Here is a 55727-nt window from a genome sequence, read left to right as displayed (position 1 = left end):
TCCGACGCACAACAGCAGTTTCTGACCTTCCAGCGCGCGGACCGGCGCGGGGGAAACATTGGGGGAGTCAGCCACCTGGAATTCCTGTGCAAACGAGGGCGCTAGCTTACCCGATGGTCGGTAATGTCCCGATGCAGGACGCACATAGCGGGCGGCTATCAGCAGATGGAATCCGCCTACGTTGATCCGGGAGTCACCCGGCATCGGTTTCGGACGTTTCCTATACCGTTGTGGCCTCTCGATTTTGCAGAATCAGGCGTTGGCCGCTGCATGCAGCGGTTCGTTCGATCTGCAAGGAGCCGCGTGCACCCACGCATCATCATCGCCGACGACCATCCCGTGGTCCTGCACGGTGTCCGCATCGTGCTGCAGACCCACCTGATGGACATCGTCGGCTGCGCCAGTGACGGCGCCGGGCTGCTGCAACTGGTGGACCGCCATGGCTGCGATGCGGTGCTGACCGATCTGTCGATGCCGGGCGCAGGCCCGGACGGCCTGGAGCTGATCGATGCGCTGCACACCCGCCACCCGGGCCTGCCGGTGGTGGTGCTGACCGGCGCGCGCCATCCCGGGCTGCTGGACGGGCTGCTGCGCGAGGGCATCCGTGGCCTGGTGGACAAATGCGCCGACTTCACCGAGCTGCCGCAGGCAGTGAACGCCGCACTGGCCGGGCAGGTGTTCGTCTCCCAGCAGCTGCGCCACCACCTGCAGGCCCGCGACCTGCTGTACCCGCGGGAACCGGCGCCGTTGTCTGCACGCGAACAGGAAGTGCTGGACCTGCTGGCAGCCGGTCTCAACGTGAACGCCATTGCCGAGCGTTGCGGGCGTAGCCCGAAGACCATCAGCCGGCAGAAAGCCGAAGCCAAGCGCAAGCTGGGCCTGCAGAACAACCAGGAACTGTTCGACTACCTGCAGACCCGGCGCGACTGAGGCATTGGCCGACCCGGGCCCGCGGCTTGCCCCGATGGGAACCACCGCAAGGTCTGGCGATGATGGGGCCATGCCCATCCATGACTGGCCCGAACAGGAACGCCCCCGCGAGAAGCTGATCGCGCGCGGGCCTGACGCACTTTCCGATGCTGAACTGCTGGCGTTGTTTCTCGGCTCCGGGTTCGGTGGCCGCGATGCCGTGCAGACCGCGCGCGACCTGCTGCAGTCGCACGGCCCGTTGCGGGTGCTGCTCGATCGCCCCGCCGCCGAACTGGCCCGCCTGCCCGGGCTCGGCCCTGCACGCAGCTGCACGCTGGCCGCCGGGCTGGAGCTGGCCCACCGCTACCTGACGGCCGAGCTGGAACACGGCGAGGCGGTGGGCAACAACCCGGCGGCGGTCGGCCGCTACCTGCAGCACCGCCTGCGTGGCCAGGCCCGCGAAGTCTTCATGGCCCTGTTCCTGGACAACCGCCACCGCCTGATCGCCTGCGAAGAGCTGTTCCACGGCACCATCAATGCCGCCCCGGTCTACCCCCGCGAGGTGGTGCGGCGCGCGCTGCTGCACAACGCGGCGGCGGTGATCCTCAGCCACAACCATCCGTCCGGCGACCCGGAACCCTCCAGCGCCGACACCCGCATCACCGATGAACTGCAGCAGGCACTGGCGATGGTGGACGTGCGCCTGCTGGACCACTTCGTGGTCGGCGAGGGCCGTCCCGTTTCGTTTGCTGAACGGGGCCTGCTGGCCCAGGCCCGGCCGCGCCTGTTCGGCTGAGCGCGGCCCGCCAGAGGCCATCGGCCGCCCCCACGGGCATCTTCCGGTCAGCGTGGCTGCGGGTATCTGCGCTAAAATGGGCGATTCCGCCGCTCATTCTCACAGCAGGCCTCGTGAAAAATCTCCTCCGCGCCCTGATCAGCCAAGGCATCGAAGCCTTGCGCGCCAATGGCACCCTGCCCGCCGACTCCCTGCCGCCGGACTTCGTGGTCGAGCGCCCGAAGACCCGCGACCACGGCGACTTCGCCACCAACGCCGCGATGCTGCTGGCCAAGGCCGCGCGCAGCAATCCGCGCGCACTGGCACAGGCGCTGGTCGAGGCGCTGCCGCGCAGCGAGGACGTCAGCAAGGTCGAGATCGCCGGCCCCGGCTTCATCAACTTCCACCTGGCTCCGGCCGCGTACCAGCGCGAAACCGCTTCGGTCATCAAGGAAGCCCACGACTACGGCCGCAACCTGTCCGGCAATGGCCGCACCGTGGGCGTGGAGTACGTGTCGGCCAACCCGACCGGCCCGCTGCATGTCGGCCACGGCCGCGCGGCGGCAATCGGCGACTGCGTGGCGCGCGTGCTTGATGCCAACGGCTGGAACGCCAAGCGGGAGTTCTACTACAACGACGCCGGCGTTCAGATCGAGAACCTGGCACTGTCCACCCAGGCACGGATCAAGGGGATCGCTCCGGACCAGGACGGCTGGCCGGAAGGCGGCTACCGCGGTGAATACATCGCCGACGTCGCCCGCGCCTACATGGCCGGCGCCAGCGTCGACCTGGAAGGCAGCACCGTGGTTGGGGCCAAGGACCCGGACGACATGCAGGCGATCCGTCGCTTCGCGGTGGCCTACCTGCGCAACGAGCAGAACCTGGATCTGGCCGCGTTCGGCGTCGACTTCGACATCTATTTCCTGGAAAGTTCGCTGTACGCCGACGGCAAGGTTGCTGAGGCGGTCGCCAAGCTGCAGGCCTCGGGCCACACCTACGAGGAAGGCGGCGCGCTGTGGCTGCGCAGCACCGACTTCGGTGACGACAAGGACCGCGTGATGCGCAAGTCCGACGGCACCTTCACCTACTTCGTGCCGGACGTGGCCTACCACCTGTCCAAGTGGCAGCGTGGCTACGAGCGCGCGATCACCGAGCTGGGCGCGGACCACCACGGCTCGCTGGCCCGCGTGCGCGCCGGCCTGCAGGCGATGGAAGTGGGCATCCCGCAGGGCTGGCCGGAATACGTGCTGCACCAGATGGTCACGGTCATGCGCGGCGGCGAGGAAGTGAAGCTGTCCAAGCGTGCCGGCAGCTACTTCACCCTGCGCGACCTGATCGAGGAAGCCGGCCGCGATGCCACCCGCTGGTTCCTGATCGCGCGCAAGCCCGATTCGCAGCTGACCTTCGACATCGACCTGGCCCGCCAGCAGAGCAACGACAACCCGGTGTTCTACGTGCAGTACGCGCATGCCCGCGTCTGCAGCCTGCTGCGCCAGGCGCAGGAGAAGGGCCTGGTGTACGAACAGGGCAACGGTCTGGCCAACCTCGGCCGCCTGGCCGACGATGCCTCGCTGGTGCTGATGAACGAGATCTCGCGGTATCCGGAAGTGGTGGAAGCGGCCGGCGTGGCGCTGGAACCGCACCTGGTGGCGCAGTACCTGCGTGAATTGGCGCACGCGTTCCACACGTGGTATCACGGGACGCCGGTGCTGGTGGAAGATGCCACTGACCGCAATGCCAAGCTGACCCTGGCCTGCGCCGCACGCCAGGTGCTGGCCAACGGCCTCGAACTCCTGGGCGTCAGCGCCCCGGAAAAAATGTAAGCATCAGGAGACGCAGTACACATGGCAGCACGACGCGGCAAAAGCCAGGCACGACGCAACGGCGGCAGCCAGGGCACACCCGGATGGGTGTGGCTGGTAGCGGGTGTAGCGATCGCGGCCGTGGTGTTCCTGGCGGCGCCGAACCTGTTCAAGGGCGAAGGCGATGGCTTCCTGCGCGCCGGTCCCCAGCCGAACCCGAACGCGCAGCCGGCCCCGGTCGCGGACGCCGACAGCGATGTCGGCGCCCAGCCGGCCGCGCAGCCGACCACGCCGAAGCCGGCCGAACCGGAAAAGCCGGCCACCACCCAGTACGACTTCTACACCCTGCTGCCGGGCAAGGAAGTTGAAATGTCCGACGCCGAGCTGGCGGCCAGCGCGCGTGCTGAAGAGCAGCGCCGGGCCAAGGCCGAAGCGTCGCGCGCGCAGGCTGCGCTGGAAGGCAAGCCGGTTCCGCCGGCGACGACCACCGCACCGGCACCGGCTGCCACCGCCAGCGTGTCCAGCACCGCGCAGGTGACCGCCACCAGCCGTCCGCTGCCGGCACCGCTGAGTGAACGCCCGGCGGCGGCAACGCCGTCGGCCGGCACCGCCCCGGCCTCGACCAGCACCGCCGCCGCCACGCCGGCAGCACGCGCGGAAACTGCACCGGCAACGGCGGGTGCCGCGGCGGCTGCAGCACCGGCGGCCGCCGACAACGCCCGCTACATCCTGCAGGCAGGCGCGTTCGGTGCCTCCGGCGATGCCGAAGCCACCAAGGCCAAGCTGGCGATGATGGGTCTTGCTGCACGCGTGGAGTCGGCGCAGATCAACGGCAAGACCGTGTACCGCGTGCGCATGGGGCCGTATGGCAGCGCCGGCGAACTGTCCGAAGCCAAGCAGAAGCTGGATGGCACCGGCCTGCAGGCGATGGCGATCAAGGCGCAGTGACCCATCGGATCTGAACGGAAAAAGCCGGGCAATGCCCGGCTTTTTTGTTTCTGTAGGGCCGAGCCATGCTCGGCTGAATCCAGACAAAGCCGAGCATGGGCTCGGCTCTACAGGACCCGCGACGCAGGTCAGCCTTCGCGGGCCACCTGGAAGCCCGCAAACGACTGGCTGACCGGCATCAGTTCCAGACGATTGATGTTCAGGTGCGGCGGCAGCGTGGCCACCCAGAAGATCTGCTCGGCGATGTCTTCGGCGGTCATCGGGTTGGCGCCGGTATAGAGCTTGTCCGACGCAGCCTGATCGCCATGGGTACGCACCACGGTGAACTCGGTTTCGGCCATGCCCGGCTCGATCGTGGTCACCCGCACGCCGGTGCCGTGCAGGTCCGAGCGCAGGCCCAGCGAGAACTGGCTGACGAAGGCCTTGGTGCCACCGTAGGCATTGCCGCCCGGATACGGGTAGACACCGGCCACCGACGAGATGTTGATGATCGCGCCCCTGCGCTCCACCAGCTGCGGCAGCAGGCGGTGGGTCAGGGTGACCAGCGCGGTGATGTTGGTGTCGATCATCGTGGTCCAGTCCGACAGCTTCGCGCTCTGCGCCGGCGCCGTCCCCTGCGCCAGGCCCGCATTGTTGACCAGCAGGTCGATCTCACCGAATGCCGGCGGCAGCGCCAGCAGCGCCGCTTCCATCGCCACCGCATCGCGGATGTCGAAGACGGCGGCGTGCACCACGTCCTTGCCGTACCGGTCGACCAGCGGCTGCAGGCGCTCGCCGCGGCGGCCGGTGGCGATCACCTTCCAGCCCGCCTGGGCGAAGCGATGGACGGCGGCGGCGCCAAAGCCGGACGTGGCGCCGGTAATCAGGACGGTGCGGGTCATCAGGCAACTCCATGGGAAACCAGACCCCCATTCTGGCATCGTCGGCCGGCCCCTGTGTTGCCGGATCGGCCAGATCCGGGGTCAGTTCCCCCTGCTCCGAAAAGGGATCTGACCCCAGCTGCAGGGTGACCGGTACAATTGGGCCATGATCAACAACGATGTCCTGCGCAGCGTGCGCTACTCCCTGGACCTGGGCGACCACCACGTGGTGACCCTGTGCCAGATGGCCGACCCGGCCTTCGCCGTGGATACCGAGCAGGTGAAGGCCTGGCTGCGCCGCGAGGACGAAGCCGGTTTCGAGGCGATGAGCGACAGCGCGCTGGCCCACTTCCTCGACGGACTGATCGTGCACCTGCGCGGTCGCGACGAGAGCCAGCCGCAGCGCGCGGTGGAAACCCGCATCGACAACAACCTGGTGCTGAAGAAGCTGCGCGTGGCCTTCCAGCTGCGCGACGTGGACCTGATGGAGATCTTCGCCAGCGCCGGTTTCAACGTGTCCAAGTCGGAAGTGGGCGCGCTGTTCCGCCAGCCCGGGCACACCAACTACCGGCGTTGCCTGGACCAGATGCTGCGCAATTTCCTCAAGGGCCTGAGCCTGCGCCTGCGCGGCTGAGCACGGCCTCGACGAACGCCCGCGCCGCCGGTGTCGGCAGCCGCTGCCAGACCAGATGCACGCGGCGGGTCGGGGTCGGCTGCAGCGGAATCCGCACCACGCCTTCAAAGCCTTCGGCGATCAACGCCGGCACGATGCCGACCGCCAGCCCATGGCGGACGAAGCGCTCGACCAGTTCCATCAGATTGACCTCGAAGCGCACCGTGTGCGGCAGGTCGGCGGCAGCGAACGCATCGTCGGTCTGCCGCCGCGCACCGGTGCCGCGCGGGAAATCGACCAGCGCCTCGTCCTGCAGTTCGGTCAATGGCAGCCGCCTGCGCCGGGCCAGACGGTGCGACGGCGCCAGCACCGCCACCAGGTCTTCTTCCTGCAGCATCTGGTGGCAGACCCCGTCAAGCGCCGCAGAAGGTGCCAGCCCCACCAGTGCCACATCCAGCACACGCGACTGCACCTGCGCGATCAGGTCCTCGCTCTTGTCCACCCGCAACTGGAATTCCACCTGCGGGTGCACCTGCTGGAAGGCGGCCAGCATCGCCACCACGTCGATGCCGGTCAGCGAGGAAATCTGCCCGATCGCCAGCAGCCCGCGCACTTCGCCACTCACCGCCGCCACGTCGGCACGCAGATGGCGCAGGCTGGCCAAGGCCTGCCGCGCATGCACCAGCATGGCCTCACCGGCGGCGGTGGCCCGCACCTGGCGCGGCAGGCGTTCAAACAGCGGCGTGCCCAGTTCCTGCTCCAGTGCGGCGATCTGGTGGCTGAGTGCGGACTGCACCACATGGCAGCGTTCGGCGGCGCGGGTGAAGTTGGCTTCCTCGGCCAGGGCAACGGCAAACTCGAGCTGCTTGAGGTTCACCCTGCTATCTCGTTTCCAGATGACAGGGATGATGATGATTCATTTCCATCATCGCTGCAGCAGGCGGACACTGTGCACCCCGCTTTTCTGGAAGACCGCGTGAGCCCCGCCCTCCCCCCACTGCACCGCTGGCAGGTGCTGCTGATGTCGGTTGCCACCGGTGTGGCCGTGGCCAGCAACTACTATGCACAGCCACTGCTGCACACCATCGCCGACGCCTTCGGCGTGCCGTTCAGCCAGGTCGGCATGGTGGTGACCGCCGCGCAGCTGAGCTATGCCGCCGGGCTGATCCTGCTGGTGCCGCTGGGTGACCTGTTCGAGCGGCGTCGCCTGATCGTGGTGATGAGCCTGCTGTCGGCCGGCGGGCTGGTGATCAGTGCCTGTGCGCCGTCGCTGGCCTGGCTGCTGGTGGGCACCGCGATCACCGGCCTGTTCTCGGTAGTGGCACAGGTGCTGGTGCCGTTCGCCGCTACGCTGGCCGCGCCGGAACATCGCGGTCGCGTGGTCGGCACGTTGATGAGCGGCCTGCTGCTGGGCATCCTGCTGGCGCGCACCGTGGCCGGCCTGTTGTCCAGCCTGGGCGACTGGCGCCTGGTGTACGCGATCGCCGCCGGCACTCTGGTGATGACTGCGCTGGCGCTGCAACGCGGCCTGCCGCGATTCCACCACAGCGCCGGCCTCGGCTATTTCGCACTGCTGCGCTCGATCGGCGTGCTGTTCGTGCAGGAACCGGTGCTGCGCCAACGCACATTGCTGGGGGCCTGCAGCTTCGCCATGTTCGCGATCTTCTGGACCCCGCTGGCGTTCCTGCTGGCGCAGCCGCCGTATGCCTACAGCGACGCCACCATCGGCCTGTTCGGCATGGTGGGTGCGGCCGGCACGCTGGCCGCCGGCCTGGCCGGGCGCATGTCCGACCGCGGCCAGACCGGTCGCGCCACTGCCATCGCATTGCTGCTGTTGCTGCTGTCGTGGCTGCCGCTGGGGCTGTCGGCGCATTCGCTGCTGGCGCTGCTGATCGGCGTGGTGGTGCTTGACCTGGCCGCGCAGCTGCTGCACGTCAGCAACCAGAACCTGATCTATGCCCTGCAACCAGCCGCACGCAACCGCCTCAATGCCGGCTACATGACCGGCTACTTCATCGGCGGTTCGCTGGGTTCGCTGTTGTCGGCGCAGGTCTACCAGCGCTTCGGCTGGACCGGCGTCTGCGTGGCCGGTGCCACGGTGGCCGTGCTGGCCCTGCTGCTGTGGCTGCCCGGCGCGCTGCGTGCGCGCCAAGCGGTGTCGTCGAACTAGAAGCTGCCCTGCAGCGCCAGTTCCCAGCGTCCCCCGGCGTTGCCCGGGAACAGGCGCTTGGCCGCGCTGTCAGTGTCATGCACAGTGGCACGCAGCTCCCACGCCGGGGCCAGCGTGGCAATGGCACTGATCTGGCCATGCAGGTAATCCGGCCCCTGCGCGGTGGCCAGCCAGTACTGGCCCACCGCCGCTTCCAGGCGGAAGCGTTCATGCAGCGGCACCCGTACGCCGAGCTGGGCATAGGTACCGCGATGGCCACCGGCCAGCGCATCGTTGGAATGCGCGACCTGCAGCCAGGCACGCTGCTTCCAGGTCAACGTGGTGCTGAGTTCGGTCCAGTCCAGCGCGCGGCCGGTGCCCGGGTACACGTAGCGCGTCAGGTTGGCGTCCAGCGTCCAGTCCGTGGCCAGCGCGCCCGACCAGCCAGCGACCAGGTCGAACTCGCTGCGCGCGCCGTTGTCCGGCTTGAACGAGACATTGGACCCCCACGCGCTGGCGTACCAGCCCGATGCCACGGCCACCTTCGCGCCCGCCTGCACCGCCGGGTCGCCATCGCTCTGCGAGCTGCCACGCCACACGTAGTCGCTGGTGAGTGCGGCGCTGCCGCTCAGCTGCACCTGTGCCTGCGCGCTGCCGATACCGAGCAGCCCCGCCAGCGCGGCCACCATCGCCGCCATCATCCCCTTGCTGTTCACTGCACTGATTTCCTCGTCGAAGGCGGTCGCGCCGCCGGGACGTCAGTGTCGAGCGCGTGCCCGTAACGGATCGAGGGTGCTGCGTGGCCTGCAGCGCAAATTCGGCGTAAATCCCGTGGAACGGGCTGCATGCCAGCGGCGCGGTATCATGGCGCTCTGTTTCCAGGAACCAACCGCGTGGACGCCATCCTGACCCCGGTATCGATCGGCGAGCTGATCGACAAGATCACCATTCTCGAGATCAAGGCCGAGCGCATCGACGATGCCGCCAAGCTGGCCAATGTACGCACCGAGCTGGACGGGCTGCTGCCGTTGCTGCAGCAGCAGCTGCAGGCACAGCCGGCGCTGGCCGCGTTGAAGCAGCAGTTGAAGGCGATCAACGAGCGCATGTGGGACATCCAGGACCAGCTGCGCGACAAGGAAGCGGCCCAGGTGTTCGACGATGCGTTCATCCAGCTGGCGCGCGGCGTGTACGGCACCAATGGCGAGCGCGTGCAGGTGAAGAACGAGATCAACCGCGTGGCCGGTTCGGCCCTGGTGGAAGAGAAGCAGTACCAGGGCGAGTAAGCCCGCTCATCCGCATTCGAGCAGGTGCCGGATGCGGAACAGTTCACCATCGCTCTGGATGCCCAGTTTTTCGTAGGCCGTGCGCTTCTGCGTGCTGACCGTACTGGCCGTGCGTCCGAAACGCCGCGCGACCTCGCCGGTGGTGCAGCCCTGCAGAACCAGCCGCAGTACCTCGCGTTCGCGCCGGCTCAAGGGCGTGAGCACGGGCGCGGGCGGGCGCCGAAGCCGCGACCGGCTCAACTGCGTGCCCAGTTCCGGTGGGACGAAGCGGCCACCGCGCGACAGCACATCGACCGCACGCAGCAGCATTTCCGGCGTAGTGCCCTTTGAAAGGAATCCGCGCGCGCCGGCCTGCATGGCCATGGTGACCGTGCTCGCGTTGCAGTGGGCAGACAGCACCAGCACCGGCAACAGCGGCCAGCGCTGGGACAACCGCCGCAGCAGGGCCAGGCCCTGCCCGGGGCCCCAGGGCGCCAGCACATCGATCAGCAGCAGGTCGATGCAGCCCGGCTGACGATCCAGCAACGCAAGCAGCTCGGCTTCGTCGGCGAAGCTTCCGCACACCTGCACGCCGCCATGCTGGCGCAGCACCACCTCCACCCCCAGGCGCAGCACGGGATGCGGCGCCAGCATGGCCAGGCGGCGGGGCTGATCAGGGGGCAGAGCGGGAACGGCAAGCGGCATCGTGCGGATCCGGCGGTACGAAGTACCCACCGTAGGCCGGCGCCGCGGACAGCGGAATCCAATTTATTGCAACGCAGCAACCCGGCACGACCACGCTCAGCTGCGGTTTCGGGTCGTCACAACGCAACAGGCCCGGCATGGGCCGGGCCTGTCGAGGCATCTTCAGCGCGCAGTCGCGCCGAGGAAGCAATTACCAGCTGAAGCGCGGGCCGACGGTGTATTCCTTGTCGCCGTCGCGGTTCATCTTCAGCTCGCCGTTCAGGCCCCAGTTCTGGTTCAGCTTGACCTGACCACCCAGGCGGCCGTACCACTGGCCATCCGGATTGATGCCGTGCTTCTTCGAGAAATCTTCGTAGCCGACCATGCCGTAGACTTCGGCGTGGGCACCGAAGGCGGTGCGGATACCGGCTTCAGCGCTGTAGCCATTGAAGTCCAGGCCGTGCTTCTGGTCGCGCTTCTGGTAGGCAACGCGGGCAACGAAGTCGGTGGTCGGGGCGATTTCAACGTTGTAGCCGGCACCGATCTTCCACTGGTCCAGCTTGATATTGGTGTGGTCGATTTCCTGGCGGCTGTACTCACCGAACGCGTGGAAGTTCGGCAGGAAACCGTACGAACCCTTCACGCCCCAGCCATCGGCCTTGAACGCGTCGATGTCGGTCTTGGCGTAGTCAGCTTCGGCGTAGTTGTACGACAGGTTCTCAGCAGCCGAGGCGGTGAACGGCAGGGCAGCGGCCAGGGCCAGAGCAATCAGCGAATTCTTCATGGGGGTACACCTTTACTTTCTTATGGTGTGCAGCAGCGCCAAGGCGCCATCGCATCGGGAATGTAAATTCTCCGTTATTCGCCACAACGCTCCCTGAAAACAGCGGTCTTCGCATTGCTGAATTTTTTGGCTTGATTCAGGCTGTCTCTGGCATACGCGCGCGGCGCGGGTGCGTCTGTGATCCTTCGTCGATTGCAACAGGAGGTTGCCTTGCTCGTTTCCGATCCGCCGCGGACGCGTCTCCTCGCCGCTGTCTTCGCCTGCATTGCCTTCTTCCCGACACACACTGCACACGCACTGCGGGCAGCTGACTACCAGCGCGCCGAACGCGTGCATGACAGTCATCTGCGCGGTGCGCTGCGCAACGCTTCGGTCCTGCCCCACTGGCTGGGCGATGGGCGCTTCTGGTATGAGCGCGAAGATGCGCAGGGCCGGCGCCAGGCGGTACTGGTCGATCCTGCAAAGGCCAGCCGTCAGGTCCTGTTCGAGCCGGCCGCACTGGACGCGGCGGTTGCGACCTTCGGTGCCAGCGGGCCACGCCTGCGCCTGGCTAACGTGCAGGTGGCGGACGATGGCCTGCGCCTGCAGTTCAGCGGAGAAGTGCCCGTCGATTGCCAATGGCCACGCTGGCAATGCGCGCGTTCGCCGGATGCACGGCCGCCGGCCGATGCGCTGCCTTCGCCCGTTGGCGATGCCTGGCTGCAGGTGCGCGACAACAACCTGTGGCTTCAGTCGCCTGGAACGGCAACGCGTGCGCTGACCACCGACGGTGAACCCGGCCATGGCTATGGCGTACTGCCCGACGTCACTCTGCGCGGTATTCCACGCCGCCAGGGCCGGTTGCCGGCGCGGCCGTTCGCGGTCGGCTGGTCACCGGATGGCCGCTACGTGGCCGGCATCCGCTACGACGAACGTGCGCTGCTGGACTATCCCTATCTTGAAAGCGCGCCGGCCAGCGGTGCGCGACCGCGCGTACATACCGTGAAGCTGGGCCTGCTGGGTGATGCGCAGCAGGTGCGCGACAGCCTGTATGTGATCGACACCGGCAGCGGGCAGCAGCATGACATCGCGCTGCCCAAGGGCTGGAACGTGCTGAGCGAGGCCGGCATCGTGGGCTGGGACGGAGGCCGGCTGTACGCCGTGATCGCACACTTCGGGGCGCCGCGGCGCCTGCGACTGGTGGAAATCGAAGCCGACAGCGGCACGGTGCGCACCGTGCTGGAGGAAGCCAGCGATACCCGCCTGCAACTCAACGTGTATTCGTACAGCCGGCCGGCGGTAGCGATCCTCCCTGGGCAGGACACCCTGGTGTGGTTCTCGCAGCGCGATGGTTGGGGCCACCTTTACAAGGTACGCCTGTCCGACGGCAGGGTGCAGCGCCAGCTGACCCGCGGCCGCTGGGTGGTCCGTGATCTGCTGGGCGTGGACGGAAACGGTGGCTGGGCGTACTTCAGTGCCGGTGGCGTCGACGCTGACGATCCTTATGTGCGCGGCCTGTATCGGGTATCGCTGCAGGGCGGGCCGATCCAGCGCCTGGCCGCCGATGGCAGCGACCACATGGCCGACGCGGGTACCGGTGCCCTGTTCGGCGGACGCGCACCGCAGGCACTGTCACCGCACGGTGGCTACCTGGTGGATACGGTCTCGCGCCTGGAACAGCCACCGCGCACGGTGCTGCGCGCCAGCGACGATGGTCGCGAGCTGCTGGTGCTGGAAGCGGCGGACAACCGCGCGGTGCTGGCCGCAGGGTGGCGCCCACCGCAGCGCGAACAGCTGCTGGCCGCCGACGGGCGCACGCCGATCTTCGCCACCGTCTACCTGCCCCGCGACTATCGCGATGACGGCAGCTTCCCGGTGATCGATGCGATCTACGGGGGCGCCTTCATCAGCAATGCGCCGGTGACGTACGCCGAGGCGGTGTCCGCATTGAATCCGGTGTCACGCGCCAGCCTGGCCGAGCTTGGCTTCGTGGTGGTCAGCATCGATGCGCGCGGTACCGGCGGCCGTGACAAGGCATTCCATGACAGCAGCTTCCTGCATGGCGCCGATCAGCAGCTGGAGGATCACGTGGCGGCATTGCAACAGCTGGGCGAACGCTACCGGGGCATCGACCTGCGGCGGGTCGGCATCTACGGGCACTCGTTCGGCGGCTACAGTGCAGCGCGTGCGTTGCTGCGCTACCCGGCGTTCTACAAGGTGGGCGTGGCCTCGGCCGGCAGCCACAATTTCCAGGGCATGTATGGAGGTGCCGTGCACGGCATGGACCGGCTGTTCGGTGGCGTGCTGCCGCACTCGGTCATGGCCGAGGACGTGCCGCCGCCGTTTGCCGGACTCGACAATGCAGCGCTGGCCGCCAACCTGCGCGGGCATCTGCTGCTGGTCTATGGCGAACTGGACGAAAACGCACCACCGGCGCTGACGCTGCAGCTGGCCGCCGCCCTGAACACGGCCCAGCGCGACTACGACCTGCTGTACCTGGCCCGCCAGGACCACGAACTGTTCCGCAATGACGCCACCTACACGCACCGCATGTGGGACTACTTCGTGCGCCACCTGGCCGGCCAGCAACCGCCGGATGCGGTACTGGCGCCGCTGCCCGGTGCTCCGGGCTGAACAGGCCCCGCCGGGGTGTCGATCCTCGGCGCCCTGGTTCGTCGGATAGCTGAAGGCCGTGCATGCGGCACGGTCCAACCGGAGGCAGGCAATGAGCTACATCGATGGTTTCGTCCTGGCGGTACCCACCGCCAACAAGGAGAAGTTTCTCGCCCACGCACGCACGGGTGATCCCGTTTTCATCGAATTCGGCGCGCTGCGCGTGGTCGAGTGCTGGGGCGATGACGTGCCGCACGGCAAGACCACCGACTTCTTCGGCGCGGTGAAAGCCACGCCGGACGAGACGGTCGTGTTTTCCTGGATCGAATGGCCGGACAAGCCAACCCGGGACGCCGGCATGGCAAAGATGATGGAAGACCCGCGGTTCGATCCAGCGAAGAATCCGATGCCGTTCGACGGTGCGCGGATGATCTACGGCGGCTTCGTGCCGATCTACGAGCTGACCCGCTGAATCCGGCGGACGCGCTCAGCGCGGATCCGTGTCGTCACTGGCAGAGGCATGGCCGGCGCCCAATGCGGCGCCGGCACCGAAACCCATGCCGCCCATGCCGGCGCCCATGCCGCCACCGCCTCCCCCTGCACGGCCCCCCTTGGCGTCGCCCTCGTTGCGGCCCTTGCCGCCCGCGCTGGCGCCGGGCCGGGTCGGGCCCTGCGGTGGAATCTGCAGATCGGCCGGGATCGGTGCCAGGTCGAGCGCCTCGCGCACGAAGTCGCGCAGCGAGACCACCAGGTCGTGGGTGTGCACCGGCCGCCCTTGTGCCAGCTCGCTGGCCGCCCGCGCCGCCAACCGCACCTGCTCGTCGGTGCCCAGCAGCAGGATGTCCGAGAGCGCGGCCTCGACCGCATCGCGGATGCGGCGCGTGCGATCCGAGCGCGGCTCGGCGATGCCTTCAGCCTCTTCGCGCTGGCGCAGGTCGCGGCGATGGCGGGGATCCACGCCCAGTTCGCCGGTGAACGAACCGCCCAGGGTCTTGTAGGCCGCCATCAGCGTGCGCAGCCGTTCGTTGATCTGCCGGTTCTCGCGCTCGCGGCGCTGCTGCAGGGTCTGCATCACCAGCAGGCGGATGCCCACGCCCAGCAGGGTAATCAGGACCAGGCCGGCCAACGTGGACAGCACGCCCTGCCACGAACTGAAGTCGATACCACGCATGCCCGGGGCTCCGGCGGGAAGAACCTGCATCCTGCCCCAGACCCTGTCCCAGAAACGCGAAAGGCCCCACCACCCGATGGGTGGCAGGGCCTTCGGTCACGGCGCGATTACTTGCGCTTGGCGACCTTGCGCACGGCCTTGGCCGGTGCCTTCTTGGCGGCAGCCTTCTTGGCCGGCGCCTTCTTTGCGGCGACCTTCTTCAGCGGTGCAGCCTTCTTGGCCACGGTCTTGCGGGTCGCGGCGGCCTTCTTGCCGACAACCTTCTTGGCAGCAGCGGTCTTCTTGGCAACGGCCTTCTTGGCGACGGCAGCCTTCTTGCCCACAACCTTCTTGGCAGCGGCGGTCTTCCTGGTGGCGACCTTCTTGGTGGCGGCAACCTTCTTGCCGACCACCTTCTTCGCAGCCACGGCCTTCTTGCCGGCAACCTTCTTGGCGGCAACGGTCTTCTTGGCCACAGCCTTCTTGGCGGTGGCGACCTTCTTGCCGACAACCTTCTTGGCGGCCGCGCTCTTCTTGGCAACGGTCTTCTTCGCGACGGCGGCCTTCTTGGTGGCGGCCTTCTTCACGGTGGCGACCTTCTTGCCGGCAGCCTTGGTGGTCTTCTTGGCAGCAGCAGCCTTCTTGGTCACGGCCTTGCCTGCAGCAGCCTTCTTCTTGGCCACTTCCTTCTTCAGGGCAGCAGCTTCGGCCTTGGCGTTCTTCTTGGCGGCTTCCAGCTTCTTCTTGGCGCTGGCAACGGTCTTGCCAACCGACTTGGCAGCCTTTTCGGCCTTCTTGGCAACGGTCTTCTCGACCTTGGCCACGGCCTTCTTGGCCTTGGCAACGCGGGTGCCGGCAGCCTTGGTGGCGCGCTTGACGGTCTTCTTGACCGACTTCACTGCGTCTTCGGCAGCGTGGGCGAGGGTCTCGCCGACGTTGGTGGCGGCTTCTTTGACGTTCTCGACGGCGTCGGTCACGACCGACACACCATTACCGTTGCTCATGTTGCCCTCCTGGGGGCCTTAAGTATCAAAACGGGGCGATGCTATACCGACATTGACGATCGTGGAACGGGGCGCGCGCGAGCAATCGCATCTGATGCGACGGCAATGGTGTAGCCGGGCGCCCTCGCGAGCACAGTGGGTTGACAGGAAACCCCTTTTTTTCAGTGGTGCGCCGCACGATCCGGGTAGCGGCAGGTGCTGCCTGCGTGCACCAGTCCGAATACAGCGAAAGGCGTGCGATATGGCGCATCGCGGCACCAGGATGCGCAGAACTGCGCAAGTATCGGCCTGTATCCACATGCGCTTCGGCAGACGTCGGCACGTTGAGAAGCACGCCCTATGCTGCCGGTACCGCCCCACAGATGGCGATGCCGACCCACGTTCCGGGCGCCGGTTTTCATGGCGCATTTATCCAGATCGCGACACACTCATTCAGCTTGTTTTACCGTAGGGCCGAACCGCCCCCACCCACGCCAGCGAACCGACTCCCATGCGACCGCTACCCACCCTGCTCACGCTCGCAATCGCCGCCGCCTTCGGTGGCTTCGTTGCCACCGGCATCAACGCCCACCTGGACAACCGTGCCGACGCCGCACCGCTGCCGGCGGTGGTGCCGACCATGGCGGCACTGCCGGCCGCTGTGGCCGGGCAGCAGGTGCCGTCACTGGCACCGATGCTGGAGAAGGCGATGCCGGCGGTGGTCAGCGTCAATACCAAGCAGGTGGTGCGCGTGCGCAACCCCTTCTTCAACGACCCGTTCTTCCGCCGCCTGTTCCCGGACATCCCGCAGGAACGCATCAACGAATCCCTGGGCTCGGGCGTGATCATCGATGCCAAGGAGGGCCTGGTGCTGACCAACCACCACGTCATCGACAACGCCGATGACGTGCAGGTGACATTGGCCGACGGGCGCACGGTCAAGGCCGAGTTCCTCGGTTCGGACCGCGACACCGACATCGCGCTGATCCGTATCCCGGCGCAGAACCTGACCGACATCAAGCTCGGCAACAGCGATCAACTGCGCGTGGGCGACTTCGTGGTGGCCATCGGCAACCCGTTTGGTTTCAGCCAGACGGTTACTTCGGGCATCGTCTCGGCGGTGGGTCGCAGCGGCATCCGCGGCTTGGGCTACCAGAACTTCATCCAGACCGATGCGTCGATCAACCCCGGCAATTCCGGTGGCGCGCTGGTCGATCTGCAGGGCCAGCTGGTCGGCATCAACACGGCCAGCTTCAACCCGCAGGGCAGCATGGCCGGCAACATCGGCCTGGGCCTGGCGATTCCGTCGAACCTGGCGCGCAGCGTGGTCGACCAGCTGGTCAAGCACGGTGTGGTGGTGCGCGGCACGCTGGGCGTAGAAAGCCAGAACCTGACCGCGCAGATCGCGCAGGGCCTCGGCCTGGGCGAAACCCGTGGCGCACTGATCACCCGCGTGCTGGCTGGTTCGGCCGCCGCCGCAGCCGGGCTGAAGCCCGGCGACGTGGTGGTGTCGGCCAACGGCCAGCGCGTGGACAGCGCCGAAGCCCTGCACAACGTGGAAGGCCTGGCGGCGGTCGGCAGCCCGCTGGCACTGGATGTGCGCCGCGAAGGCAAGCCGCTGCAGATCAAGGCGACGCTGAAGGAACAGGCGCGCGCAGTCACCGGCGACAGCCTGGACCCGCGCCTGGGCGGGGCCACCTTCGTCGACCTGCCCGAGTCGCTGCGCCAGTCTGGCGCCAACGGCGTGCTGGTCAGCGAGGTCAAGCGCGGCAGCCGCGCGGCCAGCAACGGCCTGCAGCAGGGCGACATCATCACCGATGCCACCGTAGGTGAGTTCACCGACCTGGCCAGCTGGCGTGCCAACTTCCAGCAGCGCCCACCGACGCTGGTGCTGCGCGTGCTGCGCAACAATGGCCAGCAGCAGGGGCAGCTCGTGATGCGCTGATCGCCCTGCCGTAACACCCCCTATACCCCGGCAATGCTATTGCTGTCCGTCCAGGTCGGCACCGCCGACACCCGTTCCCCCATCGCAACAGGAGTGATTCGATGAGCCCCACCAATACCGAGAACCTGAAGGACCACCTGGGTGAAGCCGGTTCCCACCTGAAGCAGGCCGCCAGCGCTGCCGGCGGTGCGATCAAGGGCGCAACCGGTGCAGCAACCGACGAACTTCGCATCGGCAAGGCCAACGTCAAGGCTGAACTGTCCGACAGCGCACTGTCCGGCCTGGCCGCCGCCGAGTTCGGTGGCGCCGCCGCCAAGGAACAGGTGGATGCACTGATGGACAAGGGCAAGGACCTGATCGACAGCGCTGCCGAGTTGATCCGTGAACGTCCGCTGGCCTCGTTCGGCGTCGCCTTCGCTGCCGGCTGGATCATCGCCAAGCTGGCCCGCGGCAGCAGCGACAAGTAAGCCGCGGCGTGAGCGAAGACAACGCGCAAGCGCCTGATCCAGCGGCCACCCCGCCGCTGGATGAGAGCATCCGCCAGGTCGGCGCGGCCGGTCGTGCCGCTGCCGATTCGGCCAAGCACACGCTGCGTTCGCTGCGCCGGTTGGCCTCGGCCGACTTCGCGCTGGCACGCAGTGCGTTCGGTCGGGCGCTGGCCTGGGCTGGCGTGGCGATCGTGTTCGGTGCCTCGGCCTGGCTGCTGATGGCCGCCACCCTCATCGCCCTGCTGCAGAGCTGGGGCCTGAGCTGGCTGCAGGCCCTGCTGATCACCTCGCTGTTGAGCCTGGCCGTGACCGGCTATGCGATCTGGCGGGTGTCCTACTTCTTCCACCACACCGGCATGCACGCCACCCGGCGCCAACTGTCACGCCTGGGCCTGTTCGACGAGCCCAGCGAAGACGATCCCGATGCCGGCGTGCAGCTGCCGGAGGGCAAGCCATGAAGTTCGGTGCGCTGCAACGGCGGGTGAAACGCTGCGAACAGGTGGTGACCGTGCGCTTGGGCGAAACCCAGGACCACTGGTCCACGCTCAGCCAGGTCTGGCGCCAGGGCTGGTCGCCGCTGCGCATCGTGGTGGTCGGCCTTGCCGGTGGCTTCATCGCTGGCAAGCTGGAGGTGCCGGGCAAGGTCAATGGCGCGCGCTGGCTGCAGATGGTCGGTTCGGTCTCCAACCTGTTCGCCAGCGCACAGGCGGCGTTCGCCACGGCGATGGCGGCGCAGGCCACGGCCGCCGCCGACGATGCGGCCGAAGAAGCCGACGCGGCCAGCGAACAGGCGCAGGCGGCGACGTCGGCGAACGCCGCGCGACCTGCACCGTCGCCCCAGCCGCCCGCGGAAACGGAACTGCGTGAACCGCGGCCGGCCGAAGCGGCCACCGAGCTGTCCGAACGTTGATGCATGTAATCCGCCGCGCCGATCGCGGCCGGCGGATAATGCGCTCCCCTTTCCGGTTGATGCGTCGATGAGCGAGTCCCTCCTGTCCCCGTCACCGGCCGCCCCCGAACAGTCCGACGCACCGCTGCCGCCGCTGCCGCGCCCGCGCGGGCCGATGTCGCTGGTGGTACTGGCCACGCTGGCCGTGGGCTACACCCTGTGGGCGGCACAGGACATCATCCTGCCGGTGCTGCTGGCGATGTTCTTCGCGCTGGTCGGCAACCCGATCCTGCGCCTGCTGCAGAAACTGTGGATTCCGCGTGCGCTGGGCGCACTGCTGATCCTTGGCGCCGGGCTGGGCGTGACCGGTTCGCTGGCAGTGCAGCTGATCGGCCCGGCCATGGACTGGGCACAGGAAGCACCGCAGCAGCTGCGCAAGGTCGCCCGCCAGGTGCAGGACCTGACCAAGCCGGTGCAGCAGGCCAACCAGGCGGCGGAGAACTTCGCCCGCGTGGCCGGGGGTGACAGCAACCACAAGGTGCAGGTGATCCGCACCCAGCTGGACGACCCCTACCGCATGCTGACCCGCGCACCGAGGCTGGCCGCTTCGGTGCTGGCGGTGGTGCTGCTCACGCTGTTCTTCATGATCTACGGACAAAGCCTGCAACGCGCGGCGATCGCGCTGTTCCCCAGCCGCCAGCAGCAGCGCTTCACCACGGACATCCTGCGTTCGATCGAGCGCGAGGTCTCGCGCTACGTGCTGACCATCAGCGTGATCAACACACTGGTCGGGCTGGTGTTCGCTGGCGTGCTGATGCTGCTCGGCATCGGCCTGCAGGAAGCACTGTTGTGGGGCACGGTGGCAGCTTTGCTGAACTTCGCACCGTACGTGGGCCCGCTGATCGGCGTGGCACTGATGCTGCTGATGGGCTTCGTCGAGTTCCGCGACCCGCTGCAGGCACTGCTGCCGGCTGCCGCCTACCTGGGCCTGCATACCCTGGAAGGGCAGATGGTGACCCCGATCGTGCTGGGCCGGCGCATGAAGCTGTCGCCGCTGGTGCTGATCCTGGCACTGATGGTGTTCGGCTGGGCCTGGGGCATGATCGGCCTGCTGCTGGCCGTGCCGCTGCTGGTCTGCATCAAGCTGGTGCTGGCGCGGCTGGACGGCATGCAGGGCTGGGCACGGCTGCTGGAATGACGGGATCGGCAAACGGTGGGCGCAGATGGCGGAACCCGAAACAGGAATGACATGGCAGACGTTGGCCCCCTTTTCGGATGTCCGACCCGGTGGCGGGCACCTGCACGAAGGAAGTGGGCCGACACAACCTGGACGTGCAGCAGTTCGACGGCCAGACCACCATCGCCTGCTCGTACAACCTGCGCTGACCCGGCCCAGCGCCCGTGCCCCCGCCCGCCGCGTCGCATGAAAGCCCTCGCGGGCAGGGGTAGAATGGCGGGGTGAATTTCCCCGTCCAAGCCATCACCCTCGACCTTGACGACACGCTGTGGCCGTTCGCTCCGATCGGCGTCCGCATCGAACAGGTCCTGCACGCGTGGATGTGCGAACACAGCCCCGCTACCGCCGCGATGTATCCGGTGGAGGCGATGCGCGAACTGCGCGAGCGGCTGTACCACGCCCATCCGCACCTCCACCACGACCTGAGCGCACTGCGCCGGCTGACGCTGCGCGAAGCACTGCACGACAGTGGTGCCAGCCTCGATCTGCTGGAACCGGCGTATGAAGTGTTCTACGCCGCGCGCAACCAGGTGGAGTGCTACCCCGATGCGATCGATGCGCTGGCGCGCATTGCCGCACGGGTACCGGTGGCGGCGCTGAGCAACGGCAACGCCGACCTGGAGCGGATCGGCCTGGCCCATCATTTCGCCTTCCAGCTGGGGTCGCGCGAACACGGCGCGGCCAAGCCCGAGGCCAGCATCTTCCACGCCGCGTGCACCCGCCTGGGTGTGGCACCGGCACAGGTACTGCACGTGGGCGACCATGCCGAGATGGACGTGGCCGGGGCGATTGCCGCCGGCCTGCGCGGCTGCTGGATCAACCGCAACGCAGCCACCTGGACCCATCCGCAGCTGCAGCCCGACCTGCAGTTCGACACCCTTACCGGCCTGGCCGACTGGTTGGACGCCAACCTCGACGCCGCCGCATCCCGGAGTATCTGACGCATGAGCGAGATCACTGGTTTCACCGCCGACACCACCGCAGCGCTGCCGCTGTACGTGCTGGACCGCGAGCAGTTCGCGGCATGGAAGGACAGCCAGCCGGCCGCCATCCAGGCGTGGCTCGCATCGCAGGGCTTCACCGCCGGCGCCTTCAGCACCGCGCTGCTGCCCGGCACCGATGGCCTGGCCGGTGCGGTGATGGGCGTGGGTGATCGTGCCGATGCCTACAGCTATTCGCATGCGCCGCACGCGCTGCCGGAGGGCAGCGTGTGGCAGCTGGCCAGCGACCTGCCGGCCGCCGAACAGGCGCTGCTGCAGCTGGGCTGGGGCCTGGGCAGCTACCGTTTCGACCGTTACCGCAAGCGCCACCGCGCGCCGGCGCAGCTGGTGGCCGCGCCGACCGGCGAAGTGGCCGACCTGATTGCCGCCAGCCTGCGCGTGCGCGACTGGGTCAACACTCCGACCGAAGACATGGGCCCGCAGCAGCTGGAAGACGCCGCGCGCGCCCTGGCCGATGCGCATGGTGCGCAGGTCGAAGCGATCACCGGCGATGCGCTGCTGAAGCAGAATTTCCCGGCCATCCACGCCGTGGGCCGCGCCTCGCACCGCGCGCCGCGCCTGGTCGTGCTGCGCTGGGGCAAGGACACCGATCCGTCGCTGGTGCTGGTCGGCAAGGGCGTGTGCTTCGATACCGGCGGCCTGGACATCAAGCCGGCCGACGGCATGCGCAACATGAAGAAGGACATGGGTGGCGCTGCGCATGCCCTGGCCCTGGCCGGCCTGGTGATGGCACGCGGCCTGCCGGTGCGCCTGACCCTGCTGGTGCCGGCGGTGGAAAACGCGATCGGTCCGGATGCGTTCCGCCCGGGCGAAGTGATCGCCACCCGCAAGGGCCTGAGCGTGGAGATCGACAACACCGATGCCGAGGGCCGCGTGATCCTGTGCGACGCGCTCACCTTCGCCAGCGAGCAGAAGCCGGACCTGGTGCTGGATTTCGCCACCCTCACCGGCGCCGCGCGCATCGCGCTGGGCCCGGACCTGCCGGCACTGTTCAGCAACGACGATACGGTGGCCCAGCAGTGGCTGCAGGCCGGTGACGCGACCCGCGACCCGGTCTGGCGCATGCCGCTGTGGCGCCCCTACCTGCGTTACCTGACCAGCGGCATCGCCGACCTGGCCAACGCCGGCTCGCGCATGGCCGGCTCGGTCACCGCCGCGCTGTACCTGGAACGCTTCCTGGAAGACGGCCAGCGCTGGGCGCATCTGGATGTGTACGCCTGGAACGACGGCGAACGCCCGGGCCGGCCGGCCGGTGGCGAAGCGCTGGCGCTGCGTTCGGCATGGGCAATGCTGAAGGCGCGTTACGCCTGAGGCACGCACACCCGCCTTGCCCCGGCCCGAGCGCCGGGGCAGGGATGGGCCTTGAAAGCCCCGCGCTGCGCGCGAAAGTCGACTGACAGTCGACGCTACCCAAGCGTTCGGGGCGCGTTGGAAGTTTGACGAAAAATTGAATTTCGGCCGCGGCCGGGTTCTGCGAGGATGTGAGGGTCGACCACCCACACGCTCCGTGAAGGCAGGACTCCGACCATGTCGCTCTTCCGCTACACCCGCGCCGGCCAGACGCCCGGCGCACCCCGCAGGCATTCGCCGCTGCTCTGGATCGCGCTGATCGCACTCATTCTGGGTGGCGTCGCGCTGACCTTCGCCTGGCTGGCCGGCTGGATCGGCAACCGCCTGACCGCGCAGCGCTTCACCGACACCATCGAAGCTACCGGCCCGGCCCATCCCGGCTTTCGCCGTGCGCACAGCAAGGGCATCTGCGTGAGCGGCTGGTTCGAACCCAGTGCGCAGGCCCCCACCCTGTCCAGCGCGCGGGTGTTCTCGCAGCGCCGTGTACCGGTGATGGGACGCCTGTCGATCGGCGGCGGCGATCCCTACGGCGCCGACAACACCGCACGGGTGCGCAGCATCGCGGTGCAGATGGTCAGCGATGACGGCCAGGAATGGCGCATGGCGATGAACAGCTTCCCGTTCTTCGCCGTGCCCAACGCCGAAGCGTTCTACGAGCAGACGCGCGCCTCCATTCCCGACCCGGCCACCGGCAAGCCGGACCCGCAGAAGATGGCGGCGGTGCTGGCGAAGTATCCCAGTGCCCAGGCCTTCCAGCAGTGGGCCAAGACGGCGCCGTGGACCAGCAGCTGGGCCGACACCACCTTCAACAGCGTCAACAGCTTCTGGTTCACCAATGCACAGGGCCAGAAACGCGCGGTGCGCTGGCGCTGGCAGCCACAGGCGGCGGTGGTAGAAATGGATGCGGAAACGCGCAAGCAGGCCAGCGTCGATTTCCTCAGCCAGGAACTGAAACAGCGCTTGGCCAATGGCCCGGTGCGCTGGAACCTGGTCGTCACCACCGCCGCGCCTGGCGATGCCATCGATGATCCGTCGGTGCCGTGGCCCGCATCGCGCGATCAGGTGGTGGCCGGCGTGCTCAGCCTGGACCGCATGCAGTCGCAGGAGGAAGGCGCCTGCGGCCAGATCAACTTCGATCCGCTGATCCTGCCCAGTGGCGTGCGCGGCAGCGACGATCCGATCCTGGCCGCCCGCTCGGCGGTGTACTCGCAGTCGTTCAACCGTCGCGAGCGCGAGCGCGCCAGCGGCAATGTCGAGCAACCGAAGGAGGCCGCGCGATGAACACCGGCAACGGCCACTTCAACCTGCTGGCGCGCGTGCTGCACTGGTCCATGGCGCTGATGATCATCGCCATGCTGTTCATCGGCGTGACCATGGTCGCCTCGCTGCACCTGCGGCCGATGCTGATCGACCTGCACCGACCGCTGGGCATCGCCATCGGCGCACTGGTGCTGCTGCGTCTGTACAACCGGCTGCGCCATCGCCCACCGCCCCTGCCAGCGGACCTGCCGGTGTGGCAGGTGATGGCCGCCAAGGCCTCGCACTGGATGCTGTATGCGCTGATGCTGGCGATGCCGCTGATCGGCTGGGCGATGCTGTCGGCCGGCGGTTACCCGATCGTGCTGGGGGGCGGCCTGCACCTGCCGCCGATCGTGCCGCACACCCCGGCGCTGTATGCCGCGTTGCGTAATGCGCACAGCCTGCTGGCGTATGTGTTGTTCGCCACGGTGCTGATGCACGTGGGTGCGGCGCTGTTCCACCTGTGGGTGCGGCGCGATGGCGTGTTCCAGGCGATGGCGCGCGGGAAGGATTGAAAGGATTCGCCGGGAGTTCCCGGCGGATCGTTTCCGCGCCCGCGGAGGGGTGTCACTTTCTTTGCGCGCAAAGAAAGTAACCAAAGAAACGCTCCGCCGGCCGCGAGCCGACGTGCTGCGCACGCCGGTGCCCTGTGCTCCTCGGCCCGTCGAGGGACGGCGCGGGAACTCGCTGCGCTCAAACACCCGCGCCTCTTCGCCCTCGCCGGACCTGCGGTGCTCGGCTCGCTTGAAGGCGGACTGGAAGGGCAAGATCAACGGCTAGAGCATCCACGCATGGCGTGGATCTAATGGGTGCAGCTGCGGCTTTTGCTCTTGGGTCCGCCTTGAGCGAGCCGAGCATCGCAGGGGAATCAGGGGCGCAGAGGCGCCGATGTCTGAGCGCAGCGAGTTCGGCGCCGTCCCCTGATTCACCGAGAAGCGCAGGGAACCGGCGCGGAGCGACGGCTCGCGCTCTGGCGGCGTGTTTCTTTGGTTACTTTCTTTGCACGAGCAAAGAAAGTGACACCTCTCCGCAGGCGCGGAAATGATCCGCTACAACCACCCCTTCTGCCGCGCCAGACGGTACGCCTCAATGCGATTGGCCACGCCCAGCTTGCCGATGCACTCGGACAGGTAGTTGCGCACCGTGCCGTGCGACAGCCCCAGCTGTTCGGCGATCTCGCTGGCGGTACGGCCCTCGCCTGCCAGGCGCAGCACGCAGCGTTCGCGGTCGGTCAGCGGGTCGGCCTGCGACCAGGCATCGAGTGCCAGCTGCGGGTCAATCGCGCGGATGCCCTGCTTCACCTTGCGCAGTGCATCGGCCAGGTTCTCCGCCGGCGCGTCCTTCAACAGGTACCCCAGCACGCCCGCTTCCAGCGCGCGGCGCAGGAAACCGGCACGGGCGAAGGTGGTCACGATCACCACCTTGATCGGCAATTCATGGCGGGCAATGCGCTGGGCCAGCTCCAGCCCGGACAGGCCCGGCATCTCGATGTCGGTGACCAGGATGTCCGGCTGCAGCTGCTGCAGCATGCGCCACGCAGCCTCACCGTCGGCGGCGCTGCCCAGCACTTCGATATCCGGCTCCAGGCCCAGCAATGCCGACAACGCGCCGCGCACCATCGCCTGGTCTTCGGCCAGCAGGATGCGGATCATGCGGCACCGTCCTGGGCCAGCGACGGTGGTGCAGCCGGCGGCAGCGGCGTGGTCGCTGCGACCAAGGGCACACGCACGGTCAGCACGGTGCCGTCGCCCCGTACCGATTGCAGCGCGAACTGCCCGCCCAGTGCCGCCACACGCTCACGCATCCCGCACAGGCCATTGCCTTCAGCCTGTATCCCGCCACGTCCATCGTCGCAGATCTGCATCGCCAGCATTCGCCCTTCCACCATGAATTCCACCCGCGCCTGCGTCGCCTGCGCGTGGCGAACGATATTGGTTGCCGCCTCGCGCAGCACCAGCGCCAGTCCGCGCTCCACGTCCACCGGCATCGGCGGTGGAGGTGCGTACTGCAGGTGCACCTGCTGGCATTCCAGCAGCAGGCGCGCCGAGGCCAGTTCGCCGGCCAGGTCACTGGCGCGGATGCCGGTGACCGCACTGCGTACCTGGGCCAGGGCTTCGCGGGCGATCTCCTCGGCTTCGCCGATCTCCTGCCGCGCACGGGCATCGCCACGGTCGTGCAGCTTGCGCGCCAGTTCCAGCTTCAACGTGATCAATGACAGGGTATGGCCGAGCAGATCATGCAGATCGCGGCCGATGCGCTCGCGCTCGGCGGTGGTGGCCAGCCGCCGCACTTCCTCCTGCGAAAGCTGCAATGCGGCATCCTTTTCCTTGTTCACCGTCTCCACGTTCACCACCATGCCGATGATGAACGACACCGCAGGCACCCAGACCAGGCTCTGCCACGGGTAGTGTGCCAAGTGGGCCACCAGGTAGAACACCGCGTTGAGTACGGCCAGCAGCAACAGATAACGCCACCAGCTGCTGCGACCGCAGACCCGCAGCATCACGCAGCCGAAAATGAAGTAGCTGATGCCCGATGGGTACCAGGGCACCAGCACGATCGCCAGCGCGGTCATCGCCAGCGCATAGCGGGGCGCATGGTGCCGCGGCGACAGCAGCAGGCGCGCATACAACAGCAGGAACAGCGGATAGCTGGCCAGCGTGAACCACAGCCAGCGCAGCGTGTACCCCCCTGAAAACAGCGGCGTCATGAACACCCACACCGTCCACAGCAGGTGGATGGCATCGGCCCAGGCCGGCTTGCCGCGGCGCAGGTTGTCGGCCACCGCCGAATCCGGCGCGGGACGCAGCAGTGAGGCAAGCCAGCTCGGTGGCACGGGAGGATCCAGGCGGGGACGATCGCTGCCGATCATGCCAGTTCAGCCGATCCGGCGCAGGCGGCGCCGTGTCAGCAGCAACGCCACGAGGGTCACCGCCAGCAGCACCAGCAGATGGCCGGCGACGCTGCCCGCAGACGGCAACCCGACCACCGGCAGCGCCAGCTCGGCCAGGTGCCAGGTTGGCCACAGCGGTGCCATCATCGAAAACACCTTGGGCAGCGCCGACAGCGGCAGCCACAGGCCCGACAGCAACGCCAGCGGCAGGTAGACCAGGTTGACCATCGCCGGCGCTGCGCTGGCACTGACATGGCTGCCGATCAGCAGGCCGATCGCCCCCAGCGGCAGCGCAGCCAGGCCCGCCACCGCCAGCAGCTGCAGCACCTGCAGGGCGTGCAGCTGCACACCGCCCAGCACAGATGCCACGCCGATCAACAACGAGGCCACCAGCAGCGCGAACATCACGGCCATCGCAAGTCGCGCCAGCAGCGGCGCCGCCGGCGGCATCGGCAGCCCCCGCTTGAGCGTGAGCAGCCCGCCTTCTCGGTCCAACGCCAGCTGCACGCCGAAGCCGAACAGGGCCGGGGCCATCGCGCCGAACACGCAGTAGGTGGCCAGCAGGTACAGCGGAGCGTGGCCACGGCCCAACAGCACGCCGAACAGCAGGTAGAACAACACCGGGAACAGCAGCGAAGGTACGGCGAAGGCGGGTGTACGCCAGGCGCGGCGCAGTTCGGCCACCAGCTCAGCGCAGTAGGGACGCAGGGCCTGGCGCCAGGCAGACGACGGCGCCGGTGCGGTGCCGGTACGGGTCATCGTGTTCATGCGGCCTCCCGGGTCAGGTCGAGGAAGGCGTCGGCCAGCGCCGCGCCCTGTACTTCCAGCTCACGCAACTGCGCGTCGGCCGCCAGCAGGCGGGCCACTACCGGCTCGGCCGGGCTCGCCAGCAGCTGCAGATGCTCGCCGTCGCGCTGCACCTGCTGCACGCCCGGCCACTGCTGCACGTCTTCAGCAGGCAGCACGCTGCGGCAACGGATGCGGCGCGGCCGGTCGGCCAGGCGCAGTTCGCCCAGCGGCGCGTCGGCCAGAACCCGGCCGCGTTCGAGCACTACCACCTGCTGCGCCAATGCTTCGGCCTCTTCCAGGTAGTGGGTGGTCAGCAACACGCCGCAGCCTTCGGCCACCAGTTGCCGGATCGCCTGCCACATCGCCTGCCGCGCCTGGATGTCCAGCCCGGTGGTGGGCTCGTCCAGGAACAGCACCCGCGGTCGGCCGCACAGCGCGATGGCGAACTGCACCGCGCGCTGCTGCCCGCCGGACAGCTGGCCGTAGCGGCGGCGCGCCAGCGCCTGCAGTCCGGCGCGCTGCAGTACCTCCTGCAACGGCATCGGGTCGGGGTAACAGGCACTGGCCTGGGCCACCAGCTCGTCCACCTGCAGCATCGGCGGCAGGTTCGTGCTCTGCAGCATCACGCCCAGCCCCAATCGACTGGCCCGCTGCTGCGGGTCGCCGCCGAGCAGCTCGACCTGGCCGGCATCGGCGCGGCGCAGGCCCAACAGCACGCTGATCGCGGTACTCTTGCCGGCACCGTTGCGGCCCAGCAATGCCAGCACCTGGCCAGCGCGGACCTGCAGGTCGATGCCATGCAGGGCGGTATGGTCGCGATAGCGCACCTGCACCTGCTGCAGGCGGGCCAGCGACGGGGCGATCGGATCCATGGGCGGTACCGGTAGCGGGGACGTTGCCATCCTGTGCCGCCGTGGTCACATTTCGCAGTTGCCGCCGTCAGTGTCATCGGATGACAGCTGTCACTGCCATCATCGCTGTGCCTGCCTTCATGCTGTGCCGCACGCTCCACCGCCGGAACCGCCGTCGTATGCCCTTCCGGCCACACCCGCCCGAACACCTGTGATGGAACGAATGAACGCTTCTGCCGAGCTGTTGAAGGAACTCCGTATCGACCGCAAGTCGCCGCCGCCCGCCTCCGGTCGCAGTGGGGGCAGCCGCCGCTGGCTGTGGATCGCGATCATCGTGATCGTGCTGCTGGCCGCCGCCGTCGCCTTCCTGTTCGGCCGTGCACCGGCCGTGGAAGTGGAAACCGCCCCTGCGGTGGCCATCCAGCAGGGCAGCGCCAGCAGTTCGGTGCTCGACGCCAGCGGCTACGTGGTCGCCCGGCGCATGGCCACGGTGTCGGCCAAGATCACCGGCAAGGTGCGCGAGGTGATGATCGAGGAAGGCATGCGGGTCGAGGCCGGCCAGGTGATGGCCACGCTGGACCCGATCGATGCCGATGCGCAGCGCAGCCTGTATGCCTCGCAGCTGCAGGCCGCACGCAGCCAGGTGGCAGGGCTGGAGGCACAGCAGAAGCAGGCCGCCGCCGAAGCCAGCCGCCTGCAGGCGCTGGTCGGCCAGCAACTGGTGTCGCGCTCGCAGTACGACCAGGCCGTGGCCCAGCGCGACAGCCTGCGTGCGCAGCTGGATACTGCGCAGCGCAACGTCAGGGTGGCACGCGACCAGCTGGCCATCGCCGACCTGGGCGTGGACAACAACGTGGTACGCGCACCGTTCTCCGGCGTGGTCACCGCCAAGGCGGCGCAGCCGGGTGAAATCGTCTCGCCGCTGTCGGCTGGCGGTGGCTTCACCCGTACCGGCATCGGCACCATCGTCGACATGGATTCGCTGGAAATCGAAGTCGAGGTCGGCGAGGCCTTCATCGGCCGCGTGCAGCCGAAGATGCCGGTGGAAGCCACGCTCAATGCCTACCCGGAGTGGAAGATCCCGGGCGAAGTGATCGCCATCATTCCTACTGCCGACCGCGGCAAGGCCACGGTCAAGGTGCGCGTGGCGCTGAAGGTGAAGGACCCGCGCATCGTGCCGGAGATGGGCGTGCGGGTCAGCTTCCTGGAACAGGCCCAGCCGCAGGCCGCCGCCAAGCCGCAGGGCGTGCGCGTGCCGGGCGGCGCGGTGGTCCAGCGCGACGGCGCGTCGGTGGCCTTCGTGCTGGGCGGCGAGAGCCGCGTGCAGCAGCGCACGGTCGAGGCCGGCCAGGCGATGGGCAAGGACCGCCAGATCCTCAAGGGCGTGAGCGCAGGTGAATCGGTGGTGGTGAACCCGCCGGACACCCTGCGCGATGGCGCCGAGGTGCAACAGAAACAAGCGCAGTAACGGCCTGGCGCCTGCGGGCGCCGCCGGCAGCACCGCTCGACGCACGCCCGCGGCCATCGCGGGTGGGCTTCCCCGTTTCCCGCCTTCCGTGGAGAACCACCCATGTCGACCCTGGTTTCACTGCGCAACATCACCAAGACCTACCAGCGTGGCCCCGAGAAAGTGCAGGTGCTGCACGGTATCGACCTGGACATCGCGCGCGGCGACTTCGTCGCGCTGATGGGCCCGTCCGGTTCCGGCAAGACCACCCTGCTCAACCTGATCGGCGGCCTCGACAACCCCAGCAGCGGTGAGATCAGCATCGAAGGCGAGCGCATAGACCAGATGAGCGGAGGCCAGCTGTCGACCTGGCGCAGCCACCATGTCGGCTTCGTGTTCCAGTTCTACAACCTGATGCCGATGCTGACCGCGCAGAAGAACGTGGAGCTGCCGCTGCTGCTGACCCATCTCAGTGCCTCGCAGCGCAAGCGCAATGCCGAGATCGCGCTGACCCTGGTCGGCCTGGCCGACCGCCGCAGCCATCGCCCGAATGAACTGTCCGGCGGCCAGCAGCAGCGCGTGGCGATCGCCCGCGCGATCGTCTCCGACCCGACCTTCCTGATCTGCGACGAACCGACCGGCGACCTCGACCGCCAATCGGCCGAGGAGATCCTGGGCCTGCTGCAGCAGCTCAACCGCGAACACGGCAAGACCATCATCATGGTCACCCATGATCCGAAGGCCGCCGAGTACGCCACGCACACGGTGCACCTGGACAAGGGCGAGCTGGCCGACGCGCCGCTGGCCCACTGACGGAGGCCACCGCGATGAAATACTTCTCGTTGGTGTGGGCGCAGCTGTTCCGCAGCCGTACGCGCACCTTGTTGACCCTGCTGTCGGTGGTGGCCGCGTTCCTGTTGTTCGGCATGCTCGACTCGGTGCGCGTGGCGTTCTCGTCCGGCGGCAGCGTGGAAGGCGCCAACCGCCTGGTGGTGGCCTCGCGGCTGTCGATCACCCAGTCGTTGCCGATCCGCCTGGAAACCCAGATCCGCCAGGTGGCCGGCGTGCGCGACGTGGCCTATGGCATGTGGTTTGGTGGCATCTACCAGGACCCGAAGAATTTCTTCCCGAACTTCTCGGTGTCGCCCAACTACTTCGATGTCTACCGCGAGCTGCAGATCGACCCGGCGCAGCTGGAAGACTGGAAGCAGACCCGCACCGGCGCCATCGTCGGCGAATCGCTGGCCAAGCAGTTCGGCTGGAAGATCGGCGACACCATCCCGCTGCAGGCCACGATCTTCCCGCGTGGCGGCAGCAACGACTGGCCGCTGGAACTGAAGGGCATCTACCGTTCCAAGGACCGCGCGCTGGCCGCCAACGAAGAACGCCAGTTGATGATGAACTGGAAGTACTTCGATGAATCCAACGACTACATCAAGAACCAGGTGAGCTGGTACACGGTGACGCTGGACAATCCGGACCATTCCTCGCGGGTGGCGCAGGCGATCGATGCGATCTCGGCCAACTCCGACCACGAGACCAAGACCCAGACCGAATCAGCGTTCCAGCAGGCCTTCGTCAAGCAGTTCGCCGACATCGGCATGATCGTCACTTCGATCATGGGCGCGGTGTTCTTCACCCTGCTGCTGCTGACCGGCAACACCATGGCGCAGGCGGTGCGCGAGCGCGTGCCGGAGCTGGCCACGTTGAAGACGCTGGGCTTCAAGGACAGCACCGTGCTGACCCTGGTGATGGTGGAGTCGGTGCTGCTGATCGGCCTGGGCGGACTGATCGGCATGGGCCTGGCCGCGTTGATCCTGCCGGCGATCGGCCCGAAGAGCATGGGCCTGCTGCCGCCACACGTGCCCACGCCCACCTGGCTGATGGGGCTGGGCCTGATCGTGGTGATCGGCATCATCGTCGGCCTGCTGCCGGCGCTGCGTGCCAAGCGCCTGAAGATCGTCGACGCACTGGCCGGCCGCTGAGGAGACCTGCAGATGAAAAAGTTCAAGAAGTGGGCCGGCAACGCGTTGACCGTACTGCTGCTGGTCATCGGCCTGGTGCTGTGGATCAGCCTGCCGTGGATCGGCGTGCTGGCCGTGGCCGTGCTGGTGGCCCTGTGGCTGCTGCTGACCCGTGGCGGACGGCTGGCACTGGCCGCCACCCGCATCGGCGTGGCCAGTCTGCCGCAGCGCTGGGGCGCCTCCTCGGTGATCGTGGTCGGCATTGCCGGCGTGGTCGGCGTGCTGGTGGCGATGCTGGCCATGGGCGAAGGCTTCCAGGCCACGCTCAACAACACCGGCGACGACACCACCGCCATCGTGCTGCGCGGCGGCTCGCAGGCCGAGACCAATTCGGTCATCACCCGCGAGCAGGTGCCGACGCTGTCCACCCTTCCCGGCATCAGCCGCGATGGCGAAGGCAGGCCGCTGCTGTCGCCGGAGCTGTCGCAGGTGGTCAACCTGGTGTCGAAGGCCGATGGCACCGACGTCAACGCGCAGTTCCGCGGCGTCGGCCCGCAGGCCTGGGCCGTGCATGACAAGGTCAAGATCATCGAAGGCCGCAAGTTCGCCGCCGGCCTGCGCGAGATCGTGGTCGGCCAGGGCGCCAAGGGCCAGTTCCGCGGCATGGACGTGGGCAAGACGCTGACCCTGGGCAACCAGACCTGGACCGTGGTCGGCGTGTTCGCCACCGGCGATGCGCATGATTCGGAACTGTGGACAGACGCCGATACGCTGGCCACCACCTACCAGCGCAGTGCCTGGCAGTCGATCAGCGTGCGTACCGATGGCAAGGCCGGCTTCGAGCAGTTCAAGGCGGCGGTCGCCGCCGACCCGCGCCTGAAGCTGGACGTGGAAACCACCCGTGTCTACTACAGCAAGCAGGGCGGCGGACTGACCAAGCTGATCGACATCCTCGGCAAGGTGATCGGCACGATCATGGCGGTGGGTGCGGTGTTCGGCGCACTCAACACCATGTATGCGGCTGTTGCCACGCGTGCGCGCGAGATCGCCACCATGCGCGCGATCGGCTTCCGTGGCCTGCCGGTGGTCACCGCGGTGATGCTGGAGACGATGCTGCTGGCGCTGCTGGGCGGTCTGCTGGGGTGCGCGGTGGCGTGGCTGCTGTTCAATGGCTACAGCGTGTCCACCATCGGCAGCAACTTCAGCGCGGTGGTGTTCAAGTTCCATGTGTCGCCGGAACTGCTGTGGACCGGCCTGAAATGGGCACTAGGCATCGGCCTGGTCGGTGGCCTGTTCCCGGCGCTGCGCGCGGCCCGGTTGCCGATCACCACGGCGTTGCGCGAAACCTGAGCATTTCGCACTGGTACAACGCGCACATTGCAGGGGGACGAAGCGGAAGCTTCGTCCCTTTTTCATTGGTGGGGTCAGATTCCTTCGCTGCGCGAAGGGATCTGACCCCACTCTGGATCCAGTAGATCCACGCCATGCGTGGAGGGAAGCATGCGCACACGCGCGGCTACAGATATCCGGAAATCTGCCGCTATGGATGCCTCTGCCCATCCCCGATGCAAAGCGTGTGACGCTGCGCACAGCGCATCTGTGGATTGTTGGTTGCGATTCATGTTCGCACTCATTCAGCGGCACGGAAGCAAACAGTTACGAATGGAAACATTCTAGAATCCCGCCCCCACGTTGGTTTGCAGCACCCCACGCGCCCACAGAACGGGCGCATGTTTTTTCTGAAACACGAGATTTCACGGATGTCCCTGAAGACCACCCCGCTGCGCAACGCGATCGTCATCGCGCTGGCCGCCAGCTGCACCACCCCCGCCTTCGCACAGAGCGCCGGCGATACCCCGACCAACCTCGACCGCATCGAAATCACCGGCTCGCGCATCCGCCAGGCCAGTGTCGAAACTGCCCAGCCGGTGGTCGCGCTCAACCGCGCCGAGATCGAGAAGAAGGGCTACGTCAACGTCGCCGATATCCTGCAGGATGTCACCGCTGCCGGCTCGCCGAGCATGAGCCGCGCGTCCTCGCTGACCTCCTCGCGCGATTTCGGCGGCATGTATGTCAGCCTGCGCAACCTGGGCCCGGAACGCAGCCTGGTGCTGATCGACGGCCGCCGCATGGGCGTCAGCGCCGGCGGTTATTCCGACCTGGCCTCGATCCCGTCGGCCATCGTCGAGCGCGTGGAAGTGCTGACTGACGGTGCTTCGGCCCTGTACGGCTCGGACGCCATCGCCGGTGTGGTCAACATCATCACCCGCAAGAACTTCGATGGCGGCGAAGCCAGCGTCTACGTCGGCCAGTACGGCGAAGGCGACGGCCAGAAGCGCTCCTACAGTGCCACCTTCGGCAAGACCTTCGACCGCGGCTGGTTCAGCGTCGGTGCCGAGCGCACCAAGGAAGACGAAGTGATGGGCGGCGCGCGCGAATTCAGCCGCTACGTCAACGGTCCGCGCCACCCGAACGATGGTCTGAACGGCAACACGCCGTGGGGCAGCGTCACCGTCGGCGGCAAGCCGCTGACCGTCGGCCCGGGCGGCGACCCGACCAGCGCCAGCAACTTCCACGCGCCGAACCCGGCCGATGGTGCCAACACCAAGACCAACATGAGCCTGCTGACCGGCCTGGAGCGCACCTCGGTGTTCGCCAACGGCGGCTTCTCGATCACCGACGACCTGCGCATCGTTGCCGATGCCATGTACAGCAAGCGCGAATCGACCAAGCACCTGGCCGGCTACCCGTACTCGGTCACCGCCACACAGGCGCGCAACGGCAGCCGCGCCGCCCTGTCAAAGGACAGCGCGTTCAACCTGTGGCAGCAGGACGTGCTGTTCTCGCACCGCACCGAAGAAATGCTGCGTGGCACCGAGAACACCCTGGAAACCAAGCGCGGCAGCCTGGGCCTGGAAGGCAGCTTCGAAACCGGCTCGCGCTACTGGGACTGGAACGTCAGCTACACCTACAACCGCAATGAAGGCGAGCGCGTTGGTACCGGCAGCATGTACCAGCCGAACGTCAACCTGGCCGTCGGCCCGTCCTTCATCGAGAACGGCGTGGCCTACTGCGGCGCCCGCGATGCGGTGATCGCCGGCTGCGTGCCGTGGAACCCGGCCGCGCCGATGGGCTACACCGGCCCGGGCTCGCTGAGCAACCAGGACGTGCAGGACTACCTGTTCGCCCGCTACGTGGACAAGAGCCAGACCACCACCAAGGTGGCCAGCGCCAACATCTCCGGTTCGCTGTTCTCGCTGCCGGCCGGCGACATCATGGCTGCGATGGGCTTCGAGCACCGCACCGAAGAAGCACGCTACACCCCGGACCTGATGGTGCAGAACGGCCAGATCGCCGGCACCACCGGCAAGCCGACCCAGGGCGACTACTCGCTCAACGAGGTCTACCTGGAAATGCAGGTGCCGCTGCTGGCCGACATGGCGTTCGCCCGCGAACTGTCGCTGGATGTCGCGGGTCGCTATTCGGACTACAACAACTTCGGTTCCACCACCAACAGCAAGTTCGGCGTGAAGTGGAAGCCGATCGACAGCCTGCTGGTGCGCGCCACCTATGGCACCGGCTTCCGTGCACCGACCGTGGACGACCTGTACGGCGGCACTGTCAGCACCCGTGATTCGTTCACCGATCCGTGCGATACCTCGTTCGGCACCGCTGCAAGCAGCGCCGCCGTGGCTGCCCGCTGCAAGGCCCTGAAGGTGCCGGCCAACTTCCGCCAGCTCAACAGCGACGGCACCGTGGCCAGCAAGCCGGGCCAGCAGGCCACCACCGATTTCAACTCCGGTTCCAACCCGGACCTGAAGCCGGAAACCGCCAAGACCTGGACCGTGGGCCTGGTCTACAGCCCCGACTTCGTGCAGGGCCTGGACGTCAGCCTGGACTGGTGGAAGATCCGCATCGACAACGCCATCGTTGGCGAGTCGGCCACCAACATCCTGGAACAGTGCTACGTGCAGGGCTCGGACGCCGCCTGCGGCCGCTTCACCCGTGGCAGCAACGGTCAGGTCAACGCGCTGGACCGTTCGCTGGTCAACGCCGGCTACCGCGAAACCGCCGGCTATGACATCAGCGCACGCTACCGCCTGCCGGAAACCGCGTTCGGCAAGTTCGCCGTTACCTGGAACACCACCTACACCGACTACCTGGAGCAGCGCAATGACAACGCCGCCACCACGCCGGTGGAGCAGCTGACCAGCTGGGGCGGCAACTTCCGCGTGCGTTCGACCTTCAACCTGGACTGGCAGTACGGCAACCTGGGCATCGGCTGGACCGCGCGCTACTACTCCAGCATGAAGGAGAAGTGCTCCTACATGGACGAGTGCAACATGCCGGGCTTCAGCTCGGCCTACACCGATGCCTCGCCGACCAACAAGGTGGGTTCGAACACCTTCCACGACCTGCAGGTGCGTTACGCCCTGCCGTGGGACGGCACCGTTTCGCTGGGCCTGAACAACGTGTTCGACCACCAGGGTCCGATCATGTACAGCCAGCCGAACAGCAGCTTCACCTACTACGGTGGCTTCGACATCGGTCGTTTCATGTACATGAAGTACCAGCAGCGCTTCTAAGCCTGCAACCGCGTTCCCGCCACCGCCATCTCTCTCTCCTGGCGGCGGATGGAAGCAGAACGGCGCCCCTCGGGGCGCCGTTCTTTTTTGCGGGAAGGCCGGGGTCAGAGCCCTCCGCGTTGCGGAGGGATCCGACCCCGGCGCCGTTATCGCTTGCGCATCGTGCGGATGTTGTCGCCGACGAACAACACCAGGCCGGCCCAGATCGCGGCGAAGCCGATCGCCTTGGCGGTGTCGAACGCCTCATGGAAGAAGAACACACCCAGCAGCAGCTGCAGGCTCGGCGCGATGTACTGCAGGATGCCGACCAGCGACAGCGGAATGCGCTTCACGCCGTAGGCGAAGCCGATCAGCGGTACTGCGGTGATCGCGCCGCCGAAGATCAGCAGCAGGTCGTTGCGCCAGCCCCAGCCATGGAAGAACGCACCGCCATGGCCGTTCTCGGCCCAGATCGCGAAGGCCAGCGCCGGCAGGAACAGGTACATGCTCTCCACGCCCAGGCCCGCCACCGGATCGACCGAGACCAGCTTGCGCAGCAGGCCATACAGGCCGAACGAGCACGCCAGGCCCAACGCGATCCACGGCGGCGTGCCCGCGTCGATGGTCAGCCAGGCCACGCCCACCGCCGCCATCGCCACCGCCACCCACTGCAGGCGGCGCAGGCGCTCCTTCAGCACCAGCACGCCCAGCAGCACGTTCACCAGCGGGTTGATGAAGTAGCCCAGGCTGGTCTCGATGACGTGGCCGGCGTTGACCGCCCAGATGTACAGGCCCCAGTTGAAGGCGATGGTCAGGCTCGACACCAGCAGGATCGGCAGCGCGCGCGGCTGCGCGGCGATCTTTTTCCACCAGCCCAGGCGCGCACTGAGCACCAGCCAGCCCAGCACCAGCACGGTGCTCCAGATGATGCGGTGGGCGATGATCTGGAACGAGGGCACCTCGTTGAGCAGGTGCCAGTACACCGGCACCAGGCCCCAGATCACGAAGGTGGAGGCGGTGACCAGCAGGCCCCGGCGTTGTTCCTTCTCGTCCATGCTCATTTCCTTCGTGTCCTTGCCATCGTCAACACCACCACGCCCAGAAGAATCACCACCATCGCCAGCAGGTCGCGCCAGCCGAAGCGCTCGCCGTTGAGCAGTGCGCCCAGCAGCACCGCGATCACCGGATTGACGTAGGCATAGCTGCCGGCCAGCGCCGGGCGCACGTTCTGCAGCAGCCACACGTAGGCGGTGAAGGCGACGATGGAACCGAACACGCACAGGTACGCCATCGCCAGCAGGCCGCCGGTATCGGGCAGCGTGGTCGGGCGCTCGCCGACCACCAGGCCGATCAGCACCAGCAGCACGCCACCGCAGATCATCTGCCCGGCCGCGGTCATGAATGGGCCCGGCAGGTCCAGCCCGCGCGCCCATACCGAACCGAAGGCCCAGCCGACCGGCGCGATCAGCAACAGCACCAGCCCGGTCGGCGAGGCGGTCAGGCTGCTGCCGGCATTGAGCCAGACCACGCCCAGGAAGCCGATGGCAATGCCCAGCCACTCGCCGCGGCTGGCATGCTGGCCACGCAGCGCCGAGAACAGCGCCATCCACAGCGGTACCGAGGCCACCGCGGTCGCAGCCAGGCCGGAGGAGACCTCGCGCTCGGCCAGCACCACCATGCCGTTGCCCAGCACCAGCATGGTGACCCCCATCACCACCAGGTTGCGCCATTGCCGCAGGGTCGGATTCGGCATCTTCCAGAACAGGCGCAGGGCAAGGAACATCAGGCCGCCGGCAATGATGAACCGGCTGCCGGAGACCATCGTCAGTGGCAGTGCGCCGCCGTGCAGGGCCTTGGCGATGCCCAGGTAGGTCGAGCCCCAGACCACGTAAACCAGCAGCAATGCCAGCGCGACAAGGCCACCCCGTGGGGCAGCCGCAGACGAAGAGAGAGGAGCCGACATGACGCACCAGCAGGCGGGGGAACGCCGATTCTAGAGCCTTCGCCTGCGGGAAATCACTCCGGTTTGCGACGGGCCGTGAACCGGCATACGACGTTTTAGTTATGGTCCGCCGCCCCGGGCTGCTGTCACCCTGTGCGGTCCCCATGCCCTGCCCGCCTCCCGGCACCTGGCGTTGACGTGGGATGCAGTACCTAGGAGGCTGGCCGCGGCGCCCTTCGCGCGCCGGGTACCCGATATTTCCCGCAGGGAAGCGCCGCATCGAGGATCCACACCCAGATGAGCATCACGTCCCAACCTGCCGTACCCGCGAACGACGGCGCCGCGCTGCGCCGCTCGATCTCCAATACCCTCAAAGGCTCCGCCGGCAACCTGGTGGAGTGGTATGACGTCTACGTGTACTCGGTGTTCGCCGTGTACTTCGAATCGCAGTTCTTCTCGCCCGATGACAAGAACTCCACCCTGTACGTATGGGCGATCTTCGCCGCCACGTTCCTGATGCGCCCGATCGGTGCCTGGTTCTTCGGCCGCTTCGCCGACCGCCACGGCCGCCGCCTGGCCCTGACCGTCTCGGTCACGGTGATGGCGCTGTGCTCGTTCCTGATCGCCATCACGCCCACGGCGGCCAGCATCGGCATCTGGGCCGCGGTCATCCTGCTGTTCGCGCGCCTGCTGCAGGGCTTCGCGACCGGTGGCGAATACGGTGCCAGCGCCACCTACATGTCCGAGGCCGCCATTCCCGGCCGCCGCGGCTTCCTGTCCTCGTTCCACTACGTCACCCTGGTCGGCGGCCACGTGCTGGCCCAACTGACCCTGCTGCTGATGCTGACCTTCTGGGGCAAGCCGGAAATCTCCGAATGGGGTTGGCGCATCGCCTTTGGCATCGGTGGCATCGCCGCAGTGGTGGTGTTCTGGCTGCGCCGGGGCATGGACGAGTCGCTGTCGGAGTCGTCGATCGAAGCCGCCCGCGAGGGCAAGGCGCAGAAGTCCGGGTCGATGTACGAGCTGTTCGTGCACCAGTGGCGGCCGCTGCTGCTGTGCTTCCTGATCACCGCCGGTGGCACTGTGGCCTTCTACACCTATTCGGTGAACGGCCCGAAGATGATCCAGAGCGCCTTCGCGGGTAACGACCCGATGACCGGCACCCTGATCAACCTGGGCGTGCTGGCCTTCCTGATGGTGCTGCAGCCGGTCGGCGGCTGGCTGTCGGACATCATCGGCCGCAAGACCCTGCTGGTGTTCTTCGGCGCGGGCGGCGTGCTGTACAGCTGGTACCTGATCACCCAGCTTCCGCACCAGCATGACGCCACCCTGGCCTTCCTGACCCTGGCCCTGGGCTTCGTCATCCTCACCGGCTACACCTCGATCAACGCGGTAGTGAAGGCCGAACTGTTCCCCACCCACGTGCGTGCACTGGGCGTGGGCCTGGGCTATGCGCTGGCCAACTCGCTGTTCGGCGGCACCGCCCCGCTGCTGTACCAGGGCGCACTGAAGACGGGTCATGTGGACTGGTTCGCCATCTACGTCACCGCCACGATCGCGGTATCGTTGATGGTCTATGTGTTCTTCCTCACCAACAAAGGCCCGAACTGGCTCGACGGCACCCGCAAATAAGGGCGCTGTAGTGATCGCGGCCACCGGTGCACTGCCGGTGGCCGCTGCGTCTCCCGCCACGCCACTGATGTGGATCGCGGCGACGCTGGCTGCAGCCACGGCACTGGCCTGGCTGCTTCGTCGCCCCAACGCACAGGCCGCGTGGCCACGCATCGGATTCGGGATCGCCCTGCTGGTGTTCTGCGGCGCACTGGCGCTGCAGCTGGCGGTGGACCTGGGCAGCGGCTACAGCTCGCTGCAACTGCGCCTGCATCGGGGCATCAATGCAGGATCATCGGTTGGCCTGCGTACGATGGTGGCGTGCTATCTGGCAGCGCTAGCCGCCGGCGGCTGGGGCGCATGGACGCTGCTGCGCCAGCGCGGGTAGTGCCGGCCGCTGATCGGTAATCGGTAATCGGTAGAGTCGACTGTTAGTCGACTGCTCTCTCTGTCGGCACCGAAAAACCCGCGCTGCGCGCGATAGTCGACTATCAGTCGACTCTACCCCCGGCGAAATGACATGACACTCCGCCGATTCCGATCCTCAACGGCGGGCCGCTTCGCTCTTGTCGCGCGCGCCGCGGAACTCCGATTCCTTTTCCCACGTCGGCCAGCGGCGGCTGTTGGCCAGCTCGGCGCCCAGGTCGTAGACCAGCAGGGTGTCGGCGGCGTGGCCGCTCGGGTCCCAGCTCGGGGTCCAGGCATCGCAGGCCTGGTGGTAGCAATCAGCGAAGTACTTCTCGCGCAGCGCGCGGCCGGCCTCGACACCGCCGTCCAGCTTGTCCAGGCCCGGGCCGATGGTGATCGCCGGCACGCCCAGACGGGCGAAGGCGAAGTGGTCGGCGCGGTAGAAGAAGCCGGCTTCCAGGTTCGGGTCCGGGCTGTAGCTGCGGCCACGGGCCTTGGCCACGCGCTCCAGGTCCCTTTCCAGCGAGACACGGCCCTTGCCCCACGAGGCGATATCGCGGGTCGGGCCATCCGGGCTGAACATCTCGATGTTGAGCACCGCGGCGGTCTTGTCCAGCGGCGCCAGCGGGTGCGCGGCGTAGTAGCTGGCGCCCAGCAGGCCCTTCTCTTCGGCAGTGAGCGCCACGAAGTACAGCGTACGCTGCGGCTGCGGGCCGGCGGCAAATACGCGGCCCAGCTCCAGCACGGTGGCCACGCCGGTGGCGTTGTCGATCGCGCCGCGGCGGATGCGGTCACCCTTGGCGTCCGGCTGGCCGATGCCGAACGCATCCCAGTGCGCGGAGAAGATCACCGCCTCGTCGCCATGCTCGCCACCGGGCAGCTTCGCCACCACGTTGCGGGTCACCACCTGCTCGCGCTTGAGTGCGAGGTCCACGCTCAGCTTCGCGTTGTCCAGCGCTACCGGGCGGAAATCGGCGCGCATTGCCTTGTGCTTCTCGGCATCGAAATCCAGGCCCGCGTCGGCGAAGATCGCCTCGGCCAGCTCACGCTGCATCCAGCCGCGCAGCGGTGTGTGCTGCGCCATCGCTTCAGCCTGGCTGCGCTCGATGTCAAACAGCGGCGAAGTGCCCGAGCTCTTCACCGTGGCCCAACCATAGGCAGCCGGCGCAGTCTCGTGCACGATCAGCACGCCCTCGGCGCCGCGGCGCGCGGCTTCCTCGAACTTGTAGGTCCAGCGACCGTAGTAGGTCACGGCCTTGCCATCGAACGCGCCCGGCACATCGGCCTCGAAATCGGCGTCGTTGATCAGCACCACGGCGATCTTGCCGTGCAGGTCCACGTCCTTGTAGTCATTCCAGTGGCGTTCCGGCGCGTCGATGCCATAGCCGACGAACACCAGCGGCGCGTCCTTGATCTGCACGCGCTTGCGCGGCTGCAGGCTCTGCAGGGTCACGTCCACGCCGTTGGCCAGCGTGCGCTTGCCCCGCTTCAGCGACAGGCTGGCCTTGGCCGGCCCGTCCAGCTGCGCGCGCACCAGCGGCACCGGCTGCACCCAGCTGCCATCCACGCCGCCCGGCTGCAGGCCGTAGCTGCGGAACTGCTCGATCAGGTACTGCACCGTGCGTTCTTCGCCCTCGGTAGCCGGCGCGCGGCCCTCGAACTCATCCGACGCCAGCACACGCACGTGACGCGACAGTGCCTGCGGATCGATGCCGCCGCCGGGCAGGTCATTGGCCGCATGGGCCAGGCCCCCGACGAACAGGCAGGACGACAGCAGCAACACGCGCATCGGATTCACGGCAGTACCACGGCTAGCTTGGAAGTCACCAGAGTGTAACGTGGTCGTGACATCACGGCGCAGCCTGGGCCCACGTCATCCACGCGTGGCGTGGATCTACCTGCTGATGCGGTCCAGCCAGCACGCCAGGCCCTGCGCGTTGAGTTCGATGTCCATTGCCAGCACTGCGGTCACCGCCGCATCGTCCAGCGCACAGCCATGCAGCTGGGCACGTTCCAGATACAACGCCTGCAACGCGGCCAGCAGGCAGCGGTGACGGTGCGGGCGGCCATCGCACTGGCGGCCGATGGCGGCCATCGCATCGATCTGCTCGAACAGGTCGTCGGCCAGTTTTTCCACCTGCTCCACGCGCCCATAGTGGGTCAGGTACATCGCCTGCGGTGCGTAGCCCAGCATGCGCTGTATCGACATCTTCATCGCCTCGGGATCGAACTGCACGGGCGACGAGGTGGGGAAGATGAAAGCGCCCTGCGCACTGTCCAGTTCGCGGTAGGAGATGCCGAACGTATCGCCGGTGAACCAGCTGCGGCTGCGCGCATCCCACACGCAGTAGTGGTGCAGCGCGTGGCCCGGCGTGTGCAGCAGCAGCAGCTCGCGGCCAGCGAGATCGATGCGGTGCCCGTCTTCGGCCACCACCACACGGTGTTCGGGAATCGGCTCGATACGACCGTAGCTGCGCGCGATCTCTTCAGCACCGTACACCGCCGTGGCACCGGCAATCAGCCGGGTCGGGTCGATCATGTGCGGTGCACCGCGCGGGTGCAGCACCGCCTTTGCGTTGGGCAGCTGTTGCATCAGCAGGCCTGCGCCACCGGCGTGGTCCAGGTGCACGTGGGTCAGCAGCAGCCAGTCCACCGCGTCAGCGCCCAGGCCGGCGTTGGCCAGCGCCTGCAGCATCGCCGGCACGGAAAGGCCGGTGCCGCAATCGACGAAGGCCGCGCGGCCGCGTTCAACGATCAGGTAGGCCGCATCGAAGCCGGGGCGTTGGAAGCCGGTATCGATGGTATGGATGCTGGGGTCGGCGGTCATCGGCACGCACCTGGCAGGATCGGGAACAGATGCCCATGGTAGGTGCGGGCGTGGGGCTGGTTCGATGCGGCTTTGGTCGGAGTGGGCAATTCTGTAGAGCCGAGCCCACGCTCGGCTGCCTTTCTACCAGACATCAGCCGAGCATGGGCTCGGCTCTACAGAGGGCGCGTGCAGTCGAGCATGGTTACCGGGCCAGGTACCTCGGCCGCAGCAGCAGGGCCAGCACCAGCACCGCCAGGAACGCGCCGTAGGCGTACAGCACCGCCAGTACCTGCGGCCAGATCGGGCCAGCGCCGGGCTGTGCCATGCCCAGGCGGTACCCCCACAGCATCGAGACGATACTCAGGGCGAAAGCCAGCATCAGAGTGGCGCTGTCAAACAGGCGCCGCCGCGCAGTGCGCGGCTGGCGCGGGAACAGGCAGTACAGGCTGCCCAGCAGCAGGAACCAGGGCAGGAACAGCAGCAGCGACAACCAGGCCATCACAGACTCCATGTCATCGCGCCGGGGGCGCGTGGGCATCATGCCATGGGTGCAATGCCCTGTAGAGCCGAGCCGATGCTCGGCTGCTTTTCCGCCAAGCCGAGCGTGGGCTCGGCTCTACAAGGGCGAGCAGGTCAGGCCGCTTCGCGCAGCACCGCCAGCGCGGCCAGCACGGCGTCCACTTCCGCTTCCAGCTTGAACAGCTCGCTCTGCAGCTGGTCGCCCTGCTCGGCCTGCTTGATCACCGCGATCAACTGGCCCGCATCGCGCGGCGAATCGAAGCCTTCGCTCTGGATCAGCAGCGTGCCGTCACCGGCAGTCAGCTTGAAGTAGAAACGGCCGTCCTTTTCGCGGTACTGCTTGAACAGCGGCGGTGCCACGCGGGCCACGCCTGCGTCTTCACTGGCGATGTCGCCGGCAGTGGACAGGTCGCGCAGGCCCACGGCATGGCGCAGTTCATCCAGCAACGGAGCCGCCAGCTGCTCGCGCAGCTGCTGGCCACGGCGCTTGAGCAGCGCTTCAATCTTTTCCGGCTCGGCCATCAGCGCGTTGTAGCGCTCGCGCAGCGGCGACAGCTCGCTGTCGATGCGCTCGAACAGCTGCTGCTTGGCATCGCCCCAGCTGATGCCGGCGGCAAAGGCCTTGGCGAATTCGGCGGTCTGTTCCGGGGTAGCGAACGCCTGGTACATCTGGAACAGCGCCGAGCCCTCGGTGTCCTTCGGCTCGCCCGGTACGCGCGAGTCAGTCAGGATCGAGAACACCAGCTTCTTCAGCTCCTCGCGCGGCACGAACAGCGGAATGGTGTTGTGGTAGCTCTTGCTCATCTTGCGGCCATCCAGGCCGGCCAACGTCGCCACCTGCTCGTCGATCACCACGTCCGGCAGCGGGAAGTATTCCTTGCCGTACACGTGGTTGAAGCGCTGGGCGAAGTCGCGCGCCATCTCGATGTGCTGGATCTGGTCGCGGCCCACCGGCACCTGGTTGGCCTTGAAGATCAGGATATCGGCGGCCATCAGCACCGGGTACATGAACAGGCCAGCGCTGACGCCCGCGTCCTCGTCCACGCCTTCCTCGCGGTTCTTGTCCACCGCCGCCTTGTAAGCGTGCGCACGGTTGAGGATGCCCTTGCTGGCGATGGCCGTGAGGAACCACATCAGCTCGGTGGTCTCGCGGATGTCGCTCTGGCGGTAGAACCACACATGTTCCGGGTCCAGGCCGCAGGCCAGCCAGCTGGCTGCGATTTCCAGGGTCGCGCGCTGGGTGCGCTGCGGGTCCTGCGACTTGATCAGGCTGTGCAGGTCGGCCAGGAAGAAGAAGCTCTCGATCCCCGGGGCGCGGCTGGCCGCGATCGCCGGACGGATGGCGCCAACGTAGTTGCCCAGGTGGGGCGTGCCGGAGGGGGTGATGCCGGTAAGGACTCGGGTCGTCATGACTGCGTGGGGAAACCTTCGATGAACGGGTCCAGTTTACCGTGCCCACGGCCAACCCCGTCAGGGCCTGCGGCGCGTTCATTCACGCAACCCCGCTGGAGATGCCCGATGAAACGCCTGCTGCCCCTGCTGCTGATCCTGCCCCTGGCCGGCTTCCGCCCCGTCCCGCCCCCGCCGCCGGTGTATGAAGGCGGCCCTGTGCGCATGGCCCTGGTCGACCGCGACCGTGGCACTGAACTGCGCAGCTACCCCGCCGAAGGCCAGCGTTGGGTGGCCGGCGAGCGCGGGCACCGCTATGCGGTGCGCCTGTACAACGACAGCCCGCGCCGGGTGCTGGTGGTGCTGTCGGTGGACGGCGTCAACGCCATTTCCGGCGAGGATGCCGATCCCTCGCAGACCGGTTACGTACTCAACCCCGGCCAGCGCGCCGACATCACCGGCTGGCGCAAGAGCCAGGACGAAGTGGCACAGTTCGTGTTCAGCAGCCCCAGCGGCAGCTACGCCAGCCGCACCGGGCGCCCGGACAACATCGGCGTGGTCGGCGTGGCCGTATTCGAAGAGGCGCGTCGCTGGCGCCCCGAGCCGATCCTGCGCCGTGGCCTGCCGCTGCCCGCTCCGGCCGCGCAGGCAGAGGCTGCCGCTGATGCCAGCGCCAGCGCCAGCCGCATCGAGGGCTACGCCAGCAAGTCGCAGGCCCCCGCGCTGGGCACCGGCCACGGTGCACGCGAACAGTCGTCCGTGCGCGATACCGACTTCGAACGCGCCAGCCGCAGCCCCGCGCAGGTGCTGCAGCTGCGCTACGACAGCGCCCGCAACCTGCGTGCGCGCGGCATCCTGATGGATTCGCCATCGCGCCTGCCGCGCGAGCCGCAGGCGTTTCCGAACCGCTACGTGCCGGACCCGCCGGCGCGCTGAGCGCAGACAACACAACGCCCGCAACCTCTCGGTGCGGGCGTTGTGCTGTGGGGGAAACTGTCGCGCTTAGTCGCGCTTACTTGTAGTCCGGGTAGTCCTTGCTCACCGCATCCTGGAAGTCACGGACTTCCTTCTCGGCGCGGTCCTTGGCCCAGCCATAACGTTCCTGCAGGCGACCGGCCAGATACTCGGCATTGCCTTCGGCCACATCGAAATCGTCGTTGGTCAGATCGCCCCACTTGGCCTGGGCCTTGCCCTTCAGCTGCGACCACTTGCCGGAAATGATGTCTTTGTTCATTGCTGGGAGTCCTTGGTTGCAACGGCGTTCTTACCGTGGCTCCAGCTTCGCGCAGCGGCTGTTGAGTGCCGGTCAACCTACAATGAAAACAATGCTCACCTGCTTGAATGGTTCACTACGCTTCGACAGCAGGCAGTGAAAAGCAGGCACAAAAAGGCCGGGGATGTCCCCGGCCCTTTCTCTTTCCGTTCCGCGCCGGGCTCACTTGCCCTTGGCGGCGTCCTCAACCTTTTCACCGGCCTTCTGCACGTCCTTGCCAGCACCGGCCACGGTGTTGCAACCGGCCAGCAGGGCCACCGAGAACATCGACAACAGCATCAGGGCAACTACGCGCTTCATGGGCTTCTCCTTGGGTTCGCCGCTATACCGCTTCATTCGCGGATGGGATTCTTTCGCTCGGCGGGAGGGCACCAATGCCCACTGCCGCCGCGTGAAGTGCAATCTGGCGGCAGGGGCGTGGAGCGGATGTGAACGGTTCGAGATTCCGTTCAGGGGAAGCCTTCAATCGCGCATCAGGGTGGACTTGCCGAACAGGCTTTCGACCAGGTCCACGGCCAGCTCGGCGGTGGCATTCTGCTTGTCCAGCAAGGGGTTGAGCTCCACGATGTCCAGCGATCCCATGCGCCCGGTGTCGGCGATCATTTCCATCACCAGCTGCGCCTCGCGGTAGTTCACCCCACCCGGCACGGTGGTGCCGACGCCCGGCGCGATGCTCGGGTCGAGGAAGTCGACATCGAAGCTGACATGCAGGTGGGTGTTCCCGTCGATGCCGGCCAGTGCCGCTTCCACCGCACGCTTCATGCCGTTCTCGTCGATGTAGCGCATGTCATAGACATCCACCTTGTGGGTCTTGATCAGGCGCTTCTCTTCCGGGTCCACCGAGCGGATGCCGATCTGGTGCATCTGCGCCGGGGTGATCGCGGGCGACGTGCCGCCCAGCCGGGTCAGCGCATCCGGGCCGAGGCCGCACAGGCAGGCCACCGGCATACCGTGGATGTTGCCCGACGGCGTGACATCGCTGGTGTTGAAATCCGAATGCGCGTCCAGCCACAGCACGCGCAGGGTCTTGCCCTGCTCGCGGCACCAGCGCGCCACGGCGGTGATCGAACCGATGCCCAGGCAGTGGTCGCCGCCGAGCATGATCGGCATGCGCCCGGCCTGCAGTTCGGCATAGCTGGCTTCCATCAGTGCATGGTTCCACGCCACCACTTCATCGAGGTGGCGATAGCCCTCCACCGGTGCGGTCCACGGGTTGCGCGGGCCATCCAGGTTGCCCAGATCGCGCACGTCCACGCCGCGCGCTTCCAGCGCCTCCGGCAGGCCCGCCACACGCAGCGCCTCCGGCCCCAGCCGGGCACCGCGATGGCCCGCACCGACATCGGTGGGAACGCCAATCAGGGATACGGAGATGGGATGGGCCATGGGTGCCTCCTGCGCGGAAAAAGAAGCACAGTCTAGCCAGAGCTGTGTGACGCCACTCGCGGCGGTGCAGCAGGGCATTGGCATGGCATGATGCCGCGCAGACCCAACCGCCCTTCATGGAAGATTGCGATGTCGCCCTTCATCAACACCGCCTGGCCACGCTTTTTCATGGTCGCGCTGCCCATCGCTGCGCGTCGTCGCCTCGCGATCGCTATTCCGGCGCTTTTACTGACAGCATGTTCAAGTGCCGCGCCGCTGAACCCATCAGTTCATCTGAATCAAAGACAACCCGTCGAATCAGGGAGTGAAATTGGTATGGAGCGATTCAAGAACAGCATCGAGCGATTGTCCAGTGTGCGTTTTGGCGATGTGGATGCATTGAACGAACATCTTCACACGCATCTTGGAAAACCGACTCGGCAGGGCCTGAGAGACGAGCGAACCGCGGAACGTGGAATGTTGGGTGGCCTTGAAGTTCGGAACATCACGCTGAGAAGTGCCGTCGATAATCCTGCGCAGGCGAAGCTGACCTTTGATATCGCCCCACCGAGCATCGCGCTCAAAGAAGTCATCTGGGAGGGAACGGCGCAATATCCACCTCGGCCTGATGCCCCTGACTCCCGCCCTTACTGGACCGCGCCAGTGAACGGTGCTGAGGTTGTACTCACTCTCGCCCCTGACAATGCGACATTGACCCACGTATTGATCAGTCAGCGTTGACCCCCAGGGCGGGAGCTCCAACATGGAACGTACTGAAGACTCTGTACTGCCGCAGCCGCAGGGGGGGGCTCGCCCAGGACCCGTACGTCGGCCGGACTCCCCGTTGACTGACCCTTCGTTGGCGCCGCTTCTAGCGAAATCCCCGACACTTCGGGCGGGTCTTGCACAGGCCGAGCGCGACGATCTGGATGTTGTCTGGGGACAAGCCGGTAGGGGCACCTATCTTGTTCCCGGTGAGAAGATCGTTATTGACGAGAACGCGGTTGGGCAAGGCTCCAGAATCGCGCGCTCTCTTTCGCACGAGCTGGGGCACCATCTCTTTACCGAACGTCCCGATCCGACGTCGAAGCAATCCTATGTAAACACCCTGCTACGCGGAGAAGCGGCTGCGACGCTCAGTAATGTCCAGGTCCAGCGTGAAATCATTGCGGCCGGTGGACCGGACATTGGCGTGTCGGGTACGGGTAATCGACCGCAACAGTATGGAGCCATTGCCGTTGAACTCCAGGCCGGGCGGATCAATCGAAACCAGGCGCTTGGACAGATCGCTGAGGTGTTCAAAACGGAGGCACCTTCTGTTGGTCCTCATGCGACATACGAGCTTTACTATGGCGCGCACTATGATCAGCACATAGCACCCACGCAGCGTCGACGTAGGCCCGAGCCGGAATTTGACGCCGAGCGCACTTCGGCTGCGGGAAGAGTGGCCGTGGTCGCCGACGACTCACTCTCAGTGCACCGAACAGCTTCCTCAGTAGCTGAACTCGGCGACGCTGACCGCTCCCTCTACATGCAGATAAGAGCGGGTGTGGAACGCCTGGACGCCGAGAGCGGGAAGCAGTGGGATGAGTCGAGCCAGCGCATGTCTGCGAGTCTGTTGGTGCTCGCGGAGGCGCAAGGGCTTTCAAGAATTGACCACGTTGTATTGAACAACCCGACAGAGTCCCTTGCACGTGGCGAGAAAGTATTCATCGTCGAGGGAGCGATGGACGATCCTGCCCAACGCCGTGGAACCATGAATACGATGGACGCGCTTCGCGCGCCTGAAGCAGAGTCCCTTCATCGCGCTGAAGCGTTGGCAGCACATCTTGAACAGCCGCCAGCGCAGCAGGTTCATGCACAGGACGGGCCATCGTTCTCAAGGTAAGACTGCCGAGGCGTCGGCTGGACCTTCTTTCGAACCACCGGGCAAGCACCTCGGGCAGCGCAAAGAGGCGCCGACACATGGAGGGATGGTGCCGCTTATCCGAATCGAACGGATGACCTACTGTTTACAAGACAGTTGCTCTACCAACTGAGCTAAAGCGGCATGGGTGCATCACCGGCGGCAGTGCCGCGGTCCGGGGATTCTAGCGCAACCGCGTGCATTCCAGCGACCGGCCCTGTGCCGCGCCGCTGCGCTGCTGGGCCTGGGCCGGCTGCGTGCCCGCCGCCAGCTGCCCTTCCAGCCACCACTGGCCGGCATCGCCGCTGGCCACCAGGCGCGGCTGGAAGCCGGCGGCCTGCACCGCCGCCATGCGCCGCTCGGCGCCTTCGCGGTTACGGTACTGGCCGAGCGCCACGGCGTTGGCGTCCTCGCCCTGGCTGATGATGTAGTAGTCGCTCAGGCCGGCGGCGACGATGCGCTTTACCGTGGCCTGCGCGTCTTCGCGGTTAGCGGCGGCCGGCAACATCACCCGGTAGCGGGCACTGCCGCTGGCGGCGGGCTGTTCGCGCAGACGCACCTGGCTGATCACGTTGCCGGCCTTGCCCTGCGCACTGGTCGCGGCGGCGCGGTCGGCGAACGGACCCAACGCGACGCATCGCGGCGGCTCGGCGGCTGCTGCGGGCGGGGTCGCGGGCTTTTCCGACGCCGGAACGGGTGCGGGCGGCGTCACCGGCTTGGCGGCGGCAGCAACCGGCGCAGCCTCGGCCACCTGCGGCTTGGCGATCTCCGGCTTGGCCGGCGCAACGGGCGCAGGCGTCGAAGCCACAGCCGTCTTCTCGGCCGATTCGCGCTCCACCAGCGGCGCAGTCGGCGCGGCGGCCGTGGCTTCGGCAGCCGCAGCGGCATCCCCACCACCGGGCACCCAGCGCAGCTCGGCCACACCGGCCGGTTGCGGCGGCGGCGCAGGCTTCTGCGGTGCATCGCGCAGCAGCCACCAGCAGGCGACGCCAAGATTGAGGATGGCCAGTACGACGATCAGGGCACGGGTCAGCATGCGCGGATACTAGCCTGCGGGCTGGTGCACCGCCCAGCGGGCGAGACCATCCAGCACCAGCGACGGGTGGTAATCGGCACCGGGCAGCAACGGCATCAGCGCTGGTGCGCCACCGCCATGCACCAGCAGCGAGGGCGCCAGGCCCAGTAGCGCGTTCGCCTGCTGGGCGCTACGTTCGATCAGCGATACGGCCGCACCATCGCAGCCGGAGGCCAGCGCGTCGGCGGTGTCATTGGCGAACTCGCTGTAGTCACCACCGGTAGCCGGCAGCTGCACCGCGCGGGCGTGCAGTGCTTCGCGCATGGTGGTGGGCGATGCGGAAATGCGGCCGCCGTGGTGCTGGCCGTCGGCGTCGAGCAGGTCAATCGTCAGTGCGGTGCCCACGCCCACCACCAGCACCGGGCGCTGCGCCTTGGCGGCGGCCAGCAGCGCCAGGAAGCGATCGACACCGAATTTTTCCGGCTTGGCATAGGCAATGCGCACGCCGGCGCATTCGGCGCTGGTGCGCACGACATGCACGTTTTCGAAGCGGCGCTGCAGCTGGTCCAGCATGGCGCTGGTCAGCGACGGTGCGGCCACGCTGGCGACGAATGCGGTGCGGCCGCTGGGCAGGCTGTGTGGCGGCTGCCCGGCCATGCCTTCGGCGCCATGCGCCCAGGCCTGCACGTCGCCGGCACGGTCACCCTGCAACGGCGCGAACTTGAAGCGCGAGTTGCCCAGGTCGAACAACCAATCGCTCATGCCGCCCTCACGCTGACTTCGCCGGCGTGCAGCAGGCGCTCGCGGCCATCGATGCGCACGCGCAGCGCGCCGTCATCGGCCAGGCCGAGCGCGGTGCCGTGCTGCCACTGCCCGTCCAGTTCCACCCGCACTTCGCGGCCGGCCAGCATGTCGAAAGCGGCGTAGCGCGGCAGGAACGGCGCGAGACCTTCGCGATCGAATTCTTCCAGCGCCGGCAGCAGGCGCGTCAGCACGGCAGCAACAACCACGTTGCGATCCACCGGCGTGCCGGCCAACGTATCCAGATCCACCCACGGCTGGGTGATCTGTTCGGCGAAAGAGGGCGGCATATGCGTGTTGATGCCGATGCCGATCACGGCGCGTGCCGGGCCGGCGTATTCGCCACCGCCCTCGGCCAGCAGGCCGACCAGCTTGCGGCCGTCGACCAGCAGATCGTTCGGCCACTTCAGCTGGGCCTGGGTGTAGCCCAGGTCGTGCAGGGCTTCGGCCACGGCGATGCCGGCCACCAGGCTAAGCCCGGCCAAGCGGCCCAGGCCACCGGAGAACAGGCGCAGCACCGACAGGTAGACGTGGGCAGCCAGCGGTGAGGCCCAGCTGCGGCCCCGGCGGCCGCGGCCACCGGTCTGGCGCTCGGCCAGCAGGACGCAAACGCCGCGCTGGGGCGCGCTGCAACGCAGCAATTCGGCGTTGGTCGAGTCCACCGTCCAAGCCACCTGCAGGTCGTGCAGCAGCGGCAGGACGTCGGCCGGCAGGCCGGCCCGGATCGCGTCCGGGTCCAGCAGGTCCACCGGACGGGTCAGGCCGTAGCCCTCACCGGCACGGCCCTCGACGTCCACGCCAGCGGCCCTAAGTCCTTGAATACGCTTCCAAATGGCCGCCCGGGTCTGGCCCAGCTCACGGGCCAGGGCGTCGCCGGACAGGCGACCGGCAGCGAGTTTGGCCAGCAATTGGCGATCGTCCACGGCAGCTTCCACGAAGTCAGGAAGGAATTATGCGGGAAAGCCGCCAGCGACGCCCGCCACGCTGGGTTCCGCCGGGGCTTCCAACGGGGCGCCGAGTTCGGGCTAGAATCGGGAACTCACCTCCCCTTAACGTGGATGTCGTCAATGCGCCGTTATGCCCATTGCCTGATTCTGCTGATGATGCCCTTCGCGGCGTCTGCCACAGCAGCGCTGGACGACAGCCGTGGGGCCTGCGTGTCCTCCAACGGTGATGCCGCCTCACAGCGTGCACCGACCGCCACCGCTTCGGCCCCCACCACCAAGCCAGCACCGGTCCGCCCGGCGGCCAACACCAGCACTGGCGGCGGTGGCAGCGATGACGACGTGCTGCAACGCATCCGCGCACCGAAGTGGCACAGCTACCTGCCGGGAATGTTCCGCTGATCAAGTCGTTGCTGCAGTGGCTGCGGCCTGCGCCGCGGCCGATCGACGATGCACTGTGGGATGAGGCCTGCCGCCGCGCGGCCTTGCTGCACGGCCTGGACGAGGAACGCCGCGCACGCCTGCGCGTGCTGGCCATGCGCTTCCTGAACGAGAAGACCATTACCCCGATCGGCGATCTGCAGCTGCATACCGGCGATGGCGTGCTGCTGGCCGCGCTGTGCTGCCTGCCGCTGCTGGAATTCGGCGAGGTGGGGCTGGAAGGCTGGTCGCAGCTGGTGGTCTACCCCGATGCGTTCCGCGTGCACCGCAGCCATATGGATGCGGCCGGCGTGCTGCACGAATGGGACGACGAGCTGATCGGCGAGTCGTGGGACAGCGGTCCGTTGATCCTGTCCTGGGCCGATGTGCAGGCCGAACTGGCCGCGCCGCACGAGGGCTACTGCGTGGCGGTGCACGAGATGGTGCACAAGCTGGATGCGCTGGATGGTGCAATGGATGGCACGCCGCCGCTGCCGCGCGACTGGCAGCGCGAATGGGCGGGTATTTTCCAGCGCGCCTACGATGCGTTCTGCGTGCAGGTGGACGCGGGCGAAGAAACGCTGATCGACCCGTATGCGGCCGACGCGCCGGAAGAATTCTTCGCGGTGGCCAGCGAGTACCACTTCTCGGCGCCGGACCTGCTGCGGCAGGCGTTGCCGGAGGTGGCGGAGCAGCTGCGGCGGTTGTATGGCGAGCCACCGAAGATGGTGGGGTGATTCGCGGGTCCGCCGGGCATGGCCCGGCGGCGTGGATCACGGCCCCGGCGGCAGGCGCACTTCGAAGCGGGCGCCGCCCAGTTCGCTGGAACGGCCGACGGCCAGTTCGCCGCGGTAATCCTTGATCAGGTCCTGCACGATCGACAGGCCGATGCCGTGGCCCTGCACGCGCTCGTCGCCGCGCACGCCACGCTGCAGCACCTTGCCGATGTCGTCCGGGGCAATGCCCGGGCCATCGTCGTCCACGGCCAGCATCAGGCCGGCACGTCGCGCGTTCGGTGCCGGCAGCGGCTGCGCGGTCAGCAGCACGCGGCGGTTGGCCCACTTGAAGGCGTTCTCCAGCAGGTTGCCGAGCAGTTCCTGCAGGTCACCCGGTTCGCCGTGGAAGCGCGCGGCCGGGTCGATGTCGAATTCGCACAGCACACCCTTCGAGGCGTAGACCTTCTCCAGGCCACGCACGATTTCCTCGGCGTTGGATTCGATCGGCAGCGGCGCGGAGAACAGTTTGTGGCCCGACGATGCAGCACGCGCCAGCTGGTACGAAACCAGGTTGTTCATGCGCTGCAGCTGCACGTCCAGCTCCTCGCGCAGGGCGCCATCGCCGGCACCGCTGTCCATCTGCGTGCGCAGCACGGCGATGGGCGTCTTCAGGCTGTGCGCCAGGTCGGCCAGGGTATTGCGCTGGCGCTCGAGGTTCTCGCGCTCGCTTTCAATGAAGGCGTTGATGCTGTCGGTCAGCGGTTCCAGCTCGCGCGGGTGGCGCTCGCTCATGCGCTCGGTCTCGCCGCGCTGCACCTTGGTCAGCTCGGTGATCACGCGGCGCAGCGGGCGCAGGCTCCACTGCAGGATGACGGTCTGCAGCAGCAGCAGGATCAGGCCGATGCCGCCCAGGTAGAACCAGACCCGGCTGCGGAACACGCGCAGCTGCGCGCCCAGCGCGCGCGAGTCTTCCATCACGTAGATGGTGTACGGGAATTCGGTGGCGGGATCGGCGTCGGCGTCCCACACCAGGCCCAGGCCATAGCGGTACACCGAGCCTTGGCTGCCGTCGATCTGGATCATCGGCAGCGGGCCTTCGAACACTTCCTGGCGCGGCGCCAGCAGGCCACCGCCCACGGTGGGCAGCATCGGGCCTTCGGCGGACATCGAATTGCCCTTGCCGTGCGGCATCACCACCTGCAGGTACAGGCCACTGCCCGGAACGTCGAAGCGCGAATCCGGCGGCTGCTCGCGGATGTACAGCGAGCGGTCGCGGGTGAAGTCGATGCCGGCCGCGTAGGCGGTGGCGTAGTTCTTCAGGCGCTCGCGCAGGTTCGCCTTCGCCGTATCGGCGAAGGCGGCGTCGAGCGCGTAACCGGCCAGCGCCAGGAACGCGACCAGGCCCACGGACGCGGCGAACATCTGGCGCGCCTGCAGTGAGCGCGGCCGCCAGCGTCGGAAGAACCACAGACGGCCGGACATCGTGCTATCGCCAGGGTGAGCCGGCTCAGCCCTCGTTGCGCGGGATCGCGAAACGGTAACCGCGGCCGCGCACGGTCTCGATCGGCTTCAGTTCGCCATCCGGGTCCAGCTTCTTGCGCAGGCGGCCAATGAAGACTTCCAGCACGTTCGAGTCGCGGTCGAAGTCCTGCTGGTAGATGTGCTCGGTGAGGTCGGCCTTGGAGACCAGTTCACCGGCATGCATCATCAGGTACTCCAGCACTTTGTACTCGTAGCTGGTGAGGTCGACATTGCTGCCGGCCACGCTGACGGTCTGCGCGGCGAGGTCCAGCGCGACCGGGCCGCATTCCAGGGTCGGCTTGCTCCAGCCGGCGGCGCGGCGCAGCAGCGCGTTGACGCGGGCCAGCAGCTCTTCCACATGGAACGGCTTGACCAGGTAATCGTCGGCGCCCTGCTTCAGGCCCTCGACCTTGTCCTGCCAGCTCGAACGCGCGGTCAGGATCAGCACCGGGAACTTCTTGCCTTCGTCACGCAGGGCCTTGATCAGCTCCATGCCCGACATCTTGGGCAGGCCGAGGTCGATGATGCCGACATCGAACGGAACTTCACGGCCCATGTAGAGGCCTTCCTCGCCGTCCTGCGCAGCATCGACGGCAAAGCCTTCGCGCTTGAGCCGGGCTGCCAGGGTCTCACGCAGCGGGGCTTCGTCTTCGACCAGAAGGATACGCATGAACTCTCCCTAGTGTCCTGGGTGTGGCCCGGAGGCCTGTGGGGTACGGGTTGATAGCGACAACTATCCCTGTTCAGGGGTTATCGCCGCGTAGTGATGACATATCCGACCGCGGCGTGCGCGGCTGTGAACGCGACGGGGCGGGGTCGTCCATGTAGCGGACCCGGCCCCGGTCGTCCATGTACTTCACCC

Annotated in this window: 57 protein-coding genes and 1 tRNA gene (2 of these 58 cut by a window edge); 30 read left to right on the top strand and 28 right to left on the bottom strand. The window is 67.4% G+C overall.

Going from position 1 to position 55727, the window contains the following annotated elements; all coding sequences use genetic code 11:
* A protein-coding gene (gene coaBC, locus QP512_RS01500; RefSeq protein ID WP_286070691.1) for a bifunctional phosphopantothenoylcysteine decarboxylase/phosphopantothenate--cysteine ligase CoaBC crosses the window boundary here: on the bottom strand, window positions 1-75 show its beginning. 1200 nt of this gene lie to the left of the window's left edge; the window shows 75 of its 1275 coding nt (coding positions 1-75); its start codon is at window positions 73-75; the stop codon falls past the left edge of the window.
* Window positions 76-303: 228 nt separating this feature from the next.
* On the opposite strand from coaBC, the gene QP512_RS01495 reads away from it, so the two are divergent.
* The 4 genes from QP512_RS01495 to QP512_RS01480 all read left to right on the top strand — a co-directional run bounded on the left by QP512_RS01495 (window position 304) and on the right by QP512_RS01480 (window position 4434).
* Window positions 304-930 (top strand): response regulator transcription factor, encoded by a 627-nt coding sequence (locus tag QP512_RS01495; protein ID WP_286070690.1) that lies wholly within the window; start codon window positions 304-306, stop codon window positions 928-930.
* Window positions 931-1000: 70 nt separating this feature from the next.
* Window positions 1001-1705, top strand: coding sequence for a DNA repair protein RadC (radC, locus tag QP512_RS01490; RefSeq protein ID WP_286070689.1), 705 nt, complete (start codon window positions 1001-1003; stop codon window positions 1703-1705).
* A 113-nt stretch (window positions 1706-1818) separates the two neighbouring features.
* Window positions 1819-3507, top strand: a complete 1689-nt coding sequence (gene argS, locus QP512_RS01485; RefSeq protein ID WP_286070688.1) for an arginine--tRNA ligase — start codon at window positions 1819-1821, stop codon at window positions 3505-3507.
* A gap of 21 nt (window positions 3508-3528) precedes the next feature.
* On the top strand, window positions 3529-4434 hold the full coding sequence (locus QP512_RS01480; RefSeq protein WP_286070687.1) for an SPOR domain-containing protein: 906 nt from the start codon (window positions 3529-3531) through the stop codon (window positions 4432-4434).
* Between the two features lie 128 nt (window positions 4435-4562).
* On the opposite strand, the gene QP512_RS01475 is transcribed toward QP512_RS01480, so the two are convergent.
* Window positions 4563-5315: an SDR family NAD(P)-dependent oxidoreductase gene (locus QP512_RS01475; protein ID WP_286070686.1), complete on the bottom strand. Its 753-nt coding sequence runs from the start codon at window positions 5313-5315 to the stop codon at window positions 4563-4565.
* 145 nt (window positions 5316-5460) lie between these two features.
* Here QP512_RS01475 and QP512_RS01470 point away from each other — a divergent pair, with 145 nt between their 5' ends.
* A complete protein-coding gene (locus QP512_RS01470) occupies window positions 5461-5928 on the top strand; it encodes a DUF1456 family protein (RefSeq protein WP_049457354.1) in 468 nt (155 codons plus the stop codon).
* On the opposite strand, the gene QP512_RS01465 is transcribed toward QP512_RS01470, so the two are convergent.
* Window positions 5897-6784, bottom strand: coding sequence for a LysR family transcriptional regulator (locus QP512_RS01465; RefSeq protein ID WP_286070685.1), 888 nt, complete (start codon window positions 6782-6784; stop codon window positions 5897-5899). The genes QP512_RS01470 and QP512_RS01465 overlap by 32 nt on opposite strands.
* 144 nt (window positions 6785-6928) lie before the next feature.
* Between QP512_RS01465 and QP512_RS01460 the strand changes: the two genes are divergently transcribed.
* A complete protein-coding gene (locus QP512_RS01460) occupies window positions 6929-8077 on the top strand; it encodes an MFS transporter (RefSeq protein WP_345783116.1) in 1149 nt (382 codons plus the stop codon).
* Here the strand turns inward: QP512_RS01460 and QP512_RS01455 are convergent.
* Window positions 8074-8772, bottom strand: a complete 699-nt coding sequence (locus QP512_RS01455; protein ID WP_286070683.1) for a TorF family putative porin — start codon at window positions 8770-8772, stop codon at window positions 8074-8076. The two genes, QP512_RS01460 and QP512_RS01455, sit on opposite strands and share 4 nt — an antisense overlap.
* Before the next feature lie 177 nt (window positions 8773-8949).
* Between QP512_RS01455 and QP512_RS01450 the strand changes: the two genes are divergently transcribed.
* Window positions 8950-9339, top strand: a complete 390-nt coding sequence (locus QP512_RS01450) for a DUF6165 family protein (protein ID WP_046984111.1) — start codon at window positions 8950-8952, stop codon at window positions 9337-9339.
* Between the two features lie 6 nt (window positions 9340-9345).
* Here QP512_RS01450 and QP512_RS01445 read toward each other — a convergent pair whose 3' ends face one another.
* Together QP512_RS01445 and QP512_RS01440 are read right to left on the bottom strand one after the other, a co-directional pair.
* Entirely contained in the window at window positions 9346-10023 is a 678-nt protein-coding gene (locus QP512_RS01445; protein ID WP_286070682.1) for a response regulator transcription factor, read from the bottom strand.
* A gap of 190 nt (window positions 10024-10213) precedes the next feature.
* Complete coding sequence (locus tag QP512_RS01440; protein ID WP_286070681.1) at window positions 10214-10786, bottom strand: Ax21 family protein; 573 nt, start codon at window positions 10784-10786, stop codon at window positions 10214-10216.
* 210 nt (window positions 10787-10996) lie between these two features.
* Between QP512_RS01440 and QP512_RS01435 the strand changes: the two genes are divergently transcribed.
* Together QP512_RS01435 and QP512_RS01430 are read left to right on the top strand one after the other, a co-directional pair.
* Window positions 10997-13399 (top strand): DPP IV N-terminal domain-containing protein, encoded by a 2403-nt coding sequence (locus tag QP512_RS01435; RefSeq protein WP_286070680.1) that lies wholly within the window; start codon window positions 10997-10999, stop codon window positions 13397-13399.
* A 91-nt stretch (window positions 13400-13490) separates the two neighbouring features.
* Complete coding sequence (locus QP512_RS01430) at window positions 13491-13850, top strand: DUF1428 domain-containing protein (protein ID WP_286070679.1); 360 nt, start codon at window positions 13491-13493, stop codon at window positions 13848-13850.
* Window positions 13851-13865: 15 nt separating this feature from the next.
* On the opposite strand, the gene QP512_RS01425 is transcribed toward QP512_RS01430, so the two are convergent.
* Both QP512_RS01425 and QP512_RS01420 read right to left on the bottom strand, forming a co-directional pair.
* Entirely contained in the window at window positions 13866-14549 is a 684-nt protein-coding gene (locus tag QP512_RS01425; protein ID WP_286070678.1) for a hypothetical protein, read from the bottom strand.
* 107 nt (window positions 14550-14656) lie between these two features.
* On the bottom strand, window positions 14657-15532 hold the full coding sequence (locus QP512_RS01420; protein WP_286070677.1) for a histone: 876 nt from the start codon (window positions 15530-15532) through the stop codon (window positions 14657-14659).
* Between the two features lie 490 nt (window positions 15533-16022).
* Between QP512_RS01420 and QP512_RS01415 the strand changes: the two genes are divergently transcribed.
* The 9 genes from QP512_RS01415 (at window position 16023) to QP512_RS01375 (ending at window position 24235) form a co-directional block, all read left to right on the top strand.
* Complete coding sequence (locus QP512_RS01415) at window positions 16023-17456, top strand: Do family serine endopeptidase (RefSeq protein WP_286070676.1); 1434 nt, start codon at window positions 16023-16025, stop codon at window positions 17454-17456.
* A 101-nt stretch (window positions 17457-17557) separates the two neighbouring features.
* Window positions 17558-17923: a hypothetical protein gene (locus QP512_RS01410; protein WP_004137828.1), complete on the top strand. Its 366-nt coding sequence runs from the start codon at window positions 17558-17560 to the stop codon at window positions 17921-17923.
* Window positions 17924-17931: 8 nt separating this feature from the next.
* Window positions 17932-18402: a phage holin family protein gene (locus tag QP512_RS01405; protein ID WP_088023523.1), complete on the top strand. Its 471-nt coding sequence runs from the start codon at window positions 17932-17934 to the stop codon at window positions 18400-18402.
* On the top strand, window positions 18399-18854 hold the full coding sequence (locus QP512_RS01400; protein ID WP_286070675.1) for a protein sip-5: 456 nt from the start codon (window positions 18399-18401) through the stop codon (window positions 18852-18854). Before QP512_RS01405 ends, QP512_RS01400 begins: the two co-directional genes overlap by 4 nt.
* Window positions 18855-18921: 67 nt before the next feature.
* The gene (locus QP512_RS01395) at window positions 18922-20031 is read left to right on the top strand and encodes an AI-2E family transporter (protein ID WP_286070674.1); all 1110 of its coding nucleotides are present in this window, start codon (window positions 18922-18924) and stop codon (window positions 20029-20031) included.
* Between the two features lie 260 nt (window positions 20032-20291).
* The gene (locus QP512_RS01390) at window positions 20292-21011 is read left to right on the top strand and encodes an HAD-IA family hydrolase (protein ID WP_286070673.1); all 720 of its coding nucleotides are present in this window, start codon (window positions 20292-20294) and stop codon (window positions 21009-21011) included.
* 3 nt (window positions 21012-21014) lie between these two features.
* Window positions 21015-22382 carry a M17 family metallopeptidase gene (locus QP512_RS01385; protein WP_286070672.1) on the top strand — a complete coding sequence of 456 codons (1368 nt, stop codon included), beginning with the start codon at window positions 21015-21017 and terminating at the stop codon, window positions 22380-22382.
* Window positions 22383-22598: 216 nt separating this feature from the next.
* A complete protein-coding gene (locus tag QP512_RS01380; RefSeq protein ID WP_286070671.1) occupies window positions 22599-23702 on the top strand; it encodes a catalase family peroxidase in 1104 nt (367 codons plus the stop codon).
* Window positions 23699-24235 (top strand): cytochrome b, encoded by a 537-nt coding sequence (locus QP512_RS01375; RefSeq protein WP_286070670.1) that lies wholly within the window; start codon window positions 23699-23701, stop codon window positions 24233-24235. The genes QP512_RS01380 and QP512_RS01375 overlap by 4 nt, the downstream gene beginning before the upstream one ends.
* A gap of 534 nt (window positions 24236-24769) precedes the next feature.
* Here QP512_RS01375 and QP512_RS01370 read toward each other — a convergent pair.
* Genes QP512_RS01370 through QP512_RS01355 form a run of 4 tightly spaced genes read right to left on the bottom strand, consistent with a single transcriptional unit; the run spans window position 24770 to window position 28274 of the window.
* Window positions 24770-25372: a response regulator transcription factor gene (locus QP512_RS01370; protein WP_286070669.1), complete on the bottom strand. Its 603-nt coding sequence runs from the start codon at window positions 25370-25372 to the stop codon at window positions 24770-24772.
* Entirely contained in the window at window positions 25369-26592 is a 1224-nt protein-coding gene (locus tag QP512_RS01365) for a sensor histidine kinase (protein WP_286070668.1), read from the bottom strand. The genes QP512_RS01370 and QP512_RS01365 overlap by 4 nt, the downstream gene beginning before the upstream one ends.
* Before the next feature lie 6 nt (window positions 26593-26598).
* Window positions 26599-27381, bottom strand: coding sequence for an ABC transporter permease (locus QP512_RS01360; RefSeq protein ID WP_286070667.1), 783 nt, complete (start codon window positions 27379-27381; stop codon window positions 26599-26601).
* Window positions 27378-28274: an ABC transporter ATP-binding protein gene (locus QP512_RS01355; RefSeq protein WP_286070666.1), complete on the bottom strand. Its 897-nt coding sequence runs from the start codon at window positions 28272-28274 to the stop codon at window positions 27378-27380. Before QP512_RS01355 ends, QP512_RS01360 begins: the two co-directional genes overlap by 4 nt.
* Window positions 28275-28476: 202 nt before the next feature.
* Between QP512_RS01355 and QP512_RS01350 the strand changes: the two genes are divergently transcribed.
* The 5 genes from QP512_RS01350 to QP512_RS01330 all read left to right on the top strand — a co-directional run bounded on the left by QP512_RS01350 (window position 28477) and on the right by QP512_RS01330 (window position 36250).
* The gene (locus QP512_RS01350; RefSeq protein WP_286070665.1) at window positions 28477-29721 is read left to right on the top strand and encodes an efflux RND transporter periplasmic adaptor subunit; all 1245 of its coding nucleotides are present in this window, start codon (window positions 28477-28479) and stop codon (window positions 29719-29721) included.
* 102 nt (window positions 29722-29823) lie between these two features.
* Complete coding sequence (locus QP512_RS01345) at window positions 29824-30513, top strand: ABC transporter ATP-binding protein (protein WP_286070664.1); 690 nt, start codon at window positions 29824-29826, stop codon at window positions 30511-30513.
* A gap of 14 nt (window positions 30514-30527) precedes the next feature.
* Window positions 30528-31685, top strand: coding sequence for an ABC transporter permease (locus QP512_RS01340; protein WP_286070663.1), 1158 nt, complete (start codon window positions 30528-30530; stop codon window positions 31683-31685).
* A 12-nt stretch (window positions 31686-31697) separates the two neighbouring features.
* The gene (locus tag QP512_RS01335; protein WP_286070662.1) at window positions 31698-33014 is read left to right on the top strand and encodes an ABC transporter permease; all 1317 of its coding nucleotides are present in this window, start codon (window positions 31698-31700) and stop codon (window positions 33012-33014) included.
* A 410-nt stretch (window positions 33015-33424) separates the two neighbouring features.
* On the top strand, window positions 33425-36250 hold the full coding sequence (locus QP512_RS01330) for a TonB-dependent receptor (protein WP_286070661.1): 2826 nt from the start codon (window positions 33425-33427) through the stop codon (window positions 36248-36250).
* A gap of 146 nt (window positions 36251-36396) precedes the next feature.
* Here the strand turns inward: QP512_RS01330 and rarD are convergent, their stop codons facing one another.
* Window positions 36397-37290 (bottom strand): EamA family transporter RarD, encoded by an 894-nt coding sequence (gene rarD, locus QP512_RS01325; protein ID WP_286070660.1) that lies wholly within the window; start codon window positions 37288-37290, stop codon window positions 36397-36399.
* Window positions 37287-38192, bottom strand: a complete 906-nt coding sequence (gene yedA, locus QP512_RS01320) for a drug/metabolite exporter YedA (RefSeq protein WP_286070659.1) — start codon at window positions 38190-38192, stop codon at window positions 37287-37289. Before yedA ends, rarD begins: the two co-directional genes overlap by 4 nt.
* 276 nt (window positions 38193-38468) lie before the next feature.
* Between yedA and QP512_RS01315 the strand changes: the two genes are divergently transcribed.
* Both QP512_RS01315 and QP512_RS01310 read left to right on the top strand, forming a co-directional pair.
* Window positions 38469-39803 carry an MFS transporter gene (locus QP512_RS01315; RefSeq protein WP_286070658.1) on the top strand — a complete coding sequence of 445 codons (1335 nt, stop codon included), beginning with the start codon at window positions 38469-38471 and terminating at the stop codon, window positions 39801-39803.
* Between the two features lie 67 nt (window positions 39804-39870).
* Window positions 39871-40170: a hypothetical protein gene (locus QP512_RS01310; protein WP_286071979.1), complete on the top strand. Its 300-nt coding sequence runs from the start codon at window positions 39871-39873 to the stop codon at window positions 40168-40170.
* A gap of 156 nt (window positions 40171-40326) precedes the next feature.
* Here QP512_RS01310 and QP512_RS01305 read toward each other — a convergent pair whose 3' ends face one another.
* The 4 genes from QP512_RS01305 to QP512_RS01290 all read right to left on the bottom strand — a co-directional run bounded on the left by QP512_RS01305 (window position 40327) and on the right by QP512_RS01290 (window position 44928).
* A complete protein-coding gene (locus QP512_RS01305) occupies window positions 40327-41979 on the bottom strand; it encodes a M28 family metallopeptidase (protein WP_286071978.1) in 1653 nt (550 codons plus the stop codon).
* Window positions 41980-42084: 105 nt separating this feature from the next.
* On the bottom strand, window positions 42085-43017 hold the full coding sequence (locus tag QP512_RS01300) for an MBL fold metallo-hydrolase (protein WP_286070657.1): 933 nt from the start codon (window positions 43015-43017) through the stop codon (window positions 42085-42087).
* 184 nt (window positions 43018-43201) lie between these two features.
* The gene (locus QP512_RS01295; protein ID WP_286070656.1) at window positions 43202-43498 is read right to left on the bottom strand and encodes a hypothetical protein; all 297 of its coding nucleotides are present in this window, start codon (window positions 43496-43498) and stop codon (window positions 43202-43204) included.
* Between the two features lie 134 nt (window positions 43499-43632).
* Window positions 43633-44928, bottom strand: a complete 1296-nt coding sequence (locus QP512_RS01290; RefSeq protein ID WP_286070655.1) for a tryptophan--tRNA ligase — start codon at window positions 44926-44928, stop codon at window positions 43633-43635.
* Between the two features lie 108 nt (window positions 44929-45036).
* Between QP512_RS01290 and QP512_RS01285 the strand changes: the two genes are divergently transcribed.
* Window positions 45037-45843 (top strand): hypothetical protein, encoded by an 807-nt coding sequence (locus tag QP512_RS01285; RefSeq protein ID WP_286070654.1) that lies wholly within the window; start codon window positions 45037-45039, stop codon window positions 45841-45843.
* Between the two features lie 76 nt (window positions 45844-45919).
* Here the strand turns inward: QP512_RS01285 and QP512_RS01280 are convergent, their stop codons facing one another.
* The 3 genes from QP512_RS01280 to rocF all read right to left on the bottom strand — a co-directional run bounded on the left by QP512_RS01280 (window position 45920) and on the right by rocF (window position 47563).
* Window positions 45920-46141 (bottom strand): CsbD family protein, encoded by a 222-nt coding sequence (locus QP512_RS01280; protein WP_010486972.1) that lies wholly within the window; start codon window positions 46139-46141, stop codon window positions 45920-45922.
* 201 nt (window positions 46142-46342) lie between these two features.
* On the bottom strand, window positions 46343-46480 hold the full coding sequence (locus QP512_RS01275; protein ID WP_014035659.1) for an entericidin A/B family lipoprotein: 138 nt from the start codon (window positions 46478-46480) through the stop codon (window positions 46343-46345).
* 162 nt (window positions 46481-46642) lie between these two features.
* Window positions 46643-47563 (bottom strand): arginase, encoded by a 921-nt coding sequence (gene rocF, locus QP512_RS01270; protein WP_286070653.1) that lies wholly within the window; start codon window positions 47561-47563, stop codon window positions 46643-46645.
* A 129-nt stretch (window positions 47564-47692) separates the two neighbouring features.
* Between rocF and QP512_RS01265 the strand changes: the two genes are divergently transcribed.
* Together QP512_RS01265 and QP512_RS01260 are read left to right on the top strand one after the other, a co-directional pair.
* Window positions 47693-48283 carry a hypothetical protein gene (locus QP512_RS01265; protein WP_286070652.1) on the top strand — a complete coding sequence of 197 codons (591 nt, stop codon included), beginning with the start codon at window positions 47693-47695 and terminating at the stop codon, window positions 48281-48283.
* 103 nt (window positions 48284-48386) lie between these two features.
* Window positions 48387-49430 carry an XVIPCD domain-containing protein gene (locus tag QP512_RS01260; protein WP_286070651.1) on the top strand — a complete coding sequence of 348 codons (1044 nt, stop codon included), beginning with the start codon at window positions 48387-48389 and terminating at the stop codon, window positions 49428-49430.
* Window positions 49431-49516: 86 nt separating this feature from the next.
* Here the strand turns inward: QP512_RS01260 and QP512_RS01255 are convergent.
* The 4 genes from QP512_RS01255 to birA form a co-directional block, all read right to left on the bottom strand.
* Window positions 49517-49592, bottom strand: a tRNA-Thr gene (locus tag QP512_RS01255).
* 40 nt (window positions 49593-49632) lie between these two features.
* Window positions 49633-50484: an SPOR domain-containing protein gene (locus QP512_RS01250; protein ID WP_286070650.1), complete on the bottom strand. Its 852-nt coding sequence runs from the start codon at window positions 50482-50484 to the stop codon at window positions 49633-49635.
* A gap of 9 nt (window positions 50485-50493) precedes the next feature.
* Window positions 50494-51225, bottom strand: coding sequence for a type III pantothenate kinase (locus QP512_RS01245; protein ID WP_286070649.1), 732 nt, complete (start codon window positions 51223-51225; stop codon window positions 50494-50496).
* The gene (gene birA / locus QP512_RS01240) at window positions 51222-52187 is read right to left on the bottom strand and encodes a bifunctional biotin--[acetyl-CoA-carboxylase] ligase/biotin operon repressor BirA (protein ID WP_286070648.1); all 966 of its coding nucleotides are present in this window, start codon (window positions 52185-52187) and stop codon (window positions 51222-51224) included. The genes QP512_RS01245 and birA overlap by 4 nt, the downstream gene beginning before the upstream one ends.
* A gap of 144 nt (window positions 52188-52331) precedes the next feature.
* Between birA and QP512_RS01235 the strand changes: the two genes are divergently transcribed.
* Both QP512_RS01235 and QP512_RS01230 read left to right on the top strand, forming a co-directional pair.
* On the top strand, window positions 52332-52610 hold the full coding sequence (locus QP512_RS01235; RefSeq protein WP_286070647.1) for a hypothetical protein: 279 nt from the start codon (window positions 52332-52334) through the stop codon (window positions 52608-52610).
* Window positions 52577-53365, top strand: a complete 789-nt coding sequence (locus QP512_RS01230) for a M90 family metallopeptidase (RefSeq protein ID WP_286070646.1) — start codon at window positions 52577-52579, stop codon at window positions 53363-53365. The genes QP512_RS01235 and QP512_RS01230 overlap by 34 nt, the downstream gene beginning before the upstream one ends.
* A 36-nt stretch (window positions 53366-53401) precedes the next feature.
* Here the strand turns inward: QP512_RS01230 and QP512_RS01225 are convergent, their stop codons facing one another.
* The 3 genes from QP512_RS01225 to QP512_RS01215 all read right to left on the bottom strand — a co-directional run.
* On the bottom strand, window positions 53402-54826 hold the full coding sequence (locus QP512_RS01225; RefSeq protein WP_286070645.1) for a sensor histidine kinase: 1425 nt from the start codon (window positions 54824-54826) through the stop codon (window positions 53402-53404).
* A 25-nt stretch (window positions 54827-54851) separates the two neighbouring features.
* Entirely contained in the window at window positions 54852-55535 is a 684-nt protein-coding gene (locus QP512_RS01220) for a response regulator transcription factor (RefSeq protein WP_004136763.1), read from the bottom strand.
* A gap of 73 nt (window positions 55536-55608) precedes the next feature.
* A protein-coding gene (locus QP512_RS01215; RefSeq protein ID WP_286070644.1) for a hypothetical protein crosses the window boundary here: on the bottom strand, window positions 55609-55727 show its final stretch. The gene runs 256 nt beyond the window's last position; only the last 119 of its 375 coding nucleotides appear in the window; its start codon lies beyond the right edge, outside the window — the gene reads right to left on this strand; the stop codon is at window positions 55609-55611.

The organism is Stenotrophomonas sp. 57, from assembly GCF_030291075.1.
GTDB lineage: Bacteria > Pseudomonadota > Gammaproteobacteria > Xanthomonadales > Xanthomonadaceae > Stenotrophomonas.
This window is presented reverse-complemented; position numbering and strand designations above follow the sequence as displayed.

Coding starts and splice junctions, on each gene's coding strand:
- radC (WP_286070689.1), top strand. CDS start 1,001: ATGCCCATCCATGACTGGCCCGAACAGGAACGCCCCCGCGAGAAGCTG.
- QP512_RS01480 (WP_286070687.1), top strand. CDS start 3,529: ATGGCAGCACGACGCGGCAAAAGCCAGGCACGACGCAACGGCGGCAGC.
- QP512_RS01475 (WP_286070686.1), bottom strand. CDS start 5,315: ATGACCCGCACCGTCCTGATTACCGGCGCCACGTCCGGCTTTGGCGCC.
- QP512_RS01470 (WP_049457354.1), top strand. CDS start 5,461: ATGATCAACAACGATGTCCTGCGCAGCGTGCGCTACTCCCTGGACCTG.
- QP512_RS01460 (WP_345783116.1), top strand. CDS start 6,929: ATGTCGGTTGCCACCGGTGTGGCCGTGGCCAGCAACTACTATGCACAG.
- QP512_RS01445 (WP_286070682.1), bottom strand. CDS start 10,023: ATGCCGCTTGCCGTTCCCGCTCTGCCCCCTGATCAGCCCCGCCGCCTG.
- QP512_RS01440 (WP_286070681.1), bottom strand. CDS start 10,786: ATGAAGAATTCGCTGATTGCTCTGGCCCTGGCCGCTGCCCTGCCGTTC.
- QP512_RS01430 (WP_286070679.1), top strand. CDS start 13,491: ATGAGCTACATCGATGGTTTCGTCCTGGCGGTACCCACCGCCAACAAG.
- QP512_RS01425 (WP_286070678.1), bottom strand. CDS start 14,549: ATGCGTGGTATCGACTTCAGTTCGTGGCAGGGCGTGCTGTCCACGTTG.
- QP512_RS01420 (WP_286070677.1), bottom strand. CDS start 15,532: ATGAGCAACGGTAATGGTGTGTCGGTCGTGACCGACGCCGTCGAGAAC.
- QP512_RS01415 (WP_286070676.1), top strand. CDS start 16,023: ATGCGACCGCTACCCACCCTGCTCACGCTCGCAATCGCCGCCGCCTTC.
- QP512_RS01410 (WP_004137828.1), top strand. CDS start 17,558: ATGAGCCCCACCAATACCGAGAACCTGAAGGACCACCTGGGTGAAGCC.
- QP512_RS01400 (WP_286070675.1), top strand. CDS start 18,399: ATGAAGTTCGGTGCGCTGCAACGGCGGGTGAAACGCTGCGAACAGGTG.
- QP512_RS01395 (WP_286070674.1), top strand. CDS start 18,922: ATGAGCGAGTCCCTCCTGTCCCCGTCACCGGCCGCCCCCGAACAGTCC.
- QP512_RS01385 (WP_286070672.1), top strand. CDS start 21,015: ATGAGCGAGATCACTGGTTTCACCGCCGACACCACCGCAGCGCTGCCG.
- QP512_RS01380 (WP_286070671.1), top strand. CDS start 22,599: ATGTCGCTCTTCCGCTACACCCGCGCCGGCCAGACGCCCGGCGCACCC.
- QP512_RS01375 (WP_286070670.1), top strand. CDS start 23,699: ATGAACACCGGCAACGGCCACTTCAACCTGCTGGCGCGCGTGCTGCAC.
- QP512_RS01370 (WP_286070669.1), bottom strand. CDS start 25,372: ATGATCCGCATCCTGCTGGCCGAAGACCAGGCGATGGTGCGCGGCGCG.
- QP512_RS01365 (WP_286070668.1), bottom strand. CDS start 26,592: ATGATCGGCAGCGATCGTCCCCGCCTGGATCCTCCCGTGCCACCGAGC.
- QP512_RS01360 (WP_286070667.1), bottom strand. CDS start 27,381: ATGAACACGATGACCCGTACCGGCACCGCACCGGCGCCGTCGTCTGCC.
- QP512_RS01355 (WP_286070666.1), bottom strand. CDS start 28,274: ATGGATCCGATCGCCCCGTCGCTGGCCCGCCTGCAGCAGGTGCAGGTG.
- QP512_RS01350 (WP_286070665.1), top strand. CDS start 28,477: ATGAACGCTTCTGCCGAGCTGTTGAAGGAACTCCGTATCGACCGCAAG.
- QP512_RS01345 (WP_286070664.1), top strand. CDS start 29,824: ATGTCGACCCTGGTTTCACTGCGCAACATCACCAAGACCTACCAGCGT.
- QP512_RS01340 (WP_286070663.1), top strand. CDS start 30,528: ATGAAATACTTCTCGTTGGTGTGGGCGCAGCTGTTCCGCAGCCGTACG.
- QP512_RS01335 (WP_286070662.1), top strand. CDS start 31,698: ATGAAAAAGTTCAAGAAGTGGGCCGGCAACGCGTTGACCGTACTGCTG.
- QP512_RS01330 (WP_286070661.1), top strand. CDS start 33,425: ATGTCCCTGAAGACCACCCCGCTGCGCAACGCGATCGTCATCGCGCTG.
- rarD (WP_286070660.1), bottom strand. CDS start 37,290: ATGAGCATGGACGAGAAGGAACAACGCCGGGGCCTGCTGGTCACCGCC.
- yedA (WP_286070659.1), bottom strand. CDS start 38,192: ATGTCGGCTCCTCTCTCTTCGTCTGCGGCTGCCCCACGGGGTGGCCTT.
- QP512_RS01315 (WP_286070658.1), top strand. CDS start 38,469: ATGAGCATCACGTCCCAACCTGCCGTACCCGCGAACGACGGCGCCGCG.
- QP512_RS01310 (WP_286071979.1), top strand. CDS start 39,871: ATGTGGATCGCGGCGACGCTGGCTGCAGCCACGGCACTGGCCTGGCTG.
- QP512_RS01305 (WP_286071978.1), bottom strand. CDS start 41,979: ATGCGCGTGTTGCTGCTGTCGTCCTGCCTGTTCGTCGGGGGCCTGGCC.
- QP512_RS01300 (WP_286070657.1), bottom strand. CDS start 43,017: ATGACCGCCGACCCCAGCATCCATACCATCGATACCGGCTTCCAACGC.
- QP512_RS01295 (WP_286070656.1), bottom strand. CDS start 43,498: ATGGCCTGGTTGTCGCTGCTGCTGTTCCTGCCCTGGTTCCTGCTGCTG.
- QP512_RS01290 (WP_286070655.1), bottom strand. CDS start 44,928: ATGACGACCCGAGTCCTTACCGGCATCACCCCCTCCGGCACGCCCCAC.
- QP512_RS01285 (WP_286070654.1), top strand. CDS start 45,037: ATGAAACGCCTGCTGCCCCTGCTGCTGATCCTGCCCCTGGCCGGCTTC.
- QP512_RS01280 (WP_010486972.1), bottom strand. CDS start 46,141: ATGAACAAAGACATCATTTCCGGCAAGTGGTCGCAGCTGAAGGGCAAG.
- QP512_RS01275 (WP_014035659.1), bottom strand. CDS start 46,480: ATGAAGCGCGTAGTTGCCCTGATGCTGTTGTCGATGTTCTCGGTGGCC.
- rocF (WP_286070653.1), bottom strand. CDS start 47,563: ATGGCCCATCCCATCTCCGTATCCCTGATTGGCGTTCCCACCGATGTC.
- QP512_RS01265 (WP_286070652.1), top strand. CDS start 47,693: ATGTCGCCCTTCATCAACACCGCCTGGCCACGCTTTTTCATGGTCGCG.
- QP512_RS01250 (WP_286070650.1), bottom strand. CDS start 50,484: ATGCTGACCCGTGCCCTGATCGTCGTACTGGCCATCCTCAATCTTGGC.
- QP512_RS01245 (WP_286070649.1), bottom strand. CDS start 51,225: ATGAGCGATTGGTTGTTCGACCTGGGCAACTCGCGCTTCAAGTTCGCG.
- QP512_RS01235 (WP_286070647.1), top strand. CDS start 52,332: ATGCGCCGTTATGCCCATTGCCTGATTCTGCTGATGATGCCCTTCGCG.
- QP512_RS01225 (WP_286070645.1), bottom strand. CDS start 54,826: ATGTCCGGCCGTCTGTGGTTCTTCCGACGCTGGCGGCCGCGCTCACTG.
- QP512_RS01220 (WP_004136763.1), bottom strand. CDS start 55,535: ATGCGTATCCTTCTGGTCGAAGACGAAGCCCCGCTGCGTGAGACCCTG.